General features: G+C 71.9%; 51 protein-coding genes and 1 pseudogene. 26 read left to right on the top strand and 26 right to left on the bottom strand.

All coding sequences use genetic code 11. From position 1 onward, the window contains the following. Positions 1 to 243: 243 nt before the first annotated feature. From Asi02nite_RS13585 to Asi02nite_RS13605, 5 genes are read right to left on the bottom strand one after another with little or no spacing between them, the layout of a single operon-like run. Positions 244 to 1,053 (bottom strand): carbohydrate ABC transporter permease, encoded by an 810-nt coding sequence (locus Asi02nite_RS13585; RefSeq protein ID WP_203713012.1) that lies wholly within the window; start codon positions 1,051 to 1,053, stop codon positions 244 to 246. Continuing rightward, complete coding sequence (locus Asi02nite_RS13590; protein WP_203713013.1) at positions 1,050 to 1,964, bottom strand: carbohydrate ABC transporter permease; 915 nt, start codon at positions 1,962 to 1,964, stop codon at positions 1,050 to 1,052. Before Asi02nite_RS13590 ends, Asi02nite_RS13585 begins: the two co-directional genes overlap by 4 nt. Positions 1,965 to 1,966: 2 nt before the next feature. Then, positions 1,967 to 3,382, bottom strand: coding sequence for an N-acetylglucosamine/diacetylchitobiose ABC transporter substrate-binding protein (ngcE, locus tag Asi02nite_RS13595; RefSeq protein WP_203713014.1), 1,416 nt, complete (start codon positions 3,380 to 3,382; stop codon positions 1,967 to 1,969). Positions 3,383 to 3,403: 21 nt separating this feature from the next. Then, entirely contained in the window at positions 3,404 to 4,162 is a 759-nt protein-coding gene (locus tag Asi02nite_RS13600; protein WP_203713015.1) for a sugar isomerase domain-containing protein, read from the bottom strand. Next, positions 4,159 to 5,061: a MurR/RpiR family transcriptional regulator gene (locus Asi02nite_RS13605; RefSeq protein ID WP_203713016.1), complete on the bottom strand. Its 903-nt coding sequence runs from the start codon at positions 5,059 to 5,061 to the stop codon at positions 4,159 to 4,161. Before Asi02nite_RS13605 ends, Asi02nite_RS13600 begins: the two co-directional genes overlap by 4 nt. A gap of 120 nt (positions 5,062 to 5,181) precedes the next feature. On the opposite strand from Asi02nite_RS13605, the gene Asi02nite_RS13610 reads away from it, so the two are divergent. Beyond that, entirely contained in the window at positions 5,182 to 6,090 is a 909-nt protein-coding gene (locus Asi02nite_RS13610; RefSeq protein WP_239126697.1) for a BadF/BadG/BcrA/BcrD ATPase family protein, read from the top strand. On the opposite strand, the gene Asi02nite_RS13615 is transcribed toward Asi02nite_RS13610, so the two are convergent. After that, the gene (locus Asi02nite_RS13615; protein WP_203713020.1) at positions 6,084 to 7,517 is read right to left on the bottom strand and encodes an FAD-dependent monooxygenase; all 1,434 of its coding nucleotides are present in this window, start codon (positions 7,515 to 7,517) and stop codon (positions 6,084 to 6,086) included. The two genes, Asi02nite_RS13610 and Asi02nite_RS13615, sit on opposite strands and share 7 nt — an antisense overlap. 33 nt (positions 7,518 to 7,550) lie before the next feature. Further along, the gene (locus Asi02nite_RS13620) at positions 7,551 to 10,004 is read right to left on the bottom strand and encodes a GcvT family protein (protein WP_203713021.1); all 2,454 of its coding nucleotides are present in this window, start codon (positions 10,002 to 10,004) and stop codon (positions 7,551 to 7,553) included. A 117-nt stretch (positions 10,005 to 10,121) separates the two neighbouring features. On the opposite strand from Asi02nite_RS13620, the gene Asi02nite_RS13625 reads away from it, so the two are divergent. Continuing rightward, a complete protein-coding gene (locus Asi02nite_RS13625) occupies positions 10,122 to 10,922 on the top strand; it encodes a TrmH family RNA methyltransferase (RefSeq protein WP_203713023.1) in 801 nt (266 codons plus the stop codon). A 3-nt stretch (positions 10,923 to 10,925) separates the two neighbouring features. Here Asi02nite_RS13625 and Asi02nite_RS13630 read toward each other — a convergent pair whose 3' ends face one another. Then, complete coding sequence (locus Asi02nite_RS13630; protein WP_203713025.1) at positions 10,926 to 11,678, bottom strand: class I SAM-dependent methyltransferase; 753 nt, start codon at positions 11,676 to 11,678, stop codon at positions 10,926 to 10,928. A gap of 95 nt (positions 11,679 to 11,773) precedes the next feature. Between Asi02nite_RS13630 and Asi02nite_RS13635 the strand changes: the two genes are divergently transcribed. Both Asi02nite_RS13635 and Asi02nite_RS13640 read left to right on the top strand, forming a co-directional pair. After that, entirely contained in the window at positions 11,774 to 13,171 is a 1,398-nt protein-coding gene (locus Asi02nite_RS13635) for a sigma 54-interacting transcriptional regulator (protein WP_239126698.1), read from the top strand. Beyond that, positions 13,168 to 15,120, top strand: coding sequence for a vWA domain-containing protein (locus tag Asi02nite_RS13640; RefSeq protein WP_203713029.1), 1,953 nt, complete (start codon positions 13,168 to 13,170; stop codon positions 15,118 to 15,120). Before Asi02nite_RS13635 ends, Asi02nite_RS13640 begins: the two co-directional genes overlap by 4 nt. A 4-nt stretch (positions 15,121 to 15,124) precedes the next feature. Here the strand turns inward: Asi02nite_RS13640 and Asi02nite_RS13645 are convergent, their stop codons facing one another. Continuing rightward, on the bottom strand, positions 15,125 to 15,670 hold the full coding sequence (locus Asi02nite_RS13645) for a hypothetical protein (protein ID WP_203713031.1): 546 nt from the start codon (positions 15,668 to 15,670) through the stop codon (positions 15,125 to 15,127). Between the two features lie 15 nt (positions 15,671 to 15,685). Then, complete coding sequence (locus tag Asi02nite_RS13650; protein WP_203713033.1) at positions 15,686 to 16,690, bottom strand: GlxA family transcriptional regulator; 1,005 nt, start codon at positions 16,688 to 16,690, stop codon at positions 15,686 to 15,688. A gap of 42 nt (positions 16,691 to 16,732) precedes the next feature. Here Asi02nite_RS13650 and Asi02nite_RS13655 point away from each other — a divergent pair, with 42 nt between their 5' ends. Beyond that, positions 16,733 to 18,028 (top strand): MFS transporter, encoded by a 1,296-nt coding sequence (locus Asi02nite_RS13655; protein ID WP_203713034.1) that lies wholly within the window; start codon positions 16,733 to 16,735, stop codon positions 18,026 to 18,028. Here the strand turns inward: Asi02nite_RS13655 and Asi02nite_RS13660 are convergent. After that, positions 17,994 to 18,218: a hypothetical protein gene (locus Asi02nite_RS13660; RefSeq protein ID WP_203713036.1), complete on the bottom strand. Its 225-nt coding sequence runs from the start codon at positions 18,216 to 18,218 to the stop codon at positions 17,994 to 17,996. The genes Asi02nite_RS13655 and Asi02nite_RS13660 overlap by 35 nt on opposite strands. 177 nt (positions 18,219 to 18,395) lie before the next feature. On the opposite strand from Asi02nite_RS13660, the gene Asi02nite_RS13665 reads away from it, so the two are divergent. Beyond that, positions 18,396 to 19,283: a helix-turn-helix domain-containing protein gene (locus Asi02nite_RS13665; protein WP_203713186.1), complete on the top strand. Its 888-nt coding sequence runs from the start codon at positions 18,396 to 18,398 to the stop codon at positions 19,281 to 19,283. Beyond that, a complete protein-coding gene (locus Asi02nite_RS13670; RefSeq protein ID WP_203713037.1) occupies positions 19,276 to 19,476 on the top strand; it encodes a DUF397 domain-containing protein in 201 nt (66 codons plus the stop codon). Before Asi02nite_RS13665 ends, Asi02nite_RS13670 begins: the two co-directional genes overlap by 8 nt. Before the next feature lie 82 nt (positions 19,477 to 19,558). Here the strand turns inward: Asi02nite_RS13670 and Asi02nite_RS13675 are convergent, their stop codons facing one another. Together Asi02nite_RS13675 and Asi02nite_RS13680 are read right to left on the bottom strand one after the other, a co-directional pair. Next, the gene (locus tag Asi02nite_RS13675; protein ID WP_203713038.1) at positions 19,559 to 19,909 is read right to left on the bottom strand and encodes a nucleotide pyrophosphohydrolase; all 351 of its coding nucleotides are present in this window, start codon (positions 19,907 to 19,909) and stop codon (positions 19,559 to 19,561) included. An 11-nt stretch (positions 19,910 to 19,920) separates the two neighbouring features. Further along, on the bottom strand, positions 19,921 to 22,545 hold the full coding sequence (locus Asi02nite_RS13680; RefSeq protein WP_203713039.1) for an outer membrane protein assembly factor BamB family protein: 2,625 nt from the start codon (positions 22,543 to 22,545) through the stop codon (positions 19,921 to 19,923). Positions 22,546 to 22,785: 240 nt separating this feature from the next. Between Asi02nite_RS13680 and Asi02nite_RS13685 the strand changes: the two genes are divergently transcribed. After that, entirely contained in the window at positions 22,786 to 23,178 is a 393-nt protein-coding gene (locus Asi02nite_RS13685; RefSeq protein ID WP_203713040.1) for a cupin domain-containing protein, read from the top strand. 10 nt (positions 23,179 to 23,188) lie between these two features. Here the strand turns inward: Asi02nite_RS13685 and Asi02nite_RS13690 are convergent, their stop codons facing one another. Further along, a complete protein-coding gene (locus Asi02nite_RS13690; protein WP_203713041.1) occupies positions 23,189 to 24,262 on the bottom strand; it encodes a DNA polymerase ligase N-terminal domain-containing protein in 1,074 nt (357 codons plus the stop codon). On the opposite strand from Asi02nite_RS13690, the gene Asi02nite_RS13695 reads away from it, so the two are divergent. Continuing rightward, entirely contained in the window at positions 24,143 to 25,129 is a 987-nt protein-coding gene (locus Asi02nite_RS13695; protein ID WP_239126708.1) for an aldo/keto reductase, read from the top strand. The genes Asi02nite_RS13690 and Asi02nite_RS13695 overlap by 120 nt on opposite strands. A gap of 423 nt (positions 25,130 to 25,552) precedes the next feature. Here Asi02nite_RS13695 and Asi02nite_RS13700 read toward each other — a convergent pair whose 3' ends face one another. Further along, positions 25,553 to 26,782, bottom strand: a complete 1,230-nt coding sequence (locus Asi02nite_RS13700; protein WP_203713042.1) for an FAD-dependent monooxygenase — start codon at positions 26,780 to 26,782, stop codon at positions 25,553 to 25,555. Between the two features lie 117 nt (positions 26,783 to 26,899). On the opposite strand from Asi02nite_RS13700, the gene Asi02nite_RS13705 reads away from it, so the two are divergent. Further along, positions 26,900 to 27,916 carry a TetR/AcrR family transcriptional regulator C-terminal domain-containing protein gene (locus Asi02nite_RS13705; RefSeq protein ID WP_203713043.1) on the top strand — a complete coding sequence of 339 codons (1,017 nt, stop codon included), beginning with the start codon at positions 26,900 to 26,902 and terminating at the stop codon, positions 27,914 to 27,916. Continuing rightward, entirely contained in the window at positions 27,888 to 28,304 is a 417-nt protein-coding gene (locus Asi02nite_RS13710) for a DUF5655 domain-containing protein (protein WP_203713045.1), read from the top strand. The genes Asi02nite_RS13705 and Asi02nite_RS13710 overlap by 29 nt, the downstream gene beginning before the upstream one ends. Before the next feature lie 319 nt (positions 28,305 to 28,623). Here Asi02nite_RS13710 and Asi02nite_RS13715 read toward each other — a convergent pair whose 3' ends face one another. Continuing rightward, complete coding sequence (locus Asi02nite_RS13715) at positions 28,624 to 30,009, bottom strand: GH12 family glycosyl hydrolase domain-containing protein (protein ID WP_203713047.1); 1,386 nt, start codon at positions 30,007 to 30,009, stop codon at positions 28,624 to 28,626. A 146-nt stretch (positions 30,010 to 30,155) separates the two neighbouring features. Between Asi02nite_RS13715 and Asi02nite_RS13720 the strand changes: the two genes are divergently transcribed. Together Asi02nite_RS13720 and ctaD are read left to right on the top strand one after the other, a co-directional pair. Beyond that, a complete protein-coding gene (locus Asi02nite_RS13720) occupies positions 30,156 to 31,265 on the top strand; it encodes an FAD-dependent monooxygenase (RefSeq protein ID WP_203713049.1) in 1,110 nt (369 codons plus the stop codon). 323 nt (positions 31,266 to 31,588) lie between these two features. Further along, positions 31,589 to 33,343, top strand: coding sequence for an aa3-type cytochrome oxidase subunit I (gene ctaD, locus Asi02nite_RS13725; protein WP_203713051.1), 1,755 nt, complete (start codon positions 31,589 to 31,591; stop codon positions 33,341 to 33,343). 431 nt (positions 33,344 to 33,774) lie between these two features. Here ctaD and Asi02nite_RS13730 read toward each other — a convergent pair whose 3' ends face one another. After that, positions 33,775 to 34,329, bottom strand: coding sequence for a hypothetical protein (locus tag Asi02nite_RS13730; RefSeq protein WP_203713052.1), 555 nt, complete (start codon positions 34,327 to 34,329; stop codon positions 33,775 to 33,777). A gap of 91 nt (positions 34,330 to 34,420) precedes the next feature. Here Asi02nite_RS13730 and Asi02nite_RS13735 point away from each other — a divergent pair, with 91 nt between their 5' ends. Further along, positions 34,421 to 35,401 (top strand): GlxA family transcriptional regulator, encoded by a 981-nt coding sequence (locus Asi02nite_RS13735; protein ID WP_203713053.1) that lies wholly within the window; start codon positions 34,421 to 34,423, stop codon positions 35,399 to 35,401. On the opposite strand, the gene Asi02nite_RS13740 is transcribed toward Asi02nite_RS13735, so the two are convergent. The 5 genes from Asi02nite_RS13740 to Asi02nite_RS42310 form a co-directional block, all read right to left on the bottom strand. After that, entirely contained in the window at positions 35,398 to 36,246 is an 849-nt protein-coding gene (locus Asi02nite_RS13740; RefSeq protein ID WP_203713054.1) for an alpha/beta fold hydrolase, read from the bottom strand. The two genes, Asi02nite_RS13735 and Asi02nite_RS13740, sit on opposite strands and share 4 nt — an antisense overlap. A gap of 288 nt (positions 36,247 to 36,534) precedes the next feature. Then, complete coding sequence (locus tag Asi02nite_RS13745) at positions 36,535 to 37,761, bottom strand: MFS transporter (RefSeq protein WP_203713055.1); 1,227 nt, start codon at positions 37,759 to 37,761, stop codon at positions 36,535 to 36,537. Then, complete coding sequence (locus Asi02nite_RS13750) at positions 37,758 to 38,339, bottom strand: isochorismatase family protein (protein ID WP_203713056.1); 582 nt, start codon at positions 38,337 to 38,339, stop codon at positions 37,758 to 37,760. The genes Asi02nite_RS13745 and Asi02nite_RS13750 overlap by 4 nt, the downstream gene beginning before the upstream one ends. Positions 38,340 to 38,349: 10 nt before the next feature. Further along, complete coding sequence (locus tag Asi02nite_RS13755; RefSeq protein WP_203713057.1) at positions 38,350 to 39,639, bottom strand: nicotinate phosphoribosyltransferase; 1,290 nt, start codon at positions 39,637 to 39,639, stop codon at positions 38,350 to 38,352. Between the two features lie 16 nt (positions 39,640 to 39,655). Further along, positions 39,656 to 42,316, bottom strand: coding sequence for a LuxR C-terminal-related transcriptional regulator (locus tag Asi02nite_RS42310; RefSeq protein ID WP_203713058.1), 2,661 nt, complete (start codon positions 42,314 to 42,316; stop codon positions 39,656 to 39,658). Positions 42,317 to 42,512: 196 nt separating this feature from the next. Here Asi02nite_RS42310 and Asi02nite_RS13765 point away from each other — a divergent pair, with 196 nt between their 5' ends. From Asi02nite_RS13765 to Asi02nite_RS13790, 6 genes are all read left to right on the top strand, one after another. Beyond that, on the top strand, positions 42,513 to 44,072 hold the full coding sequence (locus Asi02nite_RS13765) for a hypothetical protein (RefSeq protein ID WP_203713059.1): 1,560 nt from the start codon (positions 42,513 to 42,515) through the stop codon (positions 44,070 to 44,072). Positions 44,073 to 44,151: 79 nt separating this feature from the next. After that, on the top strand, positions 44,152 to 44,442 hold the full coding sequence (clpS, locus tag Asi02nite_RS13770; RefSeq protein ID WP_203713061.1) for an ATP-dependent Clp protease adapter ClpS: 291 nt from the start codon (positions 44,152 to 44,154) through the stop codon (positions 44,440 to 44,442). A 3-nt stretch (positions 44,443 to 44,445) separates the two neighbouring features. Further along, a complete protein-coding gene (locus tag Asi02nite_RS13775; protein ID WP_203713063.1) occupies positions 44,446 to 44,940 on the top strand; it encodes a DUF2017 domain-containing protein in 495 nt (164 codons plus the stop codon). Positions 44,941 to 44,997: 57 nt separating this feature from the next. Then, positions 44,998 to 45,489 (top strand): M67 family metallopeptidase, encoded by a 492-nt coding sequence (locus tag Asi02nite_RS13780; RefSeq protein WP_203713064.1) that lies wholly within the window; start codon positions 44,998 to 45,000, stop codon positions 45,487 to 45,489. Positions 45,490 to 45,550: 61 nt separating this feature from the next. Continuing rightward, positions 45,551 to 45,883, top strand: a complete 333-nt coding sequence (locus tag Asi02nite_RS13785) for a MoaD family protein (protein ID WP_203713065.1) — start codon at positions 45,551 to 45,553, stop codon at positions 45,881 to 45,883. Positions 45,884 to 45,891: 8 nt separating this feature from the next. Further along, positions 45,892 to 46,857, top strand: coding sequence for a PLP-dependent cysteine synthase family protein (locus Asi02nite_RS13790; protein WP_203713066.1), 966 nt, complete (start codon positions 45,892 to 45,894; stop codon positions 46,855 to 46,857). Here Asi02nite_RS13790 and Asi02nite_RS13795 read toward each other — a convergent pair. Next, entirely contained in the window at positions 46,842 to 47,588 is a 747-nt protein-coding gene (locus Asi02nite_RS13795) for an alpha/beta fold hydrolase (RefSeq protein WP_203713067.1), read from the bottom strand. The two genes, Asi02nite_RS13790 and Asi02nite_RS13795, sit on opposite strands and share 16 nt — an antisense overlap. A 320-nt stretch (positions 47,589 to 47,908) precedes the next feature. Continuing rightward, the gene (locus Asi02nite_RS13800) at positions 47,909 to 48,766 is read right to left on the bottom strand and encodes a hypothetical protein (RefSeq protein WP_203713068.1); all 858 of its coding nucleotides are present in this window, start codon (positions 48,764 to 48,766) and stop codon (positions 47,909 to 47,911) included. A 287-nt stretch (positions 48,767 to 49,053) separates the two neighbouring features. Here Asi02nite_RS13800 and Asi02nite_RS13805 point away from each other — a divergent pair, with 287 nt between their 5' ends. From Asi02nite_RS13805 to Asi02nite_RS13830, 6 genes and pseudogenes are all read left to right on the top strand, one after another. Then, the gene (locus Asi02nite_RS13805; RefSeq protein ID WP_203713069.1) at positions 49,054 to 49,803 is read left to right on the top strand and encodes an MBL fold metallo-hydrolase; all 750 of its coding nucleotides are present in this window, start codon (positions 49,054 to 49,056) and stop codon (positions 49,801 to 49,803) included. A gap of 74 nt (positions 49,804 to 49,877) precedes the next feature. Next, on the top strand, positions 49,878 to 51,023 hold the full coding sequence (locus tag Asi02nite_RS13810) for a glycosyltransferase family 4 protein (RefSeq protein WP_203713071.1): 1,146 nt from the start codon (positions 49,878 to 49,880) through the stop codon (positions 51,021 to 51,023). After that, positions 51,020 to 52,180, top strand: coding sequence for a glycosyltransferase (locus Asi02nite_RS13815; RefSeq protein WP_203713073.1), 1,161 nt, complete (start codon positions 51,020 to 51,022; stop codon positions 52,178 to 52,180). The genes Asi02nite_RS13810 and Asi02nite_RS13815 overlap by 4 nt, the downstream gene beginning before the upstream one ends. Before the next feature lie 10 nt (positions 52,181 to 52,190). Beyond that, positions 52,191 to 52,919 carry a ribonuclease PH gene (gene rph / locus Asi02nite_RS13820; protein WP_203713075.1) on the top strand — a complete coding sequence of 243 codons (729 nt, stop codon included), beginning with the start codon at positions 52,191 to 52,193 and terminating at the stop codon, positions 52,917 to 52,919. After that, positions 52,916 to 53,530 carry an RdgB/HAM1 family non-canonical purine NTP pyrophosphatase gene (gene rdgB, locus Asi02nite_RS13825; protein ID WP_203713077.1) on the top strand — a complete coding sequence of 205 codons (615 nt, stop codon included), beginning with the start codon at positions 52,916 to 52,918 and terminating at the stop codon, positions 53,528 to 53,530. The genes rph and rdgB overlap by 4 nt, the downstream gene beginning before the upstream one ends. A gap of 235 nt (positions 53,531 to 53,765) precedes the next feature. Then, positions 53,766 to 54,686, top strand: a pseudogene (locus tag Asi02nite_RS13830) (AraC family transcriptional regulator); the annotation flags it as partial. 6 nt (positions 54,687 to 54,692) lie between these two features. Here Asi02nite_RS13830 and Asi02nite_RS42740 read toward each other — a convergent pair. Next, positions 54,693 to 54,842 carry a DUF6186 family protein gene (locus Asi02nite_RS42740; protein WP_373312258.1) on the bottom strand — a complete coding sequence of 50 codons (150 nt, stop codon included), beginning with the start codon at positions 54,840 to 54,842 and terminating at the stop codon, positions 54,693 to 54,695. Between the two features lie 47 nt (positions 54,843 to 54,889). Then, on the bottom strand, positions 54,890 to 55,297 hold the full coding sequence (locus Asi02nite_RS13835) for a hypothetical protein (RefSeq protein ID WP_203713081.1): 408 nt from the start codon (positions 55,295 to 55,297) through the stop codon (positions 54,890 to 54,892). Between the last annotated feature and the right edge of the window lie 57 nt (positions 55,298 to 55,354).

Raw genomic sequence — 55,354 nt, forward strand, 5'->3', positions numbered from 1 at the left:
GCTGGGCGATCGCCGGGTCGCTCGACGACGCGTACGTGAAGTCGTCGAACAGTGCGCCGCAGGGCGCGGCGGTGGCGGGGCCGGCCGCGGCGGTGACCACCGCGACGCCGGCCACGGTGGCCAGCAGGGCGGCCGCCGTCGCGCCACCCAGCAGTTTGGGGATGCGGGACATGAGCTTCCTCCTCAAAGGACAGAAGCGAACAAGGGGGTACGCGCTGCGTCGCGCGTTCGGAGCCGTGGGCGTTACCTGACCGCCCCCGCGGTCAGGCCGGAACGGATCTGCCGTTGGAAGATGACGTAGGCGGCCAGCACCGGCAGCATCGCGATCGTGAGGCCGGCGAACAGGCCGCTCCAGTCGGAGCGGTAGCCCTGACTCACCGACAGCGCGGCGAGCCCTTGCGCGAGGACGTAGCGGTCCGGGTCCGGGTTGAGCACCAACGGCAGCAGGTACTGGTTCCACAGGCCCAGGAAGTTGAAGATGGCGACGGTGACCAGCCCGGGGCGGGCCAGCGGGAGCATCACCCGGAAGAACACGCCCCAGTGCGAGCAGCCGTCGAGGAACGCGGCCTCGGCCAGGGCCGTCGGCAGCGTGCGGAAGAACGCGTGCAGGAAGAAGATCGTGAAGGGCAGCGCGTACGCGGTGTAGACCAGGATCAGACCGGGGTACGTGCCGAGCAGGCCGAGTTGCTTGACCACGAAGAAGAGCGGCACGAGCGCCAGGAACACCGGGAACAGCATGCCGGCGACGAAGCCGAAGTAGAGGATCCGGTTGCCGCGGAACGGATAGCGGGCCAGGGCGTACGCCGTGGTGGCGCCGAGCAGCATGGTCAGCAGTAGTGCGCAGCCGACCACGACCGCGCTGTTGCCGAAGTAGCGCCCGATGTCGGCCTGGTTCCAGGCCCGCGACCAGTTGTCGAACCGCGGCGTCGCCGGCAGCGACCAGGGCGAGGTGAGGATCTCCCGGTCGGTCTTGAGCGAGCTGACCACGGCCCACAGCAACGGCAACGTGACCACCGCCGCCCAGGCGATCAGAAACGCGTGCGCCCGTCTCATGCCAGCTCCACCCGCTCCCGACGGCCCGCCCGCAGCGCCAGCACCGCCAGCGTGAGGGTGAGGAAGAACAACGCCACGCCCATCGCCGCCGCGTAGCCGAACCTGCTGTAGGTGAAGGCGTTGCGATAGAGGCCCAACCCGATCACCTCGGTGGCGTTGTCGGGCCCGCCGGGGCCCGCCGTCATCACCTGCACGACCGCGAACGCGTCCAGCGCCAGCACGCCGAGGTAGACGAACGCCACCTGCACGCTGTCGCGCAGCAGCGGCAGCACGATCCGCCAGAGCGTGGCCAGCTTGCCGGCGCCGTCGAGCACCGCGGCCTCGATGATCTCGGTGGGTATCGCCGACATCGAGGCCGCGAACAGCACCATGTAGAAGCCGACCGACGACCAGACCAGCACCGCCATCACGGCCCACAGCGCGAGGTGCGGGTCGCCGAGCCAGGTGCGGGCCAGGGCGTCCAGGCCGACGGCCCGCAGGAAGCCGTTGAGCAGGCCGTCGTTGGGGTGGTACACGAACTGCCAGAGCAGCGCGATGATCGGCAGCGAGAGGAGTTGCGGGAAGAAGTAGGCGGTCTGGTAGGACGAGGCGCCACGGATCGCCGACCCGCGGCGCCCGCCGAACGTGACCAGGGCCGCGAGCAGCAGCCCGAGCGCGATGGTGACCACCGGCACGACGACGAGCATCAACCCGTTGTTGCGCAACGCCGCCAGGAACAGCGGGTCCCGCACGAGGCGGGTGAAGTTGTCGAGACCGACGAACTGGACCTGGCCGGAGACGCCGGTCCAGTCGGTCAGCGACAGGTAGAACGCCTGCGCGTACGGGGAGAGCACGAACACCGCGTACAACGCCAGCGCGGGGAGGATCGCGCCCGCGAGGAAGCGGTATCGGCCGTGCCGGTCGTTGGCCATCGCTACCGCTGGAACTTCTTGACGGCGCTGTCGGCGGCCACCGCGTCGGCCGCCTTCTGCACCCGGTCGGACCACTGGGCCGGCGTGATGCGCTTGGTGGCGAGCTCACCGGTGGCGTCGTCGACCGCCTTGGCCAGCGGCGCGTACCAGGTCCGGAACCGGTAGGTGAACGTGTTGGCGCCGGCCGCGTCGACCGCCGTCTTCACCGAGCCGAGCCCGCTGCTCAGCGTCAGGCCTTCCAGGGCGCCCGCGACGCTCGGCATCGTGCTGTTGAGCTCGGCGAACCGCTTGGCGGCGGTGGTGGAGAACAGGATGCGCAGGAACTCGAGGCCACCGCGCGGGTTCTTGCCCTTGGCCGGCACGATGAACGACTCGCTGCTGGACGCCTGGAGCGCGGTCTGCGGCAGCTTGTCTCCGCCGGAGAGCGCGGGCGCGGGCGCCATCACCATGTCGAAGCCGTCGGGGGTGACGCCCTTCTGCTCGGCCTCCAGCCACGATCCACAGGGGATGATCGCGACCTGGCTCTGCGACCAGGCCGCCTGCGCCTCGGTGTGCGAGAGGGCCTCGCTGCCGGAGAGAATGTAGCCCTTGCCGGCCAGCTCGGCGATCGCGGTGGCGGCGTCGACCAACGGCTGCTGCTTCCAGGCGTTGGGCTCGAGGTTGTCGACGGCCTTGACCAGGTCGGCCCCGCCGGCCTTGGCGGCCATCGCGAGCAGCGGGTCGTTCAGGTATTCCGGGTACTTGCCCTGGTAGGTCCAGGGTGCGACGCCCGCCTTCTTGATCTGCTCGCAGAGCGCCAGCATCGCGTCCCAGGTGGTCGGGAACGTCCAGCCGTGCTTGTCGAACAGGGGCTTGGAATACCAGAGACCCCAGACGGTGTACGTGAAGTTGAGCACCTGGGCCTTGCCGTCGAACGTGCCGTCCTCGACGACGCCCGGCAGCAGCGTGTCGCGCACCTTCCTGGCCGGGTCGTCCAGCGAGGGCGCGTCGAGCAGGTCGGCCAGGTCGGTCAGCTTGCCGGCGCTGACCAGCGTCGCCAGGTCGAGCCGGCCCGCGCCGGTGTTGTCGACGACGTCCGGCGGGGTGTCGGCGACGAACCGCGGCTGCAGCGCCTTGCCCACCTTCTGCATGCCCTTGTGGTCGACCGTCGCGCCCGGGTAGCGCTGCTTGTAGAGGGACTCGGCGTTGATCGCGTACTCGTCGCCGTAGCCGCCCTTGAAGATGACGACCTCGAGCGGCGTCTTGTCGGGCACGCCGAGCGGGTTCTCGGCCGTCTTCGCGCCGGCGGCCGCCTCGGTGGCGCCGTCGTCGCCGCCGGTGACGCAGCCGCCGAGCACCGGCAGGGCCGCGCCGGCGACGGCGGCACCGAGCACCGCGCGCCGGGTCGGGTACGGTCTGAACTGGGAAGAGGGGTTCATTGGCGTGGCCTCACCTTCCTGTTAAGAAGCGGTGCGCCGGATGCGCCCGGCGTACCGCGCTTCAAGCTGTTTGTTGTGGTCGTCGCCGCCGGGCACGTTGTAGGAGATGTAGATCGGTGGCGTCTCGCCCGCCGCGACGATCCGGGCCACCACCTCACACACGAGTTGCTGGGCGAGCAGCGCGCCGGTGACCGACGAGATGGCGCCGGTCCTCGCGCCGTCCGGGCCGACCTCGAGCGCCGCGTCGCCGTAGGGCGCGGCGTTGTCGAGCACCACGTCGGCCAGGTCGGCCAACCGCTGCCCGGACGGATGCTTGGCCGGCACCGCGGTGGTGTGCGCCAGCGAGGTGACCGCGATCAGGCCGTGCCCGCGCTCCTTGACCAGCCGGGCCAGTTCGACGACGACGCCGTTGACGCCGGAGTTCGACGCGATCACGAACACGTCGTCGGGCTTCACGGGGGCGAGTTCGAGCAGGCGCCGGGCGACCGCCGGGTCGCGCTCCAGGAACGGGTCGTCGAGCACCGACCGGTCGGCGCCGCCGAACAGCACCAGGTCGCGCAGCGCGATCTTGTTGCTCGGCACCAGGCCGCCGGCCCGGCCCGCGATCTCCATGGCCAGCGCTTCGGAATGGCCGGCGCCGAACGCCTGCACCACGCCACCGGCGCGCAGCGCCGCGGTGACCAGGTCGGCGGCGCGCCGTACCGCGTCGCCCTGGGTTGTCGCGACCTGGTCGATCGCGGCCGTGACGGCCGCGAGGTAGCTCTCGGCGCCGATCGTCATGATGCCTCCGTGGTCCTGGTGCGCTTGCGGGGTAGGCGGTGCGCGTCGACGGCGCGGGCGGTCACCTCGAACGCCTCCGTGGTGCGTTCGTAGGTGCGCTGGGCGACGGCGACGTAGATCAGGTCGAGCACCAGCAACTGGCTGTGCAGCGCGGAGAGCGCGGCGAGGCGGAACGTGGTCTCCTGCACGGCGGTCGTCATGACGACGTCGGCGACCTCGGCCAGCGGCGACCGGGGGAAGCTCGTGATGGCGACGGTCAGCGCGCCGTGGTCGGCGGCTTCGCTGAGCACCTCGATGACCTCGCGGGTGCGGCCGCTGTGCGACAGGCCGATCGCGACGTCGCCGGGGCCGAGCAGCGCGGCGTTGGTCAGCGCGGTGTGCGGGTCGGAGCGGTGCCAGCAGGGCACCCGGATGCGTTCGAGCCGGAACGCCATCTCCCGCGCGGCGTTGCCGGAGCTGCCGAGGCCGAACAGCTCGACGCGCTGCGCGGTGGCGACCGCGGCCGAGACCCGTTCGACCGCGGCGAGGTCGACCCGGCCGGCTGTGTCCTGGATGGCCCGGGCGTCGGCGCTGGCCACCACGTCGAGCACGCGGTCGAGCGGTGCGTCCGGCGTGATGTCGTGGTCGATGTCGGTGTCCCAGCGGGCCTGCGCGGCGCGACCGGTCTCGGTGGCGACCGCGACCCGCAGCTCGGCGTAGCCGCGGTAGCCGAAGAACCGGCAGAACCGGGTGATGGTCGCGGTCGAGGTGCCGGCGCGCTCGGCGAGGTCGACGATCGTCGTCCGGGCCGTCTCCTCGGGCTCGCCGAGGATCTGCTCGGCGACGCGCTGGAGGGCGTCGGGGAGCGTCGGCAGCTCCGTGCGCACCCGGCCCAGCAACCCGGTCGCGGTGTCGGCCATGCGGGTATTCCTTTCGCTGTTGCTCGGTGGTGAACAAAATTATTGTTGTCGACGGCTCCACGTCAAGATGTTTGACATAGACTCTTGTCTTCGCGGCCGGCGCGGCGCAGCATGGTCCTCGTGACGGAGCCTCTGGTGATCGGCGGCGACTGCGGCGGCACGAGCACCCGCGTCGTCGTGACCACACTCGACGGTGCCGTGCTGGGCCGGGGGCGCGGCGGTCCCGGCAACCCGGTGGCCCGCCCGCCGGCCGACGCGGCGGCCGCGCTGGTCGGCGCGGTCCGCGACGCGCTGGACGGCCTCGACCCGGCGCGGGTGGTGGGCGCGGTGGTCGGCGTGGCCGGCTACAGCCGGCTCGCGACGCCGGAGGGCGCCGCGGTCTACGCGTCCGCGTGGGCCGCGACGGGCGTGCCGGCGCCGCTGCGCACGGTCGGCGACGCGGTGGTGGCCTACGCGGCCGGTGGCCACGACGTGCCGACCGGGTCGGTGCTCATCGCGGGCACGGGCGCCATCGCCTGCGAGATCGTCGACTGGTCGGTCGGCCGCCGGGTCGACGGCATCGGCTGGCTGCTGGGTGACGAGGGCTCGGGCTTCTGGTTCGGGGTGGCCGCGGCCCGCCACACGGCCCACGCCCTGCACGCCGGCTCGTCGGGCGCGCTGGCCTCCGCCGTGCACGCCGTCGTCGGCGGCGCGGGCGCGGAGGGCTATGTCAGCGCCTTCTACGCGCTGCCCCGCGACAAGATGGCGGCCCTGGCGCCGCTGGTGTTCGACGCGTCCCGCTCCGGCGACCCCGCCGCGGCGGCCATCGTGGCCGACGGAGCCGACCGCCTGACGCGCACCCTGCTCGCCCTGCCGCCCACCGAGGGTCCGATCGTCCTCGCGGGCGGCCTGCTCACCGAGGTCCCGGAGCTACGCGAAGCGGTGCGGTCCCGCCTCGCGGCGGCCACGGGCCGCACGGCCCTGCTGGCCGGCGACGCCGCGGCCGCCGCCGCCCGGCTGGCCGCCGCCGGGGCACGGTCGCCTCACTGACCGCTGCCGAACCAGCGGGCGAGGTGGTTGTCGAGGTCCCGCTGGTCGTCGCCGATCCAGGCGACGTGGCCGTCGGGGCGGAGCAGCGCCGCCGGCCCGTCCCACGCCGCGGTGGGATCCGCGAGGTGGCCGACCCGGTCCGCCCAACCGCCGACGGTCAGCCGCTCGGTGCGGTCCAGCAGCAGGCCGCGGCCACGGTGCAGCAGGTCGAAGAGCCGGCCCTGTTTCACCTCGACGTCGCGCATCCGGCGGCCGAGCAGGTCGGGGCCCGGGCCGAGGTCGTAGCGCACCCCGACGGCGGTGATCTTCTCGATCAGCCGGCGGTTGACGTCGTCGAAGTCCATGAGCTCGGTGAGCAGCCTGCGCACGGCCCGCGGGCCCGGCTCGGTGGACAGCAGCTCGAGCTGGGCGCGGGTGTTGTCCAGCACGTCCGCGGCGACCGGGCGGCGTTCGGCCTCGTACGTGTCGAGCAGTGTCTCCGGCGCCCAGCCGCGCACCTGTGCGGCCAGCTTCCAGCCGAGGTTGAACGCGTCCTGGACGCCCAGGTTGAGCCCCTGCCCGCCGATGGGCGGATGGATGTGTGCCGCGTCGCCGGCCAGCAGCACCCGCCCGACCCGGTACCGCTCGGCCAGCCGGGTGGCGTCGCCGAAGCGGGACAGCCAGCGCGGGGAGTGCACGCCGAAATCGGTGCCCGCGACCGCCCACAACCCCTGCCGGAAGTCTTCGAGGCTGGGCGGCTCCGCGCCTTCGCCGACCGCGGCGCCGGGCACGACGACCCGGTAGAGCCCGTCTCCCGCGGGTCCGAGCACGAACCGCTTGTCGGTCTCGCGGATCTCGGCCACCCGGGCGGCGATCTCCGCCTGCGGCACACCGACCTCCACCTCGCCCATCAGCGTCTGGGTCCGGGCGGGCTCGCCGGGGAAGCCGACGCCGAGCAGCTTGCGCACGGTGCTGCGGCCGCCGTCACAGCCGACGAGATAACGCGACCGCACCCGCTCCCCGCCGTCCAGCTCGACGGTCACGCCGGCGTCGTCCTGTTCCAGGCCGGTCACGGTGCGACCGGGCCGCACCTCCGCGCCGAGGGTGATCGCGTGCTCCTCGAGGAGGCGGACGATGACCGGCTGCGGGATACCGAGCAGATAGGCGTACGGGGAGTCGAGGCCCGTGGGCGCGGGCTTGTCGATCGCGGCGAAGAAGCCGCCGGCCGGCCGCCGCCTGCCGTGTGGGAGCACGCGTTCCAGCAGCCCGCGCATGGCCAGGATCTCGAGGCTGCGGATGTGCAGGCCGACGATCCGGACGAACGAGGCCGGCGTGGTCTCCTTCTCCAGCACGAGCACCCGGACATCGTGCAGCCGCAGCTCGGCGGCCAGCATCGCGCCGGTCGGCCCGCAGCCGACGATGATGACGTCGAACGTAGAGCGGTCCATCGGATGTGCCTTTCGGGACTGCACCAAACGGACCTACATCTGGATGCGGGTGTTTGCGGGGTCGTAGAGCGGCCGCAGGGAGCAGCGGGCCGGGACGATCCGGTCGGCCACCTCGACCGTCCAGGTGCCGCTGTCCAACCAGGACTGGTCCAGGGCCGCGCCGTCCGCGCGGGTGAGCATGGCCAGGCCGACCGCGCCGCCGAGCGTGAAGCCGTAGGAGGCCGCGCGGACGTAACCCGCCGCCTCGCCGTCGCGGCGGACGATCTCGCCGTGGAACATCAGCGGATCCGGGTCGGTCAGCAGCACCTGCACCAGGCGGCGGTGCAGGGGGCCCGCCGCCCTGCGGGCCAGCACCGCGTCGCGGCCGACGAAGCCGCCCGGCTTGTCGAGCGCGACCGCGAAGCCGAGGCCCGCCTCCAGCACCGAGTCGGTGTTGTCGATGTCGTGCCCGTAGTCCCGGTAGCCCTTCTCCATCCGCAGGCTGGACAACGCCTTCAGCCCCGCGTGCCGCAGCCCGACCGCCGCGCCGGCCGCCGTCAGCCGCTCGTACACGTGGATCGCCTGTTCCGCCGGGATGTAGAGCTCGTAGCCCAGCTCGCCCAGGTAGGTGATCCGGACGCAGAGCACGCGGGCGAAGCCGAGGTCGATCTCGCGCGCGGTGCGGAACGGGAACGCCTCGTGGGACAGGTCGGCGCTGGTGACCGCCTGGAGCAGTTCGCGCGAGCGCGGGCCCTGGACGTTGAGCTGCGCGTAGCCGCCGGTGACGTCGGTGACGAACGCGTGCCGGCCGGCGAACGCGCGCTCCATCATGGACAGCGCGTGCCGGTGTGCCGTGTCGGAGGCGACCACCCAGAACCGGTCGTCGTCGAGCTTGGTGACGGTCAGGTCGGCCTCCAGCGTGCCGCCCTCGTTGAGCCACTGGGTGTAGGTGATCCGCTCGACGTCGCCGTTCACGGCCCCCGCCGAGAGGTGGTCGAGCGCCGCACCCGCCTCGTCGCCCCGCACGAGATATTTCGACATGAACGACATGTCCATCAGGATCACGCCCTTGCGGGCGGCCCGGTGCTCCGCTTCCCAGTAGGGGAACCAGTTCTGGCGGCCCCAGGACAGCTTCTCGACGCGGGGTTCGACGCCGGGCGGCGCGTACCAGTCGGCGCCTTCCCAACCGCTGACGTCGCGGAAGTACGCGCGGTGCTCGACCAGCTTCGCGTGCACCGGCGACAGCTTCGCGCCCCGCGCGGTCTTCATCGACAGGCCCGGGAAGTGGGTGGCATAGACCTTTCCGAGCGACTCGACGGTACGCGTCGCGCGATAGTCCGGTGTGGACTGATACGGCGCCAGCCGGTCGATGTGCATCCCCGTCACGTCGATGTCCGGCCGCCCGTCGACGATCCACTGCGCCAGGGCCCGCCCGATGCCGCCGCCGGTCAGGATGCCGATCGAGTTGAGCCCGGCCGCGACGAAGTAGTTGCGCAGTTCCGGCGCCTCGCCGAAGACCGGCTGCAGGTCGGGCGTGAACGACTCCGGGCCGCAGAAGAACGTCCGCACGCCCACCTCGCCGGTGATCGGCACGCGGGCCATGGCCTTCTCGAGGTACGGCGCCATCCGGTCCCAGTCCGGCGGGATCGTGCCGAACGAGAACGTCTCCGGGACGCGGTCGACGTGCCAGGGGGCGCACTCCGCCTCGAAGAGCCCGACCATCAGGCCGGCGCCCTCCTCGCGGTAGTAGCCGTAGGACGACGGGTCCTCCAGCACCGGCAGGTCGCCGTCGACGCCGTCGATCGGCTCGGTGATCAGGTAGTAGTGCTCGGCGGCCTGCAGCGGGATGCTCACGCCGGCCTGCTCGCCGAGTTGCCGCGCCCACATGCCGGCGCAGTTGACGACGTACTCGGCCTCGATGTCGCCCTGCGGGGTGCGTACGCCGGTCACCGTTTTCCCGGTCCGCAGGATGCCCGTGACCGGGACGCCCTCGACGATCGTGGCGCCGCGCAGCCGGGCGCCCTTGGCCAGCGCCATCGTCACGTCGACGGGGTTGGCCCGGCCGTCCTCGGCGACGTAGAAGCCGGCCAGCAGGTCGTCGGTGCGGGCCAGCGGGAAGAGTTCCTTGATCTCGCCGGGCCCGATCTCCTGGACGTCGATGCCGCAGTGGCGGTTGAACGCGCTGACCCGGCGGTATTCCTCCAACCGGTCCTCGTCGGCGGCCACCTCGATGAAGCCGACCTGCTTGAGCCCGGTGGCCTGGCCGGTCTCCGCCTCCAGCCGGGCGTACAGGTCGCGGGTGTATTTCCGCATCTCGGTCGAGGTCTCCGAGAGCGAGCCGAAGGTGACCATGAGCCCGGCCGCGTGCCAGGTGGTGCCCGAGGTCAGCTTGTCCCGTTCGAGCAGCACGACGTCTGTCCAGCCGGCGGCCGCCAGGTGGTAGGCGACCGAGGTGCCGATCACCCCGCCGCCGATCACCACGACCCGTGCCCGTTCCGGAATGCCCACTTCCGCCACCTCAGTGCCAATTTAGATTCCTCGGACGCGATGCGGCGAAAGCCGCACCGCGTTCTCTGGCGAATCCGACGATGGTAAACACAGGGCCGTGCGGAATGAGGTAGCCCCGTGAAGATCACGACGCGGAACGCGGCGTTCCAGCAGTGGCAGGCCCTGCTGACCAATCGCAACAAGCGGCAGCGGGCGGGTGAGTTCCTGGTGCAGGGGGTACGCCCGATCAGCCTCGCGGTCGAGCACGGCTGGGAGATCCGCCAGTTGATCTTCCCGGCCGGCCGGCGCCTCTCGGAGTGGGCCGTGCGGCTCCTCGACAAGGTGGCCGAGCCGGTCGAGATGTCCGCCGAGCTGCACGCGGAGTTGGGTGAGAAGGAGGACACCGAGCTCGTCGCCGTGGTCGGGCTGCCGCCGGACCGGCTGGACCGGCTGGGCCACCACGTGCCCGACCGGGCGGGTGCGCCGCTCTACGTGCTCTTCGACCGGCCGACCTCGCCGGGCAACCTGGGCACGCTGATCCGGTCCGCGGACGCGTTCGGCGCCGAGGGGCTGGTCGTCTGCGGGCACGCGGCCGACCCGTACGACCCGCGGGCGGTGCGGGCCAGCACCGGTTCGATCTTCGCGCTGCCGGTGGTGCGCACGTCGGCCACCGCCGAGGTGCTGGAGTGGGCGGCGCCGCTGCGGATGGTCGGCACCGACGAGCGGGCCACCGTCGACGTCGCCGACGCCGACCTGCGCGGGCCGACCCTGCTGCTGGTCGGCAACGAGACCCAGGGACTGAGCAACGCCTGGAAGCAGGCGGCCGACGAGATGGTCCGGATCCCGATCGGCGGAGCGGCCTCGTCGCTCAACGCGGCGGCCGCGGCCACGATCGTGCTCTACGAGGCGGCCCGGCAGCGGACCAGACGCGAGCCATAGGGTCTAGCGGACCCCGACCACCGCCGCGTCGGTGCCGCCGCGCCAGGCCAGGCCGACCTCGGTGAAGCCGGCGTCGCGCAGGGCCGACTCGTGCCACTCGGCCGGTGGGGTCCAGTCGTTGTGCGTGGTGCTGTCGAAGATCTTGGTGCGTTCGACGTAGCGCGGTGCCAGCGTCTCGTCCCGTTCGACCAGCTCCCACCAGGCGGGCCAGGAGAGGGCGGCGCCGGCGGCGTAGCGGGCGTTGCGCCGCTCCCGGGCGCGGTCCCGCAGGGTCTTGCTCAGTCCCGGCAGGCCCTCGTCGGGCATGTGGTCGGCGTTGACCAGCACCCCGCCGGGCCGCAGCAGGCCGGCCACCTCGCCGTAGAGGGCGGCCAGCCGGTCGGCGTCGAGCCAGTGCAGGGCCGTGGCGGAGAGCACCGCGTCGTAGCCGTCGTGCGGCAGGTCGGCCGTCCAGGACGGCGCGCGCAGGTCGGTCGTGACGATCGCGGTGCGGTCGTCGAGGCTGGCCCGGGCGATGGTGAGCAGCACCGGGTCGACGTCGACCAGCGTGGTGGTGCCGCGCGGGAACCGGCGCAGCGCGCGCAGCGAGATCGAGCCCGTGCCGCCGGCCAGGTCGAGCACCCGCGGCGCCGGCCCGGCGACGGCCTCGACGATGTCCAGCATGGCGGTGAACCGCTCCTCACGGTCGGGGAGGAACGCCTCCTGCTGGCGGTCCCAGCTCTCCTGCCAGGCGCGGGCGTCCAGGTAAGGACTCATGCTCGCCACACTAGTTACATCGCGCACATCGTGTCCACCCGGTGTTCGCTCGCGGCGAAACGCGGGTGGCACGAAGGCGAGCTAGCGTCGGTCGGGTGACAGAAAACCTGCCTCGTACGGTCGGGGAGCTGCGGGCCGCCGGCTACACCTATCGGACGGTCAAGGAGGAGCTCCGGGACAACCTGCTGGAGCGGATGCGTACCGGTAAGCCCCGTTTCCCGGGCATCGTCGGCTACGACCAGACGGTGCTGCCCGAGGTCGAGCGGGCCATCCTGGCCGGTCACGACATGGTGCTGCTCGGCGAGCGCGGCCAGGGCAAGACCCGGCTCATCCGGTCGCTGGTCGACCTGCTCGACGAGTGGACCCCGGTGATCCCCGGCTCCGAGCTCAACGAGCACCCGCTGCACCCGCTGACCCCGTCGTCGCGCCGGGCCGCGCAGGAGAGCGGCGACGACGCGCCGGTCGCCTGGCTGCACCGGTCGATGCGGTACGGCGAGAAGCTGGCCACCCCGGACACCAGCGTCGGCGACCTCGTCGGTGACGTCGACCCGATCCGGGTCGCCCAGGGCCGTACCCTCGGCGACCCTGAGACCATCCACTTCGGACTCGTGCCGCGCACCAACCGTGGCGTCTTCGCCGTCAACGAGCTGCCCGACCTCGCCGAGCGGATCCAGGTCAGCCTGCTCAACGTGCTCGAGGAGCGGGACATCCAGATCCGCGGCTACCAGCTCCGGCTGCCGCTGGACGTGCTGCTCGTGGCCAGCGCCAACCCCGAGGACTACACCAACCGCGGGCGCATCATCACCCCGCTGAAGGACCGGTTCGGCGCCGAGATCCGGACGCACTATCCGCTGGAGCTCGACCTCGAGCTCGACCTGATCCGCCAGGAGGCCCAGCTCGTCGCGGCCGTACCCGACCATGTCCTGGAGGTCGTGGCCCGGTTCGCCCGGGCGGTCCGCGAGTCGCCGTCGGTCGACGCCCGCTCCGGCGTCTCCGCCCGGTTCCCCATCGCGGCGGCCGAGACCGTCGCCGCGGCCGCGCTGCGGCGCTCCGGGCTCCTCGGCGAGACCGCGCAGGCCGTGGCCCGGATCGGCGACACCGAGTCGGTGACCAGCACGTTGCGGGGCAAGGTCGAGTTCGAGAGCGGTGAGGAGGGCCGGGAGATCGAGATCCTCGCCCACCTGCTCCGGACGGCGACCGCCGAGACGTTCCGCGCGCGGCTGGCCGGGCTCGACCTGTCGAGCTTCGTCAACCTGGTCGCCGAGGGCGACATCGTCGAGACCGGCGAGCTGGTGCCGGCCGAGGAGATCCTCCGTCAGGTCGGCACGCTGCCCGGGCTGGCCAAGGTGCTCGACCGGCTGGGCCTGGGCGACGCGCCCAACCGGGGCGAGGCCGCCGCCGGCGTCGAGTTCGTGCTCGAAGGCCTGCACCTGACCCGCCGGCTCTCGAAGGTCAGCGGCGAGGGGCGCACGATGTACGGCAGCCGGGGATGAAGCGCAACCGCTACGGCGCCTGGTCGGGCGGGCCGGACCCGCTCGCACCGCCGTACGACGTGCGCGCCGCCGTCGACGAGGTCGGCGCCGAGGTGCTGGAGGGCGGCTCGCTGCGGGACGCCCTGCGCAACCTGCTCCGCCGCGGCCTCGCCAACCGTGGCGGCCTCGACGACCTGCAGGCCCGGGCCCGCCGCATGCGCCGGGACGCGATGCGCCGCGGGCAGCTCGACGGCGCGGTGACGCGGGCGCAGCAGCTGCTCGACCAGGCGCTCGCGGCCGAGCGCGAATCGTTGGCGGGCCGGGACGACGACGCCGCGCTGTTCAACTCGGCTGTTCTGGACAATCTGCCCCGCTCGACCGCGCGGGCGGTCGAGGAGCTGCGCGACTACGAGTGGACGAGCGAGGAGGGTCGGCAGCGCTACCAGCAGATCCTCGACGGTCTCCGCGACGAGGTGGTCGAGCAGCGGTTCCGCGGCATGCAGGAGAGCCTGCGGGACCCGGCCGCCCAGCAGGCCGCGGCCGAGATGATGCGCGACCTCAACGCGCTGCTGGCCCGGCACGCCCGCGGCGAGGACACCACCGACCAGTTCGCCGAGTTCATGCGCCGGCACGGCGACTACTTCCCCGAACAGCCCGCCGACGTCGACGAGCTGGTCGACGCGCTGGCCCGGCGGGCGGCGGCGGGGGAGCGGCTGATGCGCTCGCTCTCCCCGCAGCAGCGCGACGAGCTGGCCTCCCTGATGCAGCAGGCGCTCGGCAACGGCGACCTGGCCCGGGAGATGGCGGCGCTCACCGACAACCTGCGCGCGTTGCGGCCCGACCTGGGCTGGGACCGCCGGGAGCGGATGCGCGGCGAGGAACCGCTCGGGTACGGCGACGCGACCGGTGCGCTGGAGGAGATCGGGGAGCTCGACGACCTGATCGACCAGCTCGGCCAGGACCATCCCGGTGCGACGCTGGACGACGTCGACGTGGAGGCGGTCGAGCGGGCGCTCGGCCGGTCCGCCGCCGACGACGTGCGGCGGCTCCAGGAGCTGGAGCGGGAGATGCGCCGGCAGGGCTGGGTGAACCGCTCCTCCGACGGGCTGACCCTGTCGCCGAAGGCGCTGCGCCGGCTCGGCGGCACCGCGCTGCGCCAGGTGTTCGCCGACCTCACCGGCGGGCCGCGCGGGCAGCACGACCTGCGCGACGCGGGCGCGGCGGGCGAGGTGACCGGCGCGTCCCGACCCTGGGAGTACGGCGACGAGCAGCCCCTGGACGTGGTCCGCACGCTGACGCGGGCGGTGGCCCGGGGCGGCGCGGGCGTGCCGGTGCGGCTCGAGGTCGAGGACTTCGAGGTGGTCGAGACGGAGCGGCGGGCCACCGCGGCCGTGGCGCTCTGCGTCGACCTCTCGTACTCGATGGTGGCCGAGGGGCGGTGGGGTCCGATGAAGCAGACCGCGCTGGCCCTCTCGCACCTGGTGGCGACCCGGTTCCCGCAGGACGCGCTGCAGATCATCGGGTTCGGCCGGTCGGCGGCGACGCTGTCCCAGGCCGAGCTGGCCGCGATCGAGCCCGACTACGAGCAGGGCACCAACCTGCACGACGCGCTCCGCAGGGCCGGCCGGCACCTGCGCAAGCATCCCGAGGCCGAGCCGGTCGTGCTGGTGGTGACCGACGGCGAGCCGACGGCGCACGTCGACGAGGACGGCTATCCCGTCTTCATGTGGCCGCCGACCCGGGAGACGATCACCGCGACCGTGCAGGAGGTCGACAAGCTGACCCGGTTCGGCGCCACGCTGAACCTGTTCATGCTCGGCGAGGACGCCGGGCTGCGGCGGTTCGTCGACGCGGTGGCGCGGCGCAGCGGCGGCCGGGTGTTCACGCCGTCGTCCGGCGATCTCGGCGCGTACGTGGTCTCCGACTACATCCGCGCCCGGCGCGGGCGGCGGGGGAGCCGGGCGGCCTGACCCGTCAGCCGCCGGCCGTCGTCGGTGCCGGTGAGGCCGGTGACGACGCGGGCGGTGGCGGCGGGGCGGGGTTGTCGCCGGCGAAGACGCCGGTCGCGAAGAGGATGCCGAGCAGGATCCCGATGACGCCGATCGCGAGCGCGCCGATCATCAAGGGGTCACGGCCAGCGGGCGGGGCGTTGCGACTCCCGGCGTTGCGGGCGGAGCGGGTCTGTCCACCGCCGTACACCGGGCCGCCCTGAATCGGGGCCTGATAGCCCTGGCCTGGACTCTGGTAGCCCTGACCGGGGCTCTGGTAGCCCTGGCCGCCGTAGCTCGGGCCACCGCTGGTCGGGCCGCCACCGCCGTAGGTCGGTCCGCCGCTGGTGGGGCCGCCGCCGTAGACGGCGCCTCCGCTGGTCGGCTCGGGGTAGCTCGGTCCGCCGCTGGTCGGGCCGCCGCCGTAGACGGCGCCTCCGCTGGTCGGTTCCGGGTAGCCCGGACCGCCACTCGTGGGGCTGGGACCCCCGCCGCCGTACACGCGGCCACCCGGTCGCTCCTGCGGTTGCATGCGAGGCATAGTCGCCTATCGCGGCACCCGATCGCCAGTGGGGGGTCGGAACGTGCGACGGTACGTGGTCGGGGACACACCGATCGCGGCGTGCAACTGCTGCCGCAGCGCCGCCGCCGTGCCGAAGCCCGCGTGCCGCGCGACCTGGTCGACGCCCAGCTCGGTGGTCTCCAGCAGCCGCCGGGCGTGGTCGGTGCGCTGCCCGAGCAGCCAGCGGGCCGGGCTCACCCCGGTCTCCTCGCGGAACCGCCGGGTGAAGGTGCGCACGCTCATGTTGGCGTGGGTGGCCATCGCGGCCAGCGTCAGCGGTTCGCCGAGCCGCTCCAGGGTCCAGGTCCGGGTCGCCGCCGTGGAGGCCGCGCCGTCGCCGGGCGGCAGGTGCCGCTCGATGAACTGGGCCTGGCCGCCGTCGCGCCAGGGTGGCACGACGCAGCGCCGGGCGGCGGTGTTGGCCACCGCGGCGCCGTGGTCGCGGCGGATCACGTGCAGGCAGAGGTCGATGCCCGCGGCGACCCCGGCCGAGGTGAGGACGTCGCCGTCGTCGACGAAGAGCACGTCGGGGTCCAGGTCGACGGCGGGGTGGAAACGGCGGAACCGGTCCGCGTACGCCCAGTGGGTCGTCGCCCGGCGGCCGTCGAGGATGCCGGCGGCGGCCAGCACGAACGAGCCGGTGCAGATGGACATGATCCGGGCGCCCCGGGCATGGGCGCTCCGCAGCGCCGCACCGACCGCGGGGTCGACGGTGCCGTCGGTGAGCGGCGCCCCGTCGTGGATGCCCGGCACGATCACCGTGTCGGCCGTCTCGGTCAGGCTCAGGTCGTGCGCGGGGTGCACGGCGTAGCCGGCGGTGCTGCGGACCGGCCGGCCACCCGCGGTGCACGCGTCGACCTCGTAGAAGTGCCGGTTGGCCGCGTCCCGGGCGGTGCCGAAGACCTGGGCGGGCGTGCCGAGGTCGAGCCCCACGACGTGGTCGAGGGCCAGGACGGCGATGCGATGGGCCATGGCCGAATTATTGCGCATGATGGCTGTCGGGCCACTCGCGGCGCGTACCCCCGCTGGCTCATGCTCTGTTCCGTGCGCCGTCTCGTTCACCCTGCCTGGATCGTGGCCGCCGTCAGCTTCGTCGCGCTGATCGGCGCGGCCGGCTTCCGGGCGACCCCGAGTGTGCTGATCCACCCGCTGCACGCCGAGTTCGGCTGGCCGCTGGCCACGATCTCGGCCGCGGTCTCGGTCAACCTGCTGCTGTTCGGGCTCACGGCGCCGTTCGCCGCGGCCCTGATGGACCGGTTCGGGATCCGGCGGGTGGTGGCGACCGCGCTGCTGCTCGTGGCGCTCGGCAGCGGGCTGACGGTGCTGATGCGGACCAGTGCCGAGTTGATCCTGCTGTGGGGCGTGCTCGTCGGGATCGGCACGGGCTCGATGGCGCTGGCGTTCGTGGCCACGATCACCGGTCGCTGGTTCGTCAAGCGCCGGGGTCTGGTCACCGGTGTGCTCACCGCCGGTGGTGCCGCGGGTCAGCTGATCTTCCTGCCGGTGCTCGCGGTGCTGGTCGAGCGGTCGAGTTGGCGCGTCGCGTCGCTGGTGGTCGCCGGGGCCGCGCTGGCGGTCGTGCCGCTGGTCGTCTGGCTGCTCCGTGATCATCCGAGCGACCTGGGTCTGCCGGCCTACGGTGCGACCTCCGTCGAGCCGCCGCCGCCTGCCGGTGGTGCGGCGCGGCGGGCCGTCGGTGCGCTCCGCGACGCCTCCCGGACCCGGGCGTTCTGGCTGCTCGCCGGCGGCTTCGCGATCTGCGGTGCGACGACGAACGGCCTGGTCGGCACCCACTTCATCCCGGCGGCGCACGACCACGGCATGACCGAGACCACGGCGGCGTCGCTGCTCGCGCTGATCGGCCTGTTCGACATCGCCGGCACGATCGCCTCGGGCTGGCTGACCGACCGGTTCGACAGCCGGGTGCTGCTCGGCGCCTACTACGCGCTGCGCGGTGGCTCGCTGTTGCTGCTGCCGATGCTCTTCGGCGACGCCGTACGCCCGTCCATGGTGGTGTTCATCCTGTTCTACGGGCTCGACTGGGTCGCCACGGTGCCGCCGACGGTGGCGCTGTGCCGCGAGTACTTCGGCGACCGCGGCGCCGTCGTGTTCGGCTGGGTGTTCGCCTCGCACCAGATCGGCGCGGCGGTGGCGGCATCGGCGGCCGGCCTCGTCCGCGACCGACTCGGCGAGTACGACCTGGCCTGGTACGTCGCGGGCCTGCTGGCGATCGGGGCCGCGGGCCTGTCGCTGGCGCTCTTCCGGGGGCGCCGTGGGCTCGTGCTGGCGCCGGTTATGGCCGGAGCACCCGGATCCGCTCCACGGTGACGAGCGCCTGGAGCCGGCCGAGCGGCGTGCCGTCGCGCGCGAGTTGCTGGCCCTCCAACCACACCTCGCCCTCGTAGAAGGCCGACAGGTCGTCGCGTACGCGTTCGACGCGGAGGAACAGGGTGTGCGGCGATCCGGTGAACTTCCAGGTGCCGGGTGGGCATTCGATGACGTTCCCAGCGTCGATCATGATTGCGCCCCCCTGACTGCCGGTGGATTTCGCCGCTTCCGACGGGTCATGTGTTGAATGTTGGGCTTGGCCCTTCCCAAACGCAATGTTACGGAGCAGAATTCCGCCCACGCGGGATGAAGACGCAATGATCTGCGGGTGTCCACTACGGAAATGCTGTTCGGGGAAGGAACGAACATGCCGTCCGAAGACCACGGTTCGACGGTTCCGCGTCGACAGCTCGGCCGATACCTGAGAAGGGCTCGCGAAGATGCCCAGGTCACGGTCAAAGCGGCGGCCGATGCGCTGGAATGGTCGACACCGCGGATCTGGCGCATCGAAAACGGCGCGGTGGGGATGCGCGCTCTCGATGTCAAGGCCATGTGCGATCTCTATGGGGCCTCCGCCGAGCTTACCGAAGTGCTGATGGCCCTCGCTCGGGAGACGAAGGCGAAAGGCTGGTGGCAGTCGTACGGGGACGCGTTGCCGAGTTGGTTCGAGTTGTATGTGGGCCTCGAGTCGGCGGCCCGGCGAATTCGTGATCTCCAGACCGATGTGGTGCCCGGGCTGTTGCAGACCAAGGCGTACGCGCGGGAAGTGATCGCCCTGGACCACCCGGATCTCGGCCCCGAGGAACACGAACGGCGGCTGGCGGTCCGGATGGAGCGGCAGAACCTGTTGGTCCGCCGCGTGCCGGCGCCTCCGTCGCTGGAGGTGATCATCAGCGAGGCGGTGTTGATGCGCTCGCTGCGGGACCGCTCGGCGATGGCGGGACAGTTGCGGCACCTGGCCGACGCCAACGAGATGCCGAACGTGGCGGTCCGGTTGTTGCCGTTCTCCGCGGGGCTGCACCGCTGGGCGTCGGGGGGCGGTTTCGCGATTCTCGACTTCCCGGAACAGCGTGGTCGCGAACCGGAGCCACCGACGGTTTACAGCGACGGCCCGACGGGCGCGCTCTACCTCGACAAGACCCGAGAGGTGGATATGTACGAGTCGATCTGGCTCAGCGCTTCCGAGAGCGCTTTGGACAGTGCACAATCGACTCGCGCAATCCGGGCGCTCTCGGAGGAGTTGTACAATGAGTGACGAAGTAGTCACCTGGACGAAGTCGACTTACAGCGGTGCCAACGGCGGATGCGTCGAATGGGCAACGCTGGGCAGCGAGATCGGCGTCCGCGACTCGAAGGACAAGACCGGCCCCGTCCTCACCTTCAGCCCCGCGGCCTGGCAGTCCTTCGTGGACGCAACCAGCCGCGGCCACTACAAGCCCGACGCGTAACGCACGTCGGGAGAACGCACGGCACGCAGGAGACCCGCGAGAAACTCGCGGGTCTCGGCGTCCGTCGGCTGTTCTCGGGCCGCTAGCGCGCCTTGTCGGCGGAGCCGCGGACCCGGTCGGGCGGGTAGCGCCGCGCGGAATCGTCAAGCTTCGTGTGCGCCGCGGCGATGAGGTCGATGTTCAGCACCGCCGCCAGGCGGGTCAGGTAGATCATGACGTCGCCGATCTCGGCGCGTACCCGGTCGCCCCGTTCGTCGTCCGTCATGATCGTCGCGGACTGTGCGGCGGTCAGCCACTGGAACTCGGCGGTGAGCTCCCCGACCTCGCCCGCCAGCGCCATGACGAGGTTCTTCGGGGTGTGGAACTGGGCCCAGTCGCGGTCGTCGGCGAACGCGGCGAGGCGGGCGGTCAGCGCCGCCAGGTCGTGGTCCATGGAGCGTGACGCTAGACGAGGTTCCAGGCCGCTGACTCGTTCGCGACCAGCAGGCGGACGCCGGCCTGGGCGCAGATGGCGTGCCAGGCGCGGTCCTCGAGGCTGGTGACCAGGACGTACGCCCGCGGGCGGCCGTCGGTGTCCAGGCGGTGCCGGTAGTCGAGGATCTGACCCAGGCCGAGGCGGAGCCGGTGTGCCTCCGTCGGGCCGAGGACGCTCTTCGCCTCCGCGATGTGCAGGCGGCCGTCGGGGCCGCGCCAGGCGAGGTCGACCCGCGGGGTGGTCGGCTGGAACGGCTTGATGCCGATCTCGTTGAGCCTGGTCATCAGCAGGACGAGCAGACGGTCGTGCTCGTCGCGGGCGGCCTCGTGGGCGGCCGGGTTCACGGCCTGCCACTCCGGGAACGCGCCCGGTGTCTCGCGGCCCGTGTAGCCCGTCTGCTCGTTCACGTTCATGGTCAGGTCCGCGATGTCCGCCGGGGCCCGGGTCTGCGCCCCGGTCCAGACGTGCGCCTGGTTGGGGATCGGGACCGGCAGGTCGAGCGGGTCGGGCAGTGAGAGGGCCTCCGCGGCGGCCCACGCCTCGTCCGCCAGGTCCGGGTCGTAGCTCTTCCGCCACGCGAACTGGCCCGTGGCGACCAGGCGCGCGTTCATCAGGCGGATCGCCTCGGCGACCGGGGGCTGGTCGAGGAACCAGAGGAGGCCGTCGATGTCGGGGCAGTGGTAGACGATCGCGTCCTCGGCGAACGTACGCAGGTCGCTGGTGCGTTTGGCGATGCCGAACTTGGTCAGGTCCTCGGCGCGCAGCGAGCCGTCGGCGAGGGCGCGGCGGATGGGGGACTCGGCCATCCGGAACGCGGTCGTGATGCGGCCATCGTCGAAGTAGCTCACCTCGGCCGCCCAGCACATGCCGACGGTCAGCCGGAACCAGCGCTCCGCGCCGTTCGCGTACGGGGTGAGCAGCCAGTGCTGGCCGGCGGACTCGGCGGCGGCCGGCACCGTGGTGCGGATGACGATGCCCGCGATGCCCAGCGCCACCTCGCGCAGGCTCTTGGCGTCGGCGTCGTTGATCGCGCGGATCAGGCCGGGTAGTCGGGGGACCGCGGTCGGCAGCGCGCCGAAGGGCTGCGGTTCGACGTCGGCGCGGAGCACCCATTCGGCCAGCGATTCGCGCGTCATGTAGTCCCAGAAGCCAGAGGTACGGTTCGCGAACTCGGCCGCCAGCGACTGGCTGTTCATGACACTCCAGAGGAGAAAAAGACACGGGAAATGCGATGATTGCAGGCATCTGGCGGACGCCTCCACTTTGTCCTTCCTTTGGGGGACTTCGGGTGTTCGCCGGGATCTCAGCGCGGCCAGACGGCGAACTCGAAGGTGTTGCCACAGAGCACGTGGCGGGGGCTGGTCACGCAGGTGGGCGGGGCGACCCAGTCGTCGGCCCGACCGATGATGCGGGTACGCCCGGAGTAAGCGTCGAAGAATCCGAGCAGCTCCTGTCGCGGGCCGTCGTGGCGCCAGACGAGGAGCTCCGCGCCGTCGATCACGCCGAGGGCCCGCCACGGGCTGGTCTCGGCCCGGACGGTGCCGTTGCGGGGGTCGACGACCGCCGTACCCGGTCCGTGGAATCCGTCGAAGGTCTCCGCGACGAACATGTGCTCCTCGTCGACCGGCACACTCAGGTAGCGCTTGTCGGCCTTCCACGCGCTGCGGCCGTGTGAGCCGGTCCAGGGCGACCGTGCCGCGGTCGTTGATGTGACAGACGTAGCGGCCGCAGTCGCCGAACGCGGAGAAGATCCCGTACACCGGGCTGGGGATGCGCCAGAGCCAACGGCCGTCGCCCGTGTCGTACGCGTCGATCATGTCGCGGTCGTCGACGACGAGCGCCGTGCCGCCGACGACGGCGGCGCTGGTGGCGGCCGGGCTCGCGCGCGCGACGTCGACGACGATCCGGCCGCTGGTGAGGTCGCGGACCCGCAGGTGGCCGGGTGACACCTCGACCTGGTCGGTGCGCAGCGGGCCGGTGATGCCGGCGACCGTCGTGGTGGGGTCCATCGCGACGGTCCAGCGTGGACTGCCGTCCTGGATCCGCAGGCCGCGCAGCGGGACGGTGTCGCCGGCCAGCGGACCGCTGACGACCAGGACGTCGGCGGCGTGGGCGACGAAGCGGGTCTGCCGTTTCCACAGGACAGCGCCCGTCGCGGCGTCGAGGACCTCGACCGTGGGGCGTTGGCCGACGTCGACGGTGGCGATGGCGAGCCGGTCGCCGTCGAGGGTCTGCAGCGTGGAGAGGCCGACGACGCGGTGGGACCAGAGTTTGCCGCCGTCGCTGAGCCGGTACGCGCGTACCCGGTTGTTGCCCGACACGTACGCCCTTGTGGTGTCCAGGGCCATCGCCTCGGCGATGCCGATCCGCTGGAAGGCCGGCGCCAGAGTGGTGGGGCGGGCGATCCCGGCGAAGTAGACGCCGGCGGCGACGGCGGCAGCGAGCGTGCCGGCGATGACGCGGGTGCGGGTGCTCCACGGGCGTGGCTCGGGCGGGGTCCAGTCGGGGTCGCGGTCGAGTTCGATGACGTGGGCGTATCGGCCGGCCGGGCCCGTGCCCGCCGCCGGCCGGACGTCGACCCCACCGTCGCCCATCAATGCCGCCCCGCGTGCAGTCAATCGCGGTGCGTGGCTTGGGTCCATGAGCCGAACGGCGGACGTTAAAACTCCCGCACCGCGGCGCCGGTGCCCGCCGCGGTCGGGAGTCTTACCGTCTCCCACCGATGCAGCCCGGGGGCAGTACATCGACAGGGACCTGGTTACGGAGTTGGCTGCCCGGTGAATGGATGTGCCAAACCTCGTTCGTGCGATTAATCGGACGGGTATGGATGGGGCATGGAGCACTTCACGATCGCCACGGTCGCCGAGAAGAACCCCGATTTCCGCCGGGTGCTGGCGACCGGCAAGCACACGCAACTCGTCATCATGACCATCCCGCCGGACGGGGAGATCGGGGAGGAGGTCCACGAGCACACGGACCAGCTCCTGACCTTCGTCAGCGGGGTCGGGGAGGCCCGGGTGGCCGGGGAGCGGAAGCCGGTCAACCCGGGGGATCTGGTCTTCGTCCCCGCGGGCACCAAGCACAACTTCGTCAACACGGGACCCAACCCGTTGGTGCTTTACACGGTGTACGGGCCGCCGGAGCACTCGGTGGACGCGGTGCACCGGACCAAGGAGGAGGCGGACCGGCTGGAGGAGAGCGGCCAGGACGAGCCGCCCGCCGCGTAGCTGTGTCGCTTTATACCGTGTCGACCCGCAGCCAGTCCGGTGTGCGGCGGCCCGGGGTGTAGGGGGCGTCCAGGCGTTTGGCTATGACGCCGGGTAGGCCCTGTTCTTCGGCGGCGGCGAGGGCGAACTCGCCGCCGCCGACGAACGAGGGCGGGGTCTGCCAGGCGGGTCCGGACAGGGTCAGACCGTCGAGCAGTTCCCGGCGCTGGGTGTACGGGAGGTCGACGGTGCTTCTGCCTTCGAGCCAGAGCAAGTCGTAGATCAGGTAGCTGATGGTCAGCCCCGGCGGCGGCCGGCGCCCGGCCGCCGTGGTGGGGGCGGGCCGGACGCGGCCCTGCCGGTCGAAGGCGACGATCTCCCCGTCGAGGACGGCTTCCGTCGGTGCGAGGGTGGGGCCGATCTCCCTGACCGTCGGATAGGCGGCGCTGATGTCCTGGTCGGAGATCGAGGTGAGGCGGACGCGGCCACCGGAGACGTAGGCGACCGCGCGGGTGCCGTCCCAGCGCATCTCGAAGGCCCACTCGTCGTCGCTGTCGGGCAGCCCGCTCGTCGTGGGCGTGGGACGCGTGGGCCTGATCAGGTCGGGGATCGGCTCCCACCCGTCCGGCGGGGGCGACATGCGCCGGATCATCCAGTCCTCGCGCTTGCCGGGCTCGGGCCGCCCGGTGCGGAACAGGACGTAGCGGCCGGAGACCCGGGAGCCGTGGAGGGTGAACATGACCTCGTCGGGCTTCCATTTTTCGGTCTCGTAGGTGCCGGTGTCGAAGACCTTCATCCGGCCGCCGCCGTACTCCCCGGCCGGGATGTCGCCGTGGAACGTCAGGTATTCCATCGGGTGGTCCTCGGTGTGCACGGCGAGGTGGTTGCGCACCTGGTCGCGGGGGAGGCCGCGGGGGACGGCCCAGGAGACGAGAACGCCGTCGCGCTCGAGCCGCAGGTCCCAGTGCAGCGCGCGGGCGTGGTGCTGCTGGATGACGAACCGGTCGCCGGCCGCTGTCGCGGGCGCTGGGGCCGCTTCGGGCACTGGTTCGGGCGTGCGTCCGGCGTCACGCTTGCGGCGGTATTCCTCCAGCCGGTCGGGCATGGCGATATTGTCCGGGATGGCCCGCCGCAGCGCATCGCCGCCGACGGGGTATGCCATCCGGATGGACGGGTAGGGAAGGTCATGACCTCATCGACCGCACAACCAACCGTGAAGCTCCCCGGCGACGTGCGCATGCCGTTGCTCGGCTTCGGCACCTGGCAGGCACACGGCGAGAGCGCGCACCGGGCCGTGTCGGCGGCCCTCGACGCCGGGTACCGCCTGATCGACACGGCCACCGCATACGGCAACGAGGACCTGGTCGGCCGGGCGATCGCCGAGAGCGCGGTTCCCCGTGAGGACATTTTCATCACCACCAAACTCCCTGCTGAACGGGTAGGCCGCGAACAACGCACGATCGACGAGAGCCTGCGCATGCTGGGCGTCGACCAACTCGACCTGTGGCTCATCCACTGGCCCCCGACGCGCGGCGACCTGGTCGACCTCTGGCGCCGCCTGATCGAGATCCGCGACGCCGGCCAGACCCGCACGATCGGCGTCAGCAACTACTCGCTCGCCCAGATCGACGAACTGATCGCCGAAACGGGCGAAGCCCCGGCGGTCAACCAGATCAAGTGGGGCCCCCGCCTCTACGACAAGGCAGAGGTGCAGGGCCACCACGAACGCGGCGTCGTGCTCGAGGGCTACAGCCCCTTCAAAACCACCCGGCTGGGCGACAAGACCTTGACCCGCATCGCCGAAACCCACGGCGTGTCACCCGCCCAGGTAGTCGTCCGCTGGCACATCCAACATGGAGTCGTTGTCATCCCGAAGTCGGTAACACCGGCCCGCATCCGCTCCAACGGCGACGTGTTCGGGTTCGAGCTCACGGACGAGGAGATGGCGGCCATCGACGCCCTGGGCCATTAACGGTCCTCCTTTGGCGTTGAGAGTGGCCGCACTGGGTGGCGCTGACAGCGCCCCAGTTCGGTCAATTGGCTGCGCGCCGGCGCGGAACTTGCCAGCCGCCGCGCGCGCAGGCCTGCGGCGCGCGCTGGCCTGCGGCGCGCGCTGGCCTGCGGCGCCTGACGCGCTGCCCGCTCGGCCACAGCGCCCGGCCTGCGGCGCGCCTGGCCACCGCGCCCGGCCGCCGCGAACGGTCCGCGGCGCACCCGGCCCGCCGCGCGCCCGGCCTGCGGCCCGCTCGGCTACCGCGCCCGGCCTGCGGCCCGCTCGGCCACCGCGCCCGGCCCGCTGCGCCTGCGGCCCAGCGTTGCGGCCCCAGCCGACCTGCGCCCAAGCGCCTACGCCCGCCTCCAGCCGCGCGGCGGCTTTGGCGTCCTGCGGGACGCCTTAGCGTGGGTTCGGGATCGCTAGGGGGTCTCGGGTCGTCGGGTAGTCCTTCAGGGTGATGGCGTTGGCCGCGGCCTGGAGGTTGCCGGTCATCGCGCTCTTGCCCGGCAGCTTGGTCATCGTGCGGATGACCTGGTTGCGGAACCAGATGCCGGCTCGGGACCCCGGGGCGAAGCCGCGGTCGCCGCCAGGTGGTCGCTTGAGGTTGCGGGTGACGTAGTCGCGCATGCCCGCCTCGTAGCGGCTGAACGCCGCCACCGGGTCTGGCGTGCTGGCCAACTCGCCGGCCAGCGTGTAGGCACCCACCAGCGCCATGCTCGTGCCCATGCCGAGCGAGCCGGCGAACGCCGCGTCGCCGAGGAGGGTGATGCGCCCGTGTGACCAGCGGTCGAGGTTGGTGGCGCCGCTGCGGGTGAAGTAGAAGTCGTCGGCGGGCCACATCTGCTCGATCAGGTGCGGGATCTCCCAGCCCGCGCCGGCGAACACGTCGGCGACGAGCGCCTTCTGGGCCGTCGTGTCGCGGCGGTCGTGGCCGAGCGCGGGCGAGAACCAGGAGAACATCGCGCGGACCTCGCCCGTGCGGCCCACCGGGTAGAGCAGCAGGACCCGCCCGCCGACGCCGTTGCCGGCCGGGAGGTTGTACATCATCTCCCACCCGTCCAGGTCGAGCGAGGTATGGGCAGCGAAGAACGAGGTGTACATACCCAGGTCCCGGACGGTCTGCCGGTCGCCGCCGAAGGCCAACCGGCGCACGCCCGAGCGCAGACCGTCGGCGCCGACCACCACGTCGAAGGTGCGCGGCGACGCATGGTTAAAGGTGGCGGTGACGCCGTCGGGGCCGTCGCGGAGCGCGGTGATGTGATCGTCGAAGAGATAGGTGGCGGCCGGGGCCGCCTCGTGCAGGATCCGCACCAGGTCGCCGCGGAGGATCTCGATCTCGGCCACCACTCCACCGGAGTCGCCGAAGTCCTCGCCGGCCATGCGCGCGACAGGTGCGCCCCGACGATCGACGTACATGATGCCGTGTGTTCCGGTGTGTTTAGCGCGGATGGCGTCGAGGATGCCCATCCGGTCGACGACCGTGCGGGCGGCGCCGCGGATGTCGATGGCCTGGCCGCCGGAGCGTAGGGCGGGGGCACGCTCGACGACGGTCGCGTCGATGCCGTGCCGGCCCAGCCAGTGTGCGAGCGCGAGCCCGCCGATGCCGGCGCCCGAGATGAGGACGTTCATGGTCAGCCTCCCCTGTACGGTGGGACGCGTACACCGTACAACAGCCTGCTTACGTTGTATAGCGCACTAGCTCAGCACGTGATACGGTTCCCGTGCACTAGTGCAGAGGAGGCGGCCATGGTGGAAGAAGCGCCCTACCGGCGGATCGCGGCGGAGATCCAGGACCGCATCGCGCGCGGTGAGTTCGCTCCCGGCGACCGCATCCCGTCGACCCGCGAGATCACGCGGGACTGGGGTGTCGCCATGGCGACCGCGACCAAGGTGATCGTCGCACTCCGTGACGCAGGCGTGGTCGAGACCCGCTCAGGATCCGGCAGCATCGTCATCGACCGCGGAAGCGCCCCGATCGAGGTGGTCATCGAGCCCGACGTGCCAGCGCGCGCCGGCGGCTTCCACACTCCGGCGGCGGTTCGGACGCGTAAACCCTCCGATGTGGAGCTCAACCGCGAGCGGGTGGTCAGTTCGGCCATAGCGATCGCCGATGCCGAGGGCCTCTCGATGCTCACGATGCGGCGCGTGGCCGCTGACCTGGGCGTCGCGACGATGTCGCTCTACCGTCACGTGCCGGGCAAGGATGAGCTGGTCCTGGCGATGATCGACGCGGTCTTCGGCGAAGCCCCGCTCCCGGAGGACCTACCCGGCCACTGGCGCGCCCGACTCGAGACGGCGGCGCGCCAGATGTGGCGGTCGTTCGCCGCACACCCGTGGGCGGCCGACCCGCTCTCGCTGACTCGCCCGCAGTTGCTCCCCAACCTGATGCCCTACTCGGAGTGGAGCCTCGGCACGCTACGGGAGTTGGGCTTCGACGTCGACGAGATGATGCACATCCACCTGTCCCTGTTCGGCCACGTCCGGGCGAGCGCGCTGAGCCTCGACTCCGAGCTACGCGCCCGGGAGGACACGGGCGTCACCAACGACCAGTGGGCCGACATGCACGGCAACGAGATCGAGGCGGTGCTCAGCTCGGCGAGCGAGGGATCGAGCGGTCTGCGCTACGTCGCGGAGCACGGTTTCGACTACGACATCGAAGCGGTTTTCGAGTCCGGCCTGCGCCTGCTGCTCGACGGCGTGGCCGTGGCACTCGCCCGAAGAGAGGTGCAGGGAGATGAGCAGGTGGACCTGTCCGTCCTGTGAGCGTGAGTTCGGCCGCAGCAACCAGTGGCACGTCTGCGTGCCCGCGGGCACGGTCGACGAGACGTTCGCGCCGCATCGGCCCGAGTGGCGGCTGATCTTCGACGCCATCCTCGCGCACGTCGAAGACCTAGGCCCGGTCCACACCGACGCCGTCCGGATCGGCGTGTTTCTCAAGACCGAGCGCACGCTGGCCGAGGTACGCCCACGAGCCCGCGCGGTCGACCTGATGCTGGTGCTTCCGCACGCGATCGACAGCGACCGCATTCGGCGCACCATGCGGACGTCGGCCGACCTGACCACCAGCGTGGTCGCCCTGACCAACGCCGGCCAGGTCGACGACCAGGTCCGGGCCTGGCTCACGGAGGCATACGATGCCGCGTCCGGCTAGCCGGCGGGTTCGAGCCGCGGCATCGGCTCGTGGTCTACGGGTCGCGGCACTGAGGTGCCAGGCGCGAGCGTCGCTGGCGGTTTCCAGGCAGCCGTCCGTTCAGTGCCGCCAACAAAGCCTCGGCGACGCGAGTCTGCGACGGCCGGATTTTCCCGCGCAGACGGCCAACGTGTACGCGAACGGTGGTAACCAGGATCCTGGGGCGCGCGGGGCGGCACGAACGGCTTCGTCATCCAACGCACGAACGCGTGCGCCGGTCGCGGATCGGCACAGCCACAACGGCCGGGCCGGGGCGCCCGCGACCGGCGCCGTCAACGGGTCAGCCGACCGTGCAGGCCGAGCCGTTGAGCGTGAACGCGGATGGCGACGAATAGCCGCCGCCGTGCGTGCCTTGATAGCCGAAGCTCGTGCTCGCGCCGGCGGCCAGCGTGCCGTTCCACGCCAGGTTGCGCGCCGTGACCGCCGACCCGGAGCTGGTCACCGTGGCGTTCCAACTGCTGGTGATCGCCTGGCCGCTCGGGAGGGTGTAGGTCAGCGTCCAACCGTTGATGGTCCCGGTGCCGGTGTTGGTCACCGTGACGTCCGCGGTGAACCCGTTGTTCCAGGTGTTGGCCGCATAGCGCACCCGGCAGCCGGATCCGCCACTGCCGGAGCCCGACGTCGTCACGGTACGGCCTGGCGAGGCGGCCGAGACGTTGCCGGCGGCGTCACGGGCGCGAACCGAGAAGGTGTACGCCGTGGAGGCGGACAACCCGCTCGCGGTCAGGGACGTGCCCGTGCTGCTGCCGATCAGGGTGGCCGTGCCCGTGCCCTGCTGGCGATAGACGTCATAGCCGGTCACGCCGACGTTGTCGGTTGCGGCCGACCACGAGAGCGCGACGCTGGACGCGGTCACGGCGCCGGCGGTCGGCTGGCCGGGAGCCGACGGTGCCTGGGTGTCCGGTCCGGGACCGGTGCCGCCGCCGTTCACCGCCGCCGAGAAGCTGCTCACGCCGAGACCGACGCCGCCGTTCCATGGCTCGAATCCGGCCTGGATGCTGGTCAGATACCACGAGTTGGTGATGGCACCGCGCGACCGCACGTCCGCGATGAAGTCCAGCACGCTGAAGTTCCACGAGCTGATCGGCGAGGGCGCCACGTACGAGATGACGTTGTTGGCGCCGTTGCTGCCGCGCCAGACCTCCCAGGTCCGGCCGCCCACCGTCGCGGAACCGACGACGCTGCCGATCGGCTGGATCGGGCCCTGGCGGTTGAACCAGATCATGATCTCCATCTGGCTGACCCCGTCGGTTCGTGGCGTGGGGTCGAGCCAGATGTCGTAGGACGCGTTGTAGGTGCCACTGGCGTACGTGTAGTTGATCGACGAGGTGGCGCTGCTGATCCGGCTTACCTGCATCGGCAGGTTCGTCCCCGGCGAGCAGTTGGTGTAGTGGCAACCGACGAAGACCGACGGGTACGACAGCGGCGCGCCGTTGGTGGCGGCCGAGCCCTGCTGGGCGGTGATGCTGAAGCCGGTGTCCGTGACGTTGATGCACTGCTGCGCGCTCGAGCCCCAGCGGTTGTTCTGCACCACGTATCGGCCCTGGATGGTGGTCGAGCCGTACTGCTCGCAGATCTGCGTGTCGGCCTGGGCCGGCGACGCCACGGCGAACATGCCGCTCGCGACCAGGGCGGCGGTCACGGCGGCTCGGACAAGACGGCGCATGCTGCTCCTTCCGATGTCGAGAGACGGGATGGGAGCGCTTCCATCGACATTAGTCCACGTTTCTGGCGCTGGATAGAGGTCCGGACAGCGAGTAATGTTCTGGCTTCAGTGCGTGGCCCCTCGACAGCCTCGGAGGCTTCGTCCACATGCTCCCGTCTACGCTGCGCGTCCTCGTCGTCGGCGCCGGCATCGCTGGTCTCGCCGTGGCCCGGGCGCTGCGCCTGGCTGGTTACCGCCCCGAGGTCATCGAGAAGCTGCCCGCCACCACCGTCCCGGGTGCCGGCATCTTCCTGCCCGGCAACGCCGCCCGCGCCCTGCGTGAGCTCGGCCTGGACGAGGCCGTCCAGTCGCTCGGCGACGTGGTCGAGCGGCAGCGCTTCCTCGACGAGCACGGCAGCGAGCTCTGCGAGGTCGACCTGGGCAAACTCTGGGCGGGGGTCGGTGAGTGCCGCGGCCTGCCCCGCGCCGAGCTTCAGCGGGTGCTGCTCGCGTCGGTCGGCGGGGAAGTCCGCTACGACACCGCCCTGGCTCGCCTCGACTCCGATGCCGACGGTGCGGCCGTGGCGACGTTCGGTGACGGCTCGGTCGCGACGTACGACCTGGTCGTGGGTGCAGACGGGCGCAAGTCCTCAGTCCGCGCCCTCGCCGCCCTCGGTGGTCCGGCCCGCCCGGTCGGCCAGGTGGTCTACCGCAGCGTCGTCTCGGGTGGCCCGCCGATCACCGACTGGACGGCCCTGCTCGGCCGCCAGACGGCCTTCGTGGTCACGCCGATGGGTGACGGCCGGCTCTACCTCTACGCCGACGAGCCCGGCACCAGCCCGCCCGACGACGCGCTCGCCCGGCTCCGCGAGGTCTTCGCCGGCTTCGGCGAACCCGTGCCCGACATCCTCGACGCGGTCGACAAGGTGCAGGTCGCCCTGACCGACGAGGTCGAGATCGCCTGCTGGTCCCGGGGCCCGGCGGTGCTGGTCGGCGACGCGGCCCACGCCACCTCGCCAACCCTGTCCGAGGGTGCCGCGATGGCGTTGGAGGATGCCGTGGTCCTCGCCGAGGCACTCACCGCGGCGAGTTCGATGCCGGAGGCACTTCGCCGGTACGAGAGCCGCCGCCGCCCGCGCACGAAATGGGTCCTCGACCGCACCCGCGACCGCGACCGCACCCGCGACGTCGCACCGGCCTTGCGCGACCCCCTCCTCCGGGGCCGCGGCGACCGCATCTTCCGGGAGCACTACCGCCTGCTGGTAGACCCGGCCTAGCGGGCCGAGATCCGGGCCGCGGTCCGCCGGCGCAGGTTGCGCGGCCTCGGCCGGTCGCCGACGACGGCCACAAGGGCCCGCCAGGCCACCGGCCTCGCGCCGTGACGGCAACCAACGAAGCACCCTGCTCAAGGTGCCCGACGACCCCACTCCGTGACGTCCCGCCAGCACTCCGTAACCAGCACTCGGAACGACCACTAACCGACCCCCGACCCACCCCCGCCAGCGCGGGTATCAGGAGAGGTTTTCACCACCCAACGAGGGCGCCTTGAGATGCGAGGACTATTCTGCCTCCGACACAGACGACATTGCGGAGGCGTGTGGTGACCACCGTTGCACCGAAGCCGATCGTGACTCGGCCATGGCCGGTCCGCCAGCCGGTGAAGGGCTCGGCCTTCGCGCGTTTGCTGCGCACGACGGACGCGAAGCAGATCGGGATCATGTACATGGTCACGAGCTTCGCGTTCTTCCTCATCGGTGGGGTGATGGCGCTGCTGATGCGCGCCGAGCTCGCCCGACCGGGGATGCAGTTCCTGTCGCCGGAGCAGTACAACCAGCTCTTTACGATGCACGGCACGATCATGCTGCTGTTCTTCGCGACGCCGATCGTGTTCGCGTTCGCGAACTTCGTGGTGCCGCTGCAGATCGGTGCGCCGGACGTCTCGTTCCCGCGACTGAACAGCTTCGCCTACTGGCTGTACGCGTTCGGTGGCTCGATCGCCCTCGGCGGCTTCTTCACCCCGGGCGGCGCGGCCGACTTCGGTTGGTTCGCCTACACGCCGCTGAGCGACATCGAGCACACGCCGGGTGTCGGCGCCAACATGTGGATCGTCGGTCTGGCCATCTCCGGTCTGGGCACGATCCTCGGTGGCGTCAACATGATCACGACGATCCTGACGCTGCGTGCCCCCGGCATGACCATGTTCCGGATGCCGATCTTCACCTGGAACATCCTGGTCACCAGCCTGCTGGTCATCATGGTCTTCCCGTTGCTGGCGGCAGCGCTGTTCGCCCTGGCGGCGGACCGGATCCTCGGCGCCCACGTGTACGCCCCCGAAACCGGCGGGCCCATGCTGTGGCAGCACCTCTTCTGGTTCTTCGGCCATCCCGAGGTCTACATCGTCGCGCTGCCGTTCTTCGGCATCATCTCTGAGGTCATCCCGGTCTTCTCCCGCAAGCCGATCTTCGGCTACAAGGGCCTGGTCGGCGCCACCATCGCGATCGCGGCGCTGTCGATGAGCGTGTGGGCGCACCACATGTTCGCCACCGGCCAGGTGCTGCTGCCGTTCTTCAGCTTCCTCAGCTTCCTGATCGCCGTACCCACCGGTATGAAGTTCTTCAACTGGATCGGCACGATGTGGCGCGGCCAGTTGAGCTTCGAGACACCGATGCTGTTCGCGGTCGGCTTCCTGGTGACGTTCCTCTTCGGCGGTCTCACCGGCGTCCTGCTCGCGAGCCCGCCGGTCGACTTCCACGTTTCCGACTCGTACTTCGTCGTCGCGCACTTCCACTACGTGCTCTTCGGCACGATCGTGTTCGCCGTCTACTCGGGCATCTACTTCTGGTTCCCGAAGATGTTCGGCCGGATGCTCGACGAACGCCTGGGCAAGATCCACTTCTGGCTGACCTTCATCGGCTTCCACACCACGTTCCTGGTGCAGCACTGGCTGGGCAACGAGGGCATGCCCCGGCGGTACGCGGACTACCGCCCCAGCGACGGCTTCACCACGCTCAACGAGATCTCCACGATCGGCGCGTTCGTCCTGGGCATCTCGACGCTGCCGTTCATCTACAACTGCTGGAAGTCCTACAAGGCCGGCCCGGTGGCGCTCGCCGACGACCCGTGGGGCTACGGCAACTCGCTCGAGTGGGCCACCTCGTCCCCGCCGCCGCTCCGCAACTTCGACCGGATGCCCCGCATCCGCTCCGAGCGCCCCGCGTTCGACCTGAAGTTCCCGGAGTTGGCGGCCGGCCGCTCGGTCGCCGGCCCGCCGGAGGGCGGCGCCAAGCCGCTGACCAGCGAGTCCGACCACGGTGCCAGCTACGAGGAAGACACCTCGACGAACGTCGACCGCTAAAGGCTGAGAAAAGCGGCGCGCCGCCTCCGGGTACGGGGGCGGCGCGCCGCTTTTTCGGCACCATGCGCTCGCCCAAGGCGTGACGAGCGCCTGACGCTCGCGGCCGAAAGAACGTCCCTGCGCCGATTTACTCGGCGGCAATTCCGGAGCGGCGCGGGACACCTCGTCATGAACCGGCTGCGTTGGGCGCTCGCCGACGGCGCCACCCTGACCCGCCGCGACCTCGACCACTGGCGTGGCGAGACCGCTCGCCATGGCCGGCCGCCCGATCCGCCGGGGCGAGGTCGCCTTCCCAGCCAGAGGCGTGTGCCCCGCTGGCGGTCGCGGTCCCCGCCGTCGGGCTGCTCATCCCTGTCAGGGGAACACCACCCGCCCGTCGACCCAGACCGTCGGGCCTGGGTTGCCGCACGATTGGACACCGACGGGACCGGCTAGAAGATCAGGATGACGGCGGCAACGCCCAGAACAACATCCACGACCGCGCACCATTCGGCGTACGAGCGCGGCACCACCCGATCCGCCCGGTGGTAGTAGACGTCCCACGCCGCATGGGCCAGCAACCCCACCGCGATCAGCACCCCGGCCAGGACAATCGACCCCGCCTCGAGCGCTACCACCGCGACCACCGCGAACAGCACCGCCGCGGCTGCCTGGATCCCGAACCCCGGCGCGCGCCGCACGATGCCGAGAACGACGAAGACCACCGAAGCCACCAGCATCGCGTACGCGATGTTCAGGTCCAGGATCTTCAACGGCGCGACCACCACCGACCCGATGAGCACGGCGGGCCAGGTCACGGATCGGCGGTTGAGAGAAGCCGGCACGAGGTAGCCGAGCGGCGACAGCACGAGCAGGAACGCCAGGCCGCGTACGTCCGCCAGGTTGTAGAACGACGCCGCGATGATCGGGATCGCGGCCAGGGTGGGCCAGCGGTGGGCGAGCCACCGTGGCAGCGACGGGGTCTCACCGGTCGTCGTCGAAGTCATGCGACGACCGTGCCAGCGGCGGCCCGCCATCCGGAACGGTGCGCGACAGGCCGGTCCGAAACCCTGGGTTCGGCGGCCTAAGGTCGGGGATATGGACGAGCGGCACATCGTCATGGTCGGGTACGACGGCGCCGAACTGCTCGACATCGCCTGCGTCACGTCGACCTTCGGGCTGGCCAACGCGATCGGTCGGCTTCAGCCCGGCTACCGGGTCTCGCTCGCGACGCCCGGCGGCCGCCCGATCCGCTGCGACAGCGGCCTTGTCGTCGAGGCGCAACTGACCCTGGAGCGGCTGACCGGCCCCCTCGACACGGTCATCGTCTCCGGTGGCTTCGGGCACGAGGCCGCCGCCGAGAACGCGCTAGTGGTCGCGCACCTCCGCCGCCTCGCAAGGGAGAGCCGTCGGGTGGCGTCGGTCTGCACCGGCGCGACCGTACTCGCCGCCACCGGCCTCCTCGACGGCCGCCGCGCGACCACCCACTGGCGGTTCGCGCCGCGGCTGGCCCGCCGCTACCGCGACGTCCGCGTGGACCCGGCCCCGATCTTCATCCGCGAGGGCCAGGTCGCGACCGCGGCCGGCGTGACGAGCGCCCTCGACCTGACGCTCTCGTTCGTCGAGGAGGACCACGGCCCCGACCTGGCCCGCCAGGTGGCCCGCGATCTGGTCACCTACCTGCAGAGACCAGGCAACCAGGCCCAGATGAGTGTGTACGTGTCACCGCCCGCCCCCGACAACGACGTGGTCCGCCGCGCGGTCGACCACATCGTCACCCACCTCGACACGGACCTGTCCACGGCCCGCCTCGCCGACGCGGTCGGCGTCAGCCCGCGCCACCTGACCCGCCTGTTCCTCCGCGAGTTGGGCGAGCCACCGGCCCGCTACGTCCGCTGCGCCCGCGTCGACGCCGCGGCCCGCCTGCTCGACTCGACGGACCTCCCGATGCCGGAGATCGCGACCCGCTCGGGTTTCGGCTCGGCCGAGGCCCTCCGCCAGGCGTTCGTGACCCGCTTCCGCATGCCCCCGGCCAAGTACCGCGCGGTCTCCCGCCGCCCGACACCCGTGTCCGGTTAGGACGCGCCGCCGTCGCGTGAGGCCAGGAACCCGAGCACGGCGGCGCGGAAGCCCGCCGGGTCTTCGGCCCACGGAATGTGGCCCGCGCCGGCGAGGGTCACCCGGCGGACGTCGGGCAGGGATCGTTCCAGCGAGTCGACGGCCCACCGGGGCCGAAGGTCCCGGTCGCCGTCGACAATGAGGGTCGGCACGGCGAGCGAACGGCAGAGCGCCGGCACGTCGTTGTCGACCAGAAACCGCTTGGCCTCACCGTTGATCGCCGCCGAACACACGTAGTTGATGCCCCACCATGGCGTCGCGAACTCTTCCGCCCGCTCCCGCGCCGTAGCCGGGTCGACGAAGTCGGTCGTCCACTGCAGCACCGCATGCTCCCGCTCCTCCCCGGGCGTCCGGTCGCGGCTCTCGAGTTCCTGCCACCGCGGTGCGTCCGCACCGATCCGCCGCAGCACCTCGCGGGCGTACGTCGGCTTCCAGGTGGAGTCGGGGTCGACGCCGGTGCCGGACACATAGCTCAGACTCGCGACCCGCTCCGGATGCACGAGGGCATAGCGCAGCGCGAGCGTCGCGCCCCAGGAATGCCCGAGCAGATGGACACGCTCAACGCCGCACGACACCCGCACGGCGTCGAGGTCGGCGATGAAGCGAGCGATCGTGTACGGCCCGTCGCCAGCCGAACGACCGCAGCCGCGCTGATCCCACCGAACGGCCCGCACCCCGTCACCCAACAGCCGGACCACGTCGTCGAAGTAGTCCCACAACCCAGGCCCACCATGGCAAAGAATGACGGGCGTCCCCGATCCGGCCTCGGCGGTCCAGATCTCACACCCATCATCCGCAAAGACCATGACGGCGAGTATCACCGGCCGCCGTCCCCCACGGCGATCAGGTTTCGGTCGATCACCGCGACGCACGCCGGCGGAGGCCGCCCTGCACCGTCCCCCGGACCTTCCGGAAACCGTGGCTCCGTCGACGCGACGCGGAGAACGAGATGGCCGCGTCCGCGCCGAACCCTCCGCAAAGCAGGCGCGGCAGCCACGACCTCGGTCAATCTCGACGCGGCCGTCAAGCCGGGCTCGTCGGTCAAGCCGAGCTCATCGATGAAACGGACCACCCCACCGGCAGGGAACCGGTGGCTAGTCCGCCGTGACCAGGGACGGCTCGGCCGACCGAAGCGGCTCCACCGGCGTCGGCGGACGCCGGCGCATCAGATAGACGGGCAGCACCGCCAGCGCGATCAACAACCCCGCCACCCCCGTGGCCACGAACCCCCAGCGCGGCGCCGTCAGGTCGATCACCCAACCCGCGAGAGGCGCACCCAGCGCCAAACCGACCGTGATCGCTGAGCCGTGCAAGCCCATCGCCTCGCCGCGGACCGATGGCGGCGCCAACTGGCTGACCGCGTCGGCCGCCGCCGCCAGCGCCGGGGCGCACAGCGCGCCGGCGGGGATGAGCAGGAGCGCCAGCAGGTACCACTGTGGGCCCGCCACCGCCACCAGGACCGTGCCCAGGGCCAGCACCGTCAGCAGGACCAGCGGTGACGGCACCCTCGACAGCGACCCGTAGACGAAACCACCGACCAGCGAGAAGACGCCCCACAGCGTCAGCACCAAGCCCGTCCAACCGATCTGATCGGCCTCGCGGAGGACCGCGACCACCGTGACGTCGGTGCCGCCCAGCACCATCGTCGTCGCCACCGCGATCGCCAGGATCGCCACCATGCGGGCCGACAGCCAGGAGCGGCGCGGTGGACGCACCGTCGAGGCGACCGTCTCCTCGTCGGTCGCGCGGACCGGCGGGTTGAAGACGAACAGCGCCGTGCCCGAGAGCACGACGCCCAGCCCGACCGCCCACATCGCCGCCTGTGGCGAGACCGACGTCGCGAGCAGGACCGCCAGCGCCGGCCCGACCATGAAGGACAGCTCGACCGACATCGAGTCCAGCGCGTACGCCGGGCGGCGCCGCGACACCGGCACCAGCGCCGCCAGCGACTGGCGGACCACCGAGAAGACCGGCAGCATCAGCACGCCCGCGACCAGCGCGAGGACCAGGAGCGCCGGGTAGGGCAGTGAGCCCGCGACCGACCAGAACACGCCCTCGGTGATCGTGCAGATCGCGAGCACCGGGCGCAGCCCGCGGCGGTCGACCATGCGGCCGAGCAGCGGCGCCCCGATCGCGGCGCCCACCGTCGACGCGGTGGCGACCAGGCCGGCCGCGAAGTAGCCGCGTTCGAGCTCCTCGACCACGTGCAGGGTGAGCGCGATCGCGGCGGCGACCGACGGGATGCGGGCCAGGATGGCGACAAGGATCAGCGGGCGGACCCCGGGCAGACCCAGGACCGCCCGGTAGGGCGCCAGCCTCACGCCGGGTTCACGACGGGCTTGCCGACGAGCGTGACGCCCGCCTCGCGTAGTCGTTCGAGCGCGGCCTGCGTGGTCTCGGTCATGACACCGGCCGTCAGGTCGAGCAGCACGGTCGTCGCGAAGCCCAACCGGGCCGCGTCGAGGCTGGTCGCCTGGACGCAGTGGTCGGTGGCGATGCCGACCACCTCGATCTCGTCGACGTCGTGGTCGTGCAGCCAGGTGGCGAGGCCCACACCGTCGTCGGTGTGGCCCTCGAAGCCGCTGTAGGCCGCCGCGTGCTGCCCCTTGTGGAAGATCGCCTCGACGCGGCCGGTGTCGAGGTTGGGGTGGAAGTCGGAGCCGGGCGTGCCGACCACCGTGTGCGGCGGCCAGGTGGTGACGAAGTTGGGCTGGTCGTCGAAATGCGCACCCGGGTCGATATGGAAGTCCTTGGTGGCGACCACGTGGTCCCACCGGTCGGGCTGGCCGGTCAGCGCGCGCGAGATCTCCGACGCGACCCCGGCCCCGCCGGCGACGGCCAGCGAGCCACCCTCGCAGAAGTCGTTCTGCGTGTCGACGATGATCAGTGCGCGGGTCATGCCCAGAACACTAACTCGCGGGTACGACGGTAACGGGCACCGCCGGGTCGCCCGCGGACAGCTTGAGCCCCTCCCACGGGATCGAGATCAGCCCCTGCCGCAGGTGCTCACGGGAGTCCGCGAGCGACGGCAGCCCGTCGACCGGCGAGCCGCCCACGAAGTAGGGGATCTGCAACCGCCGGTCGCCCGTACGCGAATCGGGTGTGCCCTGCGACACGACGATCTCCTCGATCGCCGTGCCCGTCGGCTTGTGCCGGCGCACCGCGGTCTTCCGCCCGCCGATCGTGGCCTTGTGCTCGGACCGCTTCACCACCGGCCGGCCGTCGACCTCGACCAGCTTGTAGACCAACCCGGCGGTCGGCGCCCCGGAGCCGGTGACCACGGAGGTGCCGGCCCCGTAGATGTCGACGGGCTCGGCGGCGAGCGCGGCGATCGAGTACTCGTCGAGGTCGCCGGACACGATGATCTTGGTCTCGGTCGCGCCCAGCGAGTCGAGCAGCTCCCGCGAGTGCTGCGCCAGCACCGACAGGTCGCCCGAGTCGATCCGGATCGCGCGCAGTTCGGGCCCGGCGACCTTGATCGCGGTACGGATGCCCTGCGCGATGTCATAGGTGTCCACGAGCAGCGTGGTGTTCCTGCCCAGCGTCGCCACCTGTGCGGCGAACGCGGCCTCCTCGTCGTCGTGCAGCAGCGTGAACGCGTGCGCGGCCGTCCCCGCCGTCGGGATCCCGAACCGCATGCCCGCCGCCAGGTTCGAGGTCGACGTGAACCCCGCGAGGTACGCGGCCCGCGTCGCGGCCACCGCGGCCTCCTCGTGCGCCCGGCGCGAGCCCATCTCGATCAGCCCGCGACCCCGGGCGGCGGTGACCATGCGGGCGGCGGCCGCGGCGATCGCGCTGTCGTGGTTGAGCACCGACAGCACCAGCGTCTCCAGCAGGACACACTCCACGAACGTGCCCGAGACGGTCAGGATGGGCGATCCGGGGAAGAACAGCTCACCCTCGGCGTAGCCCTCGATGTCGCCGCCGAACCGGAAGTTGGCCAGCCACTCGGCCGTCGCCGCGTCGACCACGTCCCGCGACCGCAGGTAGTCGAGCTCGTCCCGGTCGAACCGGAACGAACGGATCAGGTCGACCAGGCGACCGGTGCCGGCCACCACGCCGTACCGCCGGCCCGGTGGCAGCCGCCGCGCGAAGACCTCGAAGACGGACCGCCGGTCGGCGGTGCCGTCCTTGAGCGCGGCGCTGACCATGGTCAGCTCGTAGTGGTCGGTGAGGAGAGCGGGGTGGCCCTTGGTCATCTCCCCAGACTAAGACTCAGGCGTCGGGGAGCATCCGCAACGCCGGGCCCAGCTCCGCGCGGCTGGCGATGCCGAGCTTCGCGTACACGCGTTGCAGGTGGTTCTCGACGGTGCGGGTGGAGAGGAAGAGCTGCGCCGCGATCTCCCGGCTGGGCACCCCGGCGGCGGCCAGCTTGGCGATCTGCCGCTCGCGGTCGGTCAGCGCCGGTCGGGACAGGCCGAGCGCGGGCGTACGCAGCATGTCGCAGTTGCTCAGCAGGTCGTTCATGAGGCGGGTCGCGGAGTTGGCCTCGGCCGCCCGGGTCTCCCGGAACCGGTTGGCGGCACCGGCGGCCGCCTCCGCGGCGTACACCCAGAGGCCCTTGGACTTGAACAGGTCAGCCGTGATCAGCAGGTCGGGGGCGGACCGGCGGGCCGCGGCCTGGGCATGCGCCGACATGATGCCCGGCAGGTCGCCGTCGAGCGTGGCCGCGAGCTCGGCGAGGCGCTGGGCGACCGTCTGATCGGCGGGGTGCTCCTCGGGCCAGTCGATCGCCTCGGTCGCCCGGCCCAGCCGGACCAGGTCGTGCAGGGCCAGCACCTCGTGGCCGGCGAAGCCGTCGCCGCGCAACCGCCAGACCAGCCGGCGGAGCACCTCGGCCGCGCCGGGCAGGTCGTCGGCGACCGCCAGGACCGCAGCCCGCGCCTGCTCGCGCCACGGGTAGAGGATCGACATGATCGGCGCCTGCGCCTCGTCGGAGTCGGCCATGGCGGCGCGCGCCTCGTCGACCTCGCCGCGCAGGGCGTGCGCCCGGGCCCGCTCGGCGTGGGCCAGACCGGCGTAGATCCGGCTGGTCGCCAGCACCGCGCAGGCCTGCACGCTGGTGCGCAGCGCCTCGCCGGTCTGGCCGCGCAGCCGGGCCGCCTGCGCCCGCAGGATCGACAGGTAGCCGGAACCGAGCCGGAAGTCGCCGGCGTCGGCCAGGTCGGCGAACTCGTCGGCGACGATCCCGTCGATGCCGGCCAGGTCGCCGACCAGGGCCAGGCGGGTGCCCCGGGCCAGCTCGAGCGCGAGCTGGAGGTAGGGCATGTCGGTGCGCCACAGCGGCGCGTCGGCCTGGACGCTGGCCACCGCGCGCTCGCTCGCCCGCGACTCGCCCTGGGCCGCCTGGAGGTGGGCGATCATGCACTGGGCCAGGCCACGGGCGGCGACCGGGGCGGCCGGGCGGTCGAGGATCGAACGCGCGATCCGCAGCGCGGCACCGGTCTCGAGCTTGTGCAGGCGCATGATCGCCTCGAACGAGCGCACCCGGGACTGGTCGGCCGGGTCGGACAGCGCCTTGGCCTCCACGGCCAGCTCGTCGGGTGTCGCCTCGCGGCTGAGCCCCCAGTAGCTGACCAGGCCGCGGACCACCAGCCAGCGGGCCCGCAGGGCGGCGGAGGTGGCCTGCTCGTCGACCGAGTCGAGCACGGTCAGCGCGTCGCCCGGCTGGTCGCCGAACATCAGCATCGTGGACAGCAGCTCGGCCGCGCCGAACCCGCCGCCGGCGTCGAGCGCGGCCCGGGCCAGCCGGGTGGCCAGCGGCACGTCGAAGCCCGCGAACGCCTGGGCACCGGCCATCAGGAGCTGCATCGGGTCCTGCGCGGTGCCGGAGTCGAGCCGCCAGACCGCCACCCGCAACAGGTCGTCGCGGCGCCGGGCGCCGGCCTGCTCGACCAGGTCGGCGAGCTGCGCCTCGAGCCGGCGCTGGCGCGACACCGGGCAGCGGCGGCGGACCACCTCGCCGTAGAGCGGGTGGGAGAGCCGGATGTTGTTGCGCCGGTCGCTCTTGACGACCCGGATGAGCTGGCGTTCCTCCGCGACTTCCACGTCGGCCGGGTCGGTCGCCTTGATCAGCAGGTCGATGCCGATGGGCTCACCGAGGGCGGCCAGCTCCACGACGGTACGTACGCCCGGCGTCAGCTCGCCGATGCGGGCGTCGATCAGGTCGAACAGGCTCGGCGCCAGCTCCAGCCGGCCCGTCCACCGGTGCACCCCGAACTGTTTGGTGAACTCGCCGGCCTTCTGTGCGGCCAGCACCAGCTCGCGCAGGAGCAGCGCGTTGCCCTCGCAGAGCCGCCACAGCCGCTCGGCGCTGGCGTGGTCGACGTCCCCCTCGAGCATCTGCACCAGCATGCGGCTGACGTCGTCGACCGACATCGGCTCGAGCTCGACAAGCTCCACCAGGTCGTCGGTCCACAGTGCGCGGATCGGGTGCGGGAACTGCTCACCGCTGCGCAGCGTGCCGAGCACGGTGGCGCCCTCGTCGCGGGCCATCAGGTAGACCAGTGCCGACGACGACGCGTCGAGCAGGTGCGCGTCGTCGATCGCGAGCACGATCGGCCGCCCCGCGGCCTGCTGGTTGAGCGCCTCGACCGCCCAGCGCAGCAGGCCGGCCGCGGTCAGGCCGGGCGGCTGGTCGGTGGGCAGCACCTGGGCGAGCCCGCCGAAGGGCAGGGAGGCCGTCGCGAGGTTGGCCGACGCCGTCCAGACGGCCAGTCGATCGGTGGGTAGCTGGCTGACGCCCTCGCGCAGGAGACGGCTCTTGCCGATGCCCGCACTGCCACTGAATATGAGCCCTCTTCCCCTTCCGCCTTCGGCGGTCGAGATGAGACGGTTGAGCTCTGCGGCACGGCCGACAAATCCCCACGGACCCATCAGCGCAGCATATAGAGAGTAATGGCGATGGGTACTCCCCGTAACGGGTTGAAGTTGAGTACCCACCCAACATGGCATGAGTAGTCCGCTACCTGTCATGCCAGGTAGCCGGTCGCATAGCGTTCCGGTGCTCGACGAAACGCGGACGGTGATCGCCGCGCGCAAGACCATCGCAATAACAGGGAGGCGCAGGCTCATGGGCTCTGACACGCTCGATCGGCTGACCGAGGCGAACATCATCTCCCTGCCGCAGCAGCGGCGCACGCCCAGCCGTACGCGTGGTCCCGTCCTGGAGCCCATCCCCGACGAGCCGTTGGCCGTCGTCGCGCTCGGCGCCCGCGGCAGTGGTCGCAGCGACGTGATCGCCGCCCTCGTCGGTGCCGTCGGCCGGCTGCTCGACGTCCCGAAGGCGAGCTACCTCGTGGTCAACCACGGCCACGGCAAGGACGTCTGCTCCTACCTACCGGGCGCCCGCAAGGCACACCCGTTCCGCTCGCTGTCCGCACCGGCCGACGAGTCGGCCGCCGCCCGCCCGCCGCGCCGCATCGAGCTGAGCCTGCCCGACCCGCTGCTGCGCCACTTCGCTCTGGTCGACGCGCCCGACACCGAGGATCTCGGCGTGGCCGGCGGCCGGGTGCTGCACGACGCCGTCCAGCGCGGCGGCGCGGTGATGTACGTGCTCAGCGCCGGCCAGCTACCCGGCCGCTTCGAGCTCGACATCCTCGGCGAGGTCGCGCAGACCAACGCCGCCGTCTTCTTCGTCGTCACGCCGCGCGCCGACGGCACCTGGTACGCGCCGGCCACCGCCCTGAGCGCGTCCGACGTCGACCTGCTCGACCTCGGCGAGATCGCGCCCGGCCTCGGTGACAACGACCCGGCCGCCGGCGCGGTCGAGGCGCAGCGGCTGGCCATCGCGACCGCCATCCCGGCCCTCGCCGAGGTGCCGTGGTTCGCGGTCGACCCGGCGGCCGGCGACACCGCGTTCCTGCGCCGCGCTCTGATCGAGTGGGCCGCCGACGAGGGCATGCGCCGGGCCAGCGACAACCCGCCGGTGCCGCCCAACGCGATGCGGACCGTCCGGGTCGCCGAGGGCGTCCACGAGTCCGACTGGGCCGAGCGACTAGAGGCGGCCGCGCGCGCCGAGACGCACCTCGTCCGGCAGCGCCTGGCCATCGAACTCGCCAACATCCACCTGCGCTGCGTCCAGGAGATCGTCTTCGGTGCGGGCCCGAGCGGCCTGCCCGAGGTCCTCGACCGCGAGATGCACGCGCTGTCCCTCAAGGCGGTCGCCGAGTGCGACGACGCGGTCGACCGCCTGCTGACCACCGCCGCCACCCAGGTGCTCGGTGCCCCACCGGATGAGGGTGTCCGGCGCCGGGTGGCGGCGGGTGTACGCCGCGGGCTGGCCGACGACCGGGCCGCCCGCGATCTCGACAAGGTCCTGCTGATCACCAGCACCGCCGGGGTGGCCACGGTCGCCGGCGGTGGCGCGGTGGCCGGCCTGGCCGCCTACCCGGTCGAGCCGGGCCGCACGATCCTCCCGTCGCTCGGCGTCGGGCTGGCCGGCGGCTGCTACGGCCAGTGGCGCAACGCGGGCCCGTCCGACACCAACCGCGCACGCTCGTGGGCACAACGGTCGATCCGCGGCGTCGAGCTCGAGCTCCTCCGCGAGGTCTCCCGCCGCCTCGACGCCACCCACCGGGCGCTCTCCGGCGTGCTGGCCGAGGCCGTCGATCACGGCATCCTGCTGGCCTGACCAGCCCACACGACAGATGAGGGCTACTGATACGCATGTGGCGGTCGTCGGTGCGTCGATTTGCTCGTACGATGGCCATGTGGCAGCCCCGCAGACGACTCCCGTGCAGTCGCCGGACGTCGAGACGGTGCCGGCGACCGACCGTCCGTGGATCACTGTTGTCCATGACGACCCGGTCAACCTGATGACCTACGTGACCTGGGTTTTCCAGAAGCAGTTCGGCTACACCCACGACAAGGCCCAGTCGCTGATGCTCGACGTGCACAACAAGGGTCGCGCCGCGGTTTCCGCCGGCGCCCGCGAGCGGATGGAATACGACGCCTCGTGCCTGCACGGCTACGGTCTCTGGGCGACGGTCGAGCAACCCTGAGTCATGTTCCGGCGTTATGGCGAGCACTGCGTGGCGACCTTCGCCCCCGACGAGGTCCGGGTCCTGCGGAAGGTCGCGACCGAGGTCGTCGGCCTGCTGACCGACGGCTTCGACCACGCCGACCCGGTCGTCGACCGGCTGTTTCCCGACATCTACCCGAGCAACCCCGAGGACTCGGCGGAGTTCCGCCGCTTCACCGAGGGCGACCTCAAGACGGGCAAGATCGACTCGGCCGGCGCGATCCTGGCGTCCCTGCCCAGCGGCTCCGGCGGTGAGGTCCGGCTCGACCCCGAGTCCGCCGAGGCCTGGCTGCGCGCGCTCAACGACGCCCGCCTGGCGATGGGCGTACGCCTCGACATCAGCGCCGACACCGACCTCGGCGAGGAGCTCGACGACGCCGTGCTGAGCGATCCGTCCTCGTCGCGGGTCTTCCAGCTCTCGGTCTACGCCTATCTGGGCTATCTGCAGGAGTCACTGCTCACCGCGCTCACGGAGTGACATGGGTGACCGCTGCCACGTCCCGGCGCGCCCCGCGCAGACGGTAGGCTTGTGGGCGTGCTGAGCATCGACCGGTCGATCATCGACGCGATCATCGCCCACGCACGCCGCGACCATCCCGACGAGGCGTGCGGCGTCGTCGCGGGCCCGCTGGGCAGCGACACCCCGGTGCGCCACATCCCCATGGACAACGCGGCCCGGTCGATGACCTTCTATGAGTTCGACTCGATGGAGCACCTGCGGGTCTGGCGTGAGATGGACGATCGCGACGAGGAGCCGGTGGTCATCTACCACTCGCACACCGCGACCGAGGCCTACCCGTCCCGCACCGACGTCTCCTTCGCCGGTGAGCCCAACGCGCACTACCTGCTGGTGTCGACGCGCGAGCCGGCCACCGAGGAGATCAGGTCGTTCCGCATCGTGGACGGCGTCGTAACCGAAGAGCCCGTCCAGATCGTTGAGCCCACCGTGGATCCGCACGCCGTTCAGTCATACATGTTCGGGCAGAGCCCGACGACGGTCGACTACGAGTGTTCGCCAGGCCGCTGACCCCCGCGCCCGTCCGTTCACCGTCCTTTCCCGACCGTCGTTCTTCACAGGAGCAATGATCATGGCTATCGAGGTTCGCATCCCCACCATCCTGCGCACCTACACCGGCGGCGCGAAGACCGTCGAGGGCGCCGGCGACACGCTCGCCGCGCTGCTGTCCGACCTCGACTCGCGCCACGGCGGCCTGCGCGGCCGGCTCGTCACCGAGCAGGGCGGCCTCCACCGCTTCGTCAACATCTACGTCAACGACGAAGACGTCCGGTTCCTCGGGTCGCTCGACGCCAAGCTCAACGACGGCGACAACGTGACCATCCTGCCGGCCGTCGCCGGCGGTGCGTTCGGGTTCGCCGCCGCGGCCGCCATGCTGGGGCGGTCGACGGCGCCCGTCCGGTAGGCCCCGCCATGTCGCGGTACGAGAGCCTGCTCGAAGCGGCGGGAGACACCCCGCTGGTCGGCCTGCCCCGGCTGTCGCCGGTGGTGCCCGAAGGCGCGCCACCGGTCCGGCTCTGGGCGAAGCTCGAAGATCGCAACCCGACCGGGAGCATCAAGGACCGGGCGGCGCTGTTCATGGTCCGTGAGGCCGAACGCGCCGGCCGGCTCCGCCCGGGCGACACGATCCTCGAGCCGACGAGCGGCAACACCGGCATCTCCCTGGCCATGGTCGCCAAGCTGCGGGGCTACCGGCTGGTCTGCGTGATGCCCGAGAACGTCTCGACGGAGCGCACCCAACTGCTCCGGATGTACGGCGCGGAGATCATCTTCTCGCCGGCGGCGGGCGGCTCCAACCAGGCGGTGGCGACGGCGAAGCAGATCGCCGCCGAGCACCCCGACTGGGTGATGCTCTTTCAATACGGCAACCCCGACAACGCACGCGCCCACTACGAGACGACCGGGCCGGAACTGCTGCGCGACCTGCCGACGATCACCCACTTCGTCGCGGGCCTCGGCACCACCGGCACGCTGATGGGCACGGGCCGCTACCTGCGCGAGAAGGTGCCGGGCATCGAGATCATCGCCGCCGAGCCACGCTACGGCGAGCTGGTCTACGGCCTGCGCAACATCGACGAGGGCTACGTGCCGGAGTTGTACGACGCGTCGGTGCTGACCCGCAGGTTCTCGGTCGGCACCCGGGACGCGGTCCTGCGTACCCGGCAGCTCGTCGAGGTCGAAGGCATCTTCGCGGGCTTCTCCAGCGGCGCGATCCTGCACGCGGCGCTGGCGGTGGCCCACCAGGCGGTCAAGGACGGCATCCGCGCCGACGTGGCGTTCGTGATCGCCGACGGCGGCTGGAAATATCTGTCGACGGGCGCCTACGGCGGCACCCTCGCGGACGCCGAAGAAGCCCTCGACGGTCAACTCTGGGCGTAGAAACGGCTCAGCGCGTCGACCAGATCGGCGTCGTCGACACCGTGCCAGCTGCCGGGCAGGCTGCGGTGGTGGCCGTCGGGTAGTGCCCCGACGATCGTCACCGCCCAGTCCGGCAGCGGGCCGGTGGTGCCTTCGCTGTCGATGACGAGCGTGGGCGTGCGTACCCGGGCGATCAGGTCGAGTGACGTGTGGTCGCCGAGCAGGCAGTCGTAGACCAGCGTCGGCGCGACCGCGATCAGCCCGGGGTCGGGCGTCGCGTACTCCTCCGGAACGCCGATCGACGCCAGGAAGTGCGCGGCGGCCTCCTCATGGCTGCCGGCCCCGACGAGCGCGCGCATCTCCTGGGTCAGGTCGGACTCGCCGCCGCCCAGCGGCGGTTCGAACAGCGCCATCCGGTCGATCGGCACACCGGCCGCCGCGGCGTGCAGCGCCACCAGCCCACCCGACGAGAACGCGTAGACGTGCGCCCGCCCACCCGCGGCCGCGATCACGGCGGCCAGGTCGTCGATCTCCCGCTCGACCGTGTAGGGCGCGGTGTCACCACTCTCGCCGCGTCCCCGCCGGTCATAGGTGACGACCGTGAAGTCGTCGGCGAGCGCCGCTGCGATCGACCGCATCGGGCCGTGCTCGCGATAGCCCCCCGCCGCGTCGACACACACGACCGTGGGCCCGGCACCGACCCGCTCGAACGCGATCACGGTGCCGTCGGCGGAACGCACCGTCTCCGTCATCCGCCCGGTCCTCCTCGAACGCCCGATCTCAGGGACGCACATCATTTCCCGGGTCCGCGGTGGCGGCAAGACCGTCGCTCCCGCCGGACACCGCTCCGCTTCGCTCCGCTGCCAGGCCCGCGCCTGGCCGCGCTCAGAGCGCCAAGCGCCCATGCTGAGCGCCAAGCGCCCATGCTGAGCGCCAAGCGCCCATGCTGAGCGCCAAGCGCCCACGCCGAGCGCCGAGCGCCAAAGGCGCGAAGGCCGAAGGGTCAAGGGCCAAGAGCCGACCCCCGACCGCGCCCACCGCGCCGGCCCAGCGTTGAGCACCGAGCGCCGGGTCAGAGGGCGATGATCGTCAAGGCGATCGTCACCGCCAGTGGGAGCGTGGCGAAGGCCAGTAGGAGCCAGGGCATGTAGCGGCGTTGGATGGTGACGAACGCGCCCACCGTCAGCAGCACGCCGATCAGGCCCACGCCGATCAGGGCCGGCTTGTACCAGGCCGGGGCTATGCCGCTGATGATCGCGGCCAGGCCGCGGATGCCTACGCCCACGCCGGCCAGGGCCAGGGCCGTGCCCCAGGCGCAGATGCCGAGCATGTGGCTGTTCTCGGGGACCGGGCGCGTTTCCGAGTGCAGGTCGCCCAGGCGGAAGATGCCCGTCTGCGCCGCCGCCGCGTGGCGGGCTTTGTTGAGGCTCAGCCGGGTCGGCAGGCGCTCGACGCTGACCGCGCCGGCCTCGTGGCCGGCACCAGCCTCGCGGCCGGCACCCGCCGGCCGCGACGGCTCGGCGCCGTCAGCGGGCGCCGCCGTCCCGCCGGCCGGGGGAGCGTCGACCGGCATCACCGGACTCTCCGACACCGTGCCGGCGGTCGCGACGCCGCTCAGCGCCCCGTCCCCGCGGGTCGCCGGCGCCGTCTCCGGGCCCGCCATCGTGTCCAGGCCCGTGATCGTCGGCACCGCCGCCGTCGGACCCGCCCACTCCGTGCCGGCCCCCGTCTGGCTCGGCGCCGCGTTCGTTCCGGCCGGCGGCACGATCGGCAGGATCTTCACGTCTTCGCCGGGCGCGACCGCCGCGGGCCCGACGTCGGCGAGCACGCCGGTGGCCGCGGGCGCGTCCGCGCGCTTCGCGTGCCGGGGTGACGACTCCTGAGTGCTGTCTGATTTGTCCGCCGAAGGGATCTCCGCCTGGCTCGACACACGCCACCGCCCCGTGCCTGAAATCGGCCCGCCGCCGCCCGGCGGGCCCGCCACCGGTTCAACGCCCAAATGTGACTAGGCGTAACGGCATGATCTCCAACCGCGATCATCCGGAAATGCGGGAAGGTATCCGACGCTGCGGTGTCACCTTCGCGACAAGTTGGATCAGTTCTTTCATCCGCCTGAGGAGCACGGCGTAGGCTGCGCAGCGTGACAATCTCGTCGACCACGATCTTGCGCCTCCGAACGGTCGGCGGGCCTGTCAACCGCGTGCCGGGAACGTCCGGATGCGCCTGACGATCCTCGGCTGTGCCGGCAGTTTTCCCGGCCCCGAGTCGGCCTGCTCCGCGTACCTTCTCGAGGCCGACGACTTTCGGCTCCTCGTCGATTTCGGCACCGGCTCACTTTCCGCGCTGCAGCGCTATTCGAGCCTCCACGGCATCGACGCCATCCTGCTCACCCACCTGCACTGCGACCACATGTCGGACGCCTGCGACTACATCGTGGTCCGGCGGTACGCACCCGAGGGCGCCTACCCGCCCATCCCGGTCTACGCGCCCGCCGGTGCCCCGGCCCGGATCGCCGCCGGCTACAACAACGAGGTCGAGGACGCGCTCGACGACGTCTACACCTTCTACGGCCTGCAGCCGGGCTCGTTCCCGATCGGCCCGTTCCAGGTCGTCGTCGACCGGGTCAACCACCCGGTGGAGACCTACGGGGTGCGCATCGAGCACCAGGGCCGCGCGCTGGCCTACTCGTCCGACACGGCGCCGTGCGAGGCGTTGCTGCGCCTGGCGCACGGCGCGGACGTGTTCCTCTGCGAGGCGAGCTACCTCGACGGCGCCGACAACCCGCCGGACATCCACCTGACCGGCGGCGAGGCGGGCGAGGTCGCCACGAAGGCCGGCGTCGGCCGGCTGCTGCTGACCCACCTCGTCACCGCGTGGGGGAGCGAGGCGCTGACGTTCGAGGCGGCCTCCGCGACGTACCAGGGTCCGGTCGAGATCGTCCGCCCCGGCGCCCGCTACGAGATCTGACCCTTCAGGCACTGTTCGCCGGATCGACAACCGGCCTTCGTCCCTAGCACCGGACCGGCGCACACGGTGTGCCCATGCGTATCGCGCTCATCACGGAGTCCTTCCCGCCGGACGTCAACGGCGTAGCGAACTCCGTCGTCCGCGTCGCCGAGCACCTCGTCGCCCGCGGCCACCAGCCGATGGTGATCGCGCCCGCGCCGTCCTCGTCGGCCCGCGGGGTGACCGGCCCCCGGTCGTACCCGGTCGTCCGCATCCCGAGCGTCCCCCTGCCCCGCTACCGCGGCTTCCGGTTCGGCATGCCCAGCGCCCGGCTCACCGACGCGCTCATCGCGCACGCCCCGGACGTCGTACACCTGGCCAGCCCGTTCTTTCTCGGTGCCCGCGGCGTCGCCCTGGCCAACCAGCGCAACCTGCCGACCGTCGCGGTCTACCAGACCGACATCGCGGCCTTCCTGCGCAACTACCGGCTGGGCTGGGGCGAGGACATCACCTGGCACTGGATCCGGACGATCCACAACGGCGCCGACCGCACGCTGGCGCCGTCCTCGACCTCGGTGACCGACCTGGCCGAGCAGGGCATCCACCGGGTGCACCGGTGGGGCCGCGGCGTCGACACGGTGCGGTTCCACCCCAGCAAGCGGAGCAAGGCGGTGCGGCGGGCGCTGGCGCGCGACGGCGAGGTGCTGGTCGGGTACGTGGGCCGGCTGGCCGCCGAGAAGCGCCTCGACCTGCTGGCGCCGCTGACCCGGATGCCCGGCGTGCGCCTGGTGGTGGTCGGTGACGGCCCGGGCCGCAAGGACGCCGAGAAGGCGCTGCCCGGCGCGGCATTCCTGGGCCAGCGCGGCGGCGACCAACTCGCCCGGATCTACGCGAGCCTCGACGTGTTCGTGCACGCCGGCCCGCACGAGACGTTCTGCCAGAGCGTGCAGGAGGCGATGGCCAGCGGTGTCGCGGTGGTCGCGCCGGCCGCCGGCGGGCCGGTGGACCTGGTCCGGCCCGGACTGACCGGCACGCTGGTGCCACCCGGCGACGCGACCGCGATCGCCGACGCGGTGGGCGCGCTCGCCGGAGACGCGGAACTGCGGCAGCGGTACGGCCTGGCGGCGCGGGACGCGGTCGCGGGGCGCACCTGGGCGGCGATCGGCGACGAGTTGATCGGGCACTACGCGGAGGTGCTCGCCGCGCGGGCGGCCCGGCCCCGGCTGGCCGTCGCCGCATGAGCTCGCTAGCGGCCGGGCTGCGCATCGTGCGGCTCGCCAACTTCATCATGCCCCGGTCCGGCGGGCTCCGGACGGCCCTGCGCAGCCTCGGCGCCGGCTACCTCGCCCACGGGCACCAGCCGATCCTGGTGATGCCGGGGGAGCGCTACGCCGACGAGGAGACCGACCAGGGCCGGGTGATCACCCTGCCCGGCCCGATGGTGCCGTTGACCGGCGGCTACCGGGTGCTGGTCGGCCGGCGGCCGCTGGCCCGGCTGCTGGACAGCCTGGCGCCCGACCGGCTCGAGGTCTCCGACCGCAGCACGCTGCGCTGGACGGGGCGGTGGGCCCGGGACGCCGGTGTGCGCAGCGTGATGGTCTCCCACGAGAGCCTGGCGGGGCTGCTGCGGATCTCCGGGCTGCCGGGCGCGGCCGGGCGGCGGGCGGCGGACGCGCTCAACGCGCGCAGTGCCGACGCGTACGACACGATCGTCTGCACCACCGGCTGGGCCGCCGAGGAGTTCGTCCGCATCGGGGTGCCGGTCCGGCGCGCCCCGCTCGGCGTCGACCTGGACACCTTCCACCCGCGGCGGCACGACGAGGCGGTCCGGGCGCGCTACGCCGGCCCCGCCGAGGTGCTGCTGGTGACCTGCACCCGGCTCTCGCCGGAGAAGAAGCCGGAACTGGCCGTCGACGCGCTGGCGGCACTGCTCCGCGCGGGCGTGCCGGCCCGGCTCGTGGTGCTGGGCGACGGCCCGCGGCGGCCGGCGCTGGAGGAGCGGGCGGCCCGGCTGCCGGTCACCTTCGCCGGTTTCCTGCCGGACCAGACCGCGGTCGCGGCCCTGCTGGCCGGCGCCGACGTGGTGATCGCGCCGGGTCCGGTGGAGACCTTCGGGCTCGCGGCGCTGGAGGCGCTGGCCTGCGGCACGCCGGTCGTGGTCAACGCGGCGAGTGCGCTGCCCGAGGTGATCGGCCCGGCCGGCGCGGCCGCACCGGGCAACGGCCCGGAAATGGCCGCCGCGATCACCGGCCTGCTCGACCAGGACGAGAGTTTCCGGAGGTCACGGGCCCGCGCCCGGGCGGAGGAGTTCAGCTGGCCGGCGGCGACCGCCGGTTTCCTCGCCGCCCACCGGGCCGCGGTGGCGGGGCGCGCGCGGGCCGACGTGGAGGCCGCCTAGGCTGGCCCCCATGGCTCGACCAGACGGGCGGCGACCCGACCAGCTGCGACCGGTGACGATCACTCGACAGTGGAGCATGCACCCCGAGGGCTCGGTGCTGGTCGAGTTCGGCGACACCCGGGTGTTGTGCACGGCGAGCGTGACCGAGGGGGTGCCGCGCTGGCGCAAGGGCAGCGGCCTCGGCTGGGTCACCGCCGAATACGCGATGCTGCCCCGGGCGACCACGACCCGCTCCGACCGGGAGAGTGTCAAGGGCCGGGTCGGCGGGCGTACGCAGGAGATCTCGCGCTTGATCGGCCGTAGCCTGCGGGCCTGCGTCGACCTGAAGTCACTCGGCGAGAACTCGATCGTCCTCGACTGCGACGTGCTGCAGGCCGACGGCGGCACGCGGACGGCCGCGATCACGGGAGCGTACGTCGCGCTGCACGACGCGGTGACCTGGATCGCCGGCCGCAAGCTGCTGGCCGGCAAGATCGAGGAGGCGCTGCCACGCTCGGTCTCGGCCGTCAGCGTCGGCGTCATCGACGGCGAGCCCCGGCTGGACCTGATGTACCTCGAGGACGGCGCCGCCGACGTCGACATGAACGTGGTCTGCACCGACACGGGCGACTTCGTCGAGGTGCAGGGCACGGGCGAGGCGGCGGTGTTCAACCGCTCCGAGCTGGACGCGCTGCTCGACCTCGCGGTGGCGGGCTGCGCCGCGCTCACCGACGCCCAGCGCAAGGCGCTCGCGGCATGAGCAAAAAAATGCTGCTGGCGACGAACAATGCCAAGAAGCTGGTCGAGCTGCAGCGCATCCTGGACAAGGCGCTCGGCGGCGGCGCGATCGAGATCGTGAGCCTGAAGGACGTGGAGCCCTACCCGGAGCCGGCGGAGACGGGGCTGACGTTCGCGGAGAACGCGCTGCTCAAGGCGCGCGAGGGGGCGAGCCGCACCGGCCTGCCGACCATCGCCGACGACTCCGGCATCGCGGTCGAGGCGCTCAACGGCATGCCGGGCGTCCTGAGCGCGCGCTGGGCCGGCAAGCACGGCGACGACACGGCCAACAACGAGTTGGTGCTGTCGCAGATCAGCGACTTCGCCGACGAGCATCGCGGCGCGGCGTTCGTCTGTGCGGTCGCGCTGGTCACGCCGGGCGGCCGGGAGCACCTGGTCGAGGGCCGCCAGCAGGGCTCGCTGCTGCGGGCGCCACGCGGCGCGGGCGGCTTCGGCTACGACCCGCTCTTCCTCGGCGAGGGCCAGGAGCGCACCAACGCGGAGCTGACGCCCGAGGAGAAGGACGCGATCAGCCACCGCGGCAAGGCGTTGCGCGCCCTCGCCAAAGTCATCGCCAAGGAGAACCTCCGCTAGATCAACGGCTTGCCTGCTCGGGCTCGCGGCGGTCCGGACCGTCGCTCCCGCCAGACACCGCTTCGCTGCCAGGCTCGCCGTTGGTCACCCTGACCCCACCAGCCCCACCCGCACTGAGCGCGCCCGACCGCGGACCCGGCAGCGCAGCGAAGCGGAGCGGTGTCTGGCGGGAGCGACGGTCAGCGCCGTCGTGGACCCGAGCCAAAGGCATCGATTATCTCGGTAAGTTGGGTCAATGGATGCTCTGGCCGGGCTGTTGGACGGGCCGCGGGCGCGACAGGCGTTCCTGTTGCGGTGCGTGCTCGATCCGCCGTGGTCGCTGCGGATCCGCGACGAGGCGCCCTTGTCCATCGTGTCCGTGGTGCGCGGCGACGCCTGGGTGACCTTCGACGGCGCCGACCCCGTGCGGCTCGAGCCCGGTGACGTCGCCGTCATGCGCGGGCCTGACCACTACACCGTCGCCGACGACCCCGGCACCGTGCCGCAGATCGTGATCCATCCCGGGCAGCGGTGCACCACGCTCGACGGCCGCGAGTTGCACGACGAGATGGATCTCGGCGTGCGCACCTGGGGCACCAGCGCCGACGGCGCGTCCGTGCTGCTCACGGGCACCTACCAGGTCAACGGCGAGATCAGCGAGCGGCTGCTGCGGGCCCTGCCGACGCTGGTCGTCGTGCGCCGGGGCGACTGGGACAGTCCGCTCGTCGGGCTGCTCGGTGACGAGATCACCCGCGACGAGCAGGGGCAGTCCGCCGTGCTCGACCGGCTGCTCGACCTGCTCCTCATCGCCGTGCTGCGGGTCTGGTTCGACCGGCCCGAGGCCGCGGCGCCCGCCTGGTACCAGGCCCAGAGCGACCCCGTCGTCGGGCGGGCCCTGCGCATGCTGCACAACAACCCGGCCCATCCGTGGACCGTGGCGTCGCTCGCGGCGCGCAGCGGGCTCTCCCGGGCGGCGCTCGCGCGGCGCTTCACCGACCTGGTCGGCGAGCCACCGATGTCCTACCTGACCGGCTGGCGCCTCGCGCTCGCCGCCGACCTGCTGCGGGAGCCCGACGCGACGGTGGCCGCCGTGGCGCGACAGGTCGGCTACGGCAGCGCGTTCGCGCTCAGCACGGCCTTCAAGCGCGTCCACGGGGTCAGCCCGCAGGAGCACCGCAAGAGGTCAGCGGGCCAGGAAGTGGTAGCCGATCCAGGCCCACCAGCCGAGCACCAGGACCCGGCCGAGGGGCGTACGCATGGCGGCGGTCAGCGCGGTCGCCAGCGGCTGCGGGCCCCGGCCGCGACGGCGGCTGACGAGGTCCACGACCAGCATCGCGGCGAAGATGGCGACGAAGCCCGTGATGAGGATGTAGCGAGGACTCACCGGGTCGCCACCCAGGCTCCGGTGCTCAGCCAGATCACGTAGCCGACCACCCGGGCCGGATAGTTCTCCAGCACCGGGTCGAACGCGAGGCTCAGCGTCGGGTGGGCCTGGTCGTTGCCCCACCCGAAGGCGACCAGCTCCCAGACGCAGAACAGGCCGAGCAGGGTGAACCAGATCGCGACCGTGGATCTGGTGGTGTGCACGGTCCGGTTCGGGACGCGCCGGGTGCCCCAGACGATCAGGGCCAGCCCGGGCACGAGCACGGTGAACGACGCCGGCAGGGTCAGCGGGCGGGCGATCGCGGCCACCAGCGCGTAACCCACGATCATGACGACCACGGCGGCGTACCTGTTCAGGAGGAGGGGACGGCTGGCGGTCTCCTCATGTCGCTGCGACTCCACCATCAGCTCAGTTTGCCGAAGATCACCCTTGCCGGGATGCTCATTCGCGCGTGAGTTGCG

This window comes from Asanoa siamensis (assembly GCF_016862555.1).
Taxonomy (GTDB): Bacteria; Actinomycetota; Actinomycetes; order Mycobacteriales; family Micromonosporaceae; genus Asanoa; species Asanoa siamensis.

Bases quoted from the DNA above. Each gene is read 5' to 3' on its own strand.
- Asi02nite_RS13585 (WP_203713012.1), bottom strand. From the start codon at position 1,053: ATGAGACGGGCGCACGCGTTTCTGATCGCCTGGGCGGCGGTGGTCACG.
- Asi02nite_RS13590 (WP_203713013.1), bottom strand. From the start codon at position 1,964: ATGGCCAACGACCGGCACGGCCGATACCGCTTCCTCGCGGGCGCGATC.
- ngcE (WP_203713014.1), bottom strand. From the start codon at position 3,382: ATGAACCCCTCTTCCCAGTTCAGACCGTACCCGACCCGGCGCGCGGTG.
- Asi02nite_RS13600 (WP_203713015.1), bottom strand. From the start codon at position 4,162: ATGACGATCGGCGCCGAGAGCTACCTCGCGGCCGTCACGGCCGCGATC.
- Asi02nite_RS13605 (WP_203713016.1), bottom strand. From the start codon at position 5,061: ATGGCCGACACCGCGACCGGGTTGCTGGGCCGGGTGCGCACGGAGCTG.
- Asi02nite_RS13615 (WP_203713020.1), bottom strand. From the start codon at position 7,517: ATGGACCGCTCTACGTTCGACGTCATCATCGTCGGCTGCGGGCCGACC.
- Asi02nite_RS13630 (WP_203713025.1), bottom strand. From the start codon at position 11,678: ATGAGTCCTTACCTGGACGCCCGCGCCTGGCAGGAGAGCTGGGACCGC.
- Asi02nite_RS13640 (WP_203713029.1), top strand. From the start codon at position 13,168: ATGAAGCGCAACCGCTACGGCGCCTGGTCGGGCGGGCCGGACCCGCTC.
- Asi02nite_RS13645 (WP_203713031.1), bottom strand. From the start codon at position 15,670: ATGCAACCGCAGGAGCGACCGGGTGGCCGCGTGTACGGCGGCGGGGGT.
- Asi02nite_RS13650 (WP_203713033.1), bottom strand. From the start codon at position 16,690: ATGCGCAATAATTCGGCCATGGCCCATCGCATCGCCGTCCTGGCCCTC.
- Asi02nite_RS13655 (WP_203713034.1), top strand. From the start codon at position 16,733: ATGCTCTGTTCCGTGCGCCGTCTCGTTCACCCTGCCTGGATCGTGGCC.
- Asi02nite_RS13660 (WP_203713036.1), bottom strand. From the start codon at position 18,218: ATGATCGACGCTGGGAACGTCATCGAATGCCCACCCGGCACCTGGAAG.
- Asi02nite_RS13665 (WP_203713186.1), top strand. From the start codon at position 18,396: ATGCCGTCCGAAGACCACGGTTCGACGGTTCCGCGTCGACAGCTCGGC.
- Asi02nite_RS13670 (WP_203713037.1), top strand. From the start codon at position 19,276: ATGAGTGACGAAGTAGTCACCTGGACGAAGTCGACTTACAGCGGTGCC.
- Asi02nite_RS13675 (WP_203713038.1), bottom strand. From the start codon at position 19,909: ATGGACCACGACCTGGCGGCGCTGACCGCCCGCCTCGCCGCGTTCGCC.
- Asi02nite_RS13680 (WP_203713039.1), bottom strand. From the start codon at position 22,545: ATGGGCGACGGTGGGGTCGACGTCCGGCCGGCGGCGGGCACGGGCCCG.
- Asi02nite_RS13685 (WP_203713040.1), top strand. From the start codon at position 22,786: ATGGAGCACTTCACGATCGCCACGGTCGCCGAGAAGAACCCCGATTTC.
- Asi02nite_RS13690 (WP_203713041.1), bottom strand. From the start codon at position 24,262: ATGCCCGACCGGCTGGAGGAATACCGCCGCAAGCGTGACGCCGGACGC.
- Asi02nite_RS13700 (WP_203713042.1), bottom strand. From the start codon at position 26,782: ATGAACGTCCTCATCTCGGGCGCCGGCATCGGCGGGCTCGCGCTCGCA.
- Asi02nite_RS13705 (WP_203713043.1), top strand. From the start codon at position 26,900: ATGGTGGAAGAAGCGCCCTACCGGCGGATCGCGGCGGAGATCCAGGAC.
- Asi02nite_RS13710 (WP_203713045.1), top strand. From the start codon at position 27,888: ATGAGCAGGTGGACCTGTCCGTCCTGTGAGCGTGAGTTCGGCCGCAGC.
- Asi02nite_RS13715 (WP_203713047.1), bottom strand. From the start codon at position 30,009: ATGCGCCGTCTTGTCCGAGCCGCCGTGACCGCCGCCCTGGTCGCGAGC.
- Asi02nite_RS13720 (WP_203713049.1), top strand. From the start codon at position 30,156: ATGCTCCCGTCTACGCTGCGCGTCCTCGTCGTCGGCGCCGGCATCGCT.
- Asi02nite_RS13730 (WP_203713052.1), bottom strand. From the start codon at position 34,329: ATGACTTCGACGACGACCGGTGAGACCCCGTCGCTGCCACGGTGGCTC.
- Asi02nite_RS13735 (WP_203713053.1), top strand. From the start codon at position 34,421: ATGGACGAGCGGCACATCGTCATGGTCGGGTACGACGGCGCCGAACTG.
- Asi02nite_RS13740 (WP_203713054.1), bottom strand. From the start codon at position 36,246: ATGGTCTTTGCGGATGATGGGTGTGAGATCTGGACCGCCGAGGCCGGA.
- Asi02nite_RS13750 (WP_203713056.1), bottom strand. From the start codon at position 38,339: ATGACCCGCGCACTGATCATCGTCGACACGCAGAACGACTTCTGCGAG.
- Asi02nite_RS13755 (WP_203713057.1), bottom strand. From the start codon at position 39,639: ATGACCAAGGGCCACCCCGCTCTCCTCACCGACCACTACGAGCTGACC.
- Asi02nite_RS42310 (WP_203713058.1), bottom strand. From the start codon at position 42,316: ATGGGTCCGTGGGGATTTGTCGGCCGTGCCGCAGAGCTCAACCGTCTC.
- Asi02nite_RS13765 (WP_203713059.1), top strand. From the start codon at position 42,513: ATGGGCTCTGACACGCTCGATCGGCTGACCGAGGCGAACATCATCTCC.
- Asi02nite_RS13775 (WP_203713063.1), top strand. From the start codon at position 44,446: ATGTTCCGGCGTTATGGCGAGCACTGCGTGGCGACCTTCGCCCCCGAC.
- Asi02nite_RS13785 (WP_203713065.1), top strand. From the start codon at position 45,551: ATGGCTATCGAGGTTCGCATCCCCACCATCCTGCGCACCTACACCGGC.
- Asi02nite_RS13790 (WP_203713066.1), top strand. From the start codon at position 45,892: ATGTCGCGGTACGAGAGCCTGCTCGAAGCGGCGGGAGACACCCCGCTG.
- Asi02nite_RS13795 (WP_203713067.1), bottom strand. From the start codon at position 47,588: ATGACGGAGACGGTGCGTTCCGCCGACGGCACCGTGATCGCGTTCGAG.
- Asi02nite_RS13805 (WP_203713069.1), top strand. From the start codon at position 49,054: ATGCGCCTGACGATCCTCGGCTGTGCCGGCAGTTTTCCCGGCCCCGAG.
- Asi02nite_RS13810 (WP_203713071.1), top strand. From the start codon at position 49,878: ATGCGTATCGCGCTCATCACGGAGTCCTTCCCGCCGGACGTCAACGGC.
- Asi02nite_RS13815 (WP_203713073.1), top strand. From the start codon at position 51,020: ATGAGCTCGCTAGCGGCCGGGCTGCGCATCGTGCGGCTCGCCAACTTC.
- rph (WP_203713075.1), top strand. From the start codon at position 52,191: ATGGCTCGACCAGACGGGCGGCGACCCGACCAGCTGCGACCGGTGACG.
- rdgB (WP_203713077.1), top strand. From the start codon at position 52,916: ATGAGCAAAAAAATGCTGCTGGCGACGAACAATGCCAAGAAGCTGGTC.
- Asi02nite_RS42740 (WP_373312258.1), bottom strand. From the start codon at position 54,842: ATGCTGGTCGTGGACCTCGTCAGCCGCCGTCGCGGCCGGGGCCCGCAG.
- Asi02nite_RS13835 (WP_203713081.1), bottom strand. From the start codon at position 55,297: ATGGTGGAGTCGCAGCGACATGAGGAGACCGCCAGCCGTCCCCTCCTC.